Consider the following 57671-nt stretch of genomic DNA (forward strand, 5'->3'; position numbering starts at 1 on the left):
TAACCAATTTCAGAAACACTCCAATCAGTATGTTGTAAGAGCGCTTTGGCTTCTGTTATAATCCGCTCCGTAATATGCGTTGTTGTCGATTTTCCGGTAACTTCTTTTATGGCTCGATTCAGGTAATTGACATGCACATTCAAATGTTGTGCGTAATGCTGCGCTGTCCTTAATTGAAGTGGATTGGAAGTTGTTTCAATTGGAAACTGTCTTTCCAGTAATTCCAAAAATACAGATGATAATCTAGACGATGCATTCTTATTCTGTTCGAAATTTTCAGAAGGTTCCATCTTCAAAGATTCGTGTATAATAAGACTGATATAATTCCGAATCAGCTCATCTTTAAAAACATAGTCACTTTCCTGCTCTGCAATCATTTTCTGAAAAATAGTATTGAGAAAACCTCTTTGCTCTTCGGTGATTTTTAAAACAGGTGTTCCGCCAATCTTAAAAAAAGACGATTGCTGCAGGCTTTCAGAGCGTTCAGAATTTTTAAAAAACTCTTCCGAAAATAAAATAGTATAACCAATATAAGTCGTAGAAATTGTTTCCCATGAATATGGAATGTGCGGATTTCCAAAAAAGAGAATCGTACCTTCCTGCTCATAGGTTTTATCAGAATAATGAATCTTGCTTTTTCCTGTTGTCAGACAGATTTTATAAAACTCCTTTCTGCTGTAAGTTCTGGTTTCGGCACCATCATCTTCTATCTGGAATGCTTTAAACCCTTGCAGTTTCAGTTCATTATTAAACTTAGATACTTCTCTTACTATCTTCTCTTTCATTTTGCAAAGTTAAGAAATTCAAACTTGTTTAGAATTATCGAATTTTAAATTTTATGAAAAAACACTTTCCCGAAAAGTATATATTAAAAAAATAGCTTCCTTTTTATTAATATAGGAACAGACACGGAAAGAATTTCCGAGCGATTTGGTTTAAAAATAAATTTCGGTTAAAAGTTCATAATATTTCTTATTCTAAATCAGGTATTTTTACGTACTAATTTATCCTTTTTATAAACGATTTTTGTCTAAAAGTACCTATTAGTCCAAATATCAATGAAAAACATTTATTGTTTATTTCTTTTCATGTTTACACTCAACTCATATCCTCAAGTTAATGTTAAAGGATATTACAGGAGTAATGGTACCTATGTTCAACCTCACCAAAGAACAGCTCCGAATTCCACTATTACTGACAACTATAGTTATCCAGGAAATTATAACCCCAATACTTCTTACGATAATTCATCCTATCGAAGTAATTATAATTACACAAATTCAAAGACAGAGTGGGTAGATGGGTATAATCGAAATGATGGAACTTATGTGAGTGGTTATTACAGAACAATAGAAAGTAATATACCAACTAATTCTTCATCCAAAAAATATATAAATACTACAAAGGTCAATTTAAGGACAAGTCCAGAAGTTGGAGAAAACATAATCAATATATTAAACTACGGAGATGAAATTACATCACTATACAATTTTGGCGATTGGGAAAAAGTCAGTGTAAAAAAACATAATGCGTACACTTATAGTTATGATACTCAAGAAGGTTATATAAGTAGCAGATATTTAAGTACCTACTCTTCACATAACAAAGTTTATTATCCACAAAACAATCAAAATTATAATACTAAATCAAATTTAGAATACAACATTAGTTTTAAGGTAATAGCACAGAAAGCATATTTTCATTCTACGCCTAGTACTTATAACCAAAATAAAACTTATTTAGTATATGGTGAAATTATCACAGCTATTGGCGATTCTCAATATTTTATATATATCGAATTTACAAATGTAAATGGAATCAGAACAATAGGATGGATTTTAAAAAGTGATATAGCTAAAGTATGATAATGATAATGATAATGAAAATTAAATATCCTTTTGAACCAAATTTTAAGTATTTATAAGCCGAATGTAAATGGCTCAACAGAAAAAACATATTACAAAAAATCAGCACTTTGTCCCGCAATTTTTCCAGCGTTTCTTCTCTTATGAAAATAACGGAAAAACCATTGGTATGTTTAATACGAAATTGAATATTTTCAAAAACCAAGTACCGATTTCTTCACAACTCAGCAGTGTTTACCTTTATGACCTGGACGGAAATCTGGAAAATTGGCTTTCACAACACGAAGCAGATTCCGCACCAATCTTTAGGGAAATGTGGGAAAAAGAAAAACTCCCAACTACCCAAAGTAAGGATCATTCAAAAATGTTGCATTTCATGGTTGTTTTGGATCTTCGAAATCCTATTCACTTCAAAATTCTAAATAATCTTGAGCAAAAGCTTCCCAATACTAAATCCAAAATCAGTGAAGGTAATGTTTCCACTGATGATATGGTTTCTAAATTAAAGGAATATCAAACTTATCAGGGAAAACTTAAATCGCTCCAGTCAGCCCAACTACTGGTTTCTGATCTTTTGGACCTGAAATACAAACTGATTAAAAATACAACTTCTAATCCTTTTATTATTTCAGATAATCCGATAGTTCTTTACAATCAGTTTTTAGAAAAAAGAAATTGGACAATCGGCAGCCAAAGAGATTTTGGACTAAAAGGATTGCAGTTGTTCTTGCCGTTGAACGATTCATATATGCTAGCTGTCTATGATCCCAATATTTATAAACTTGGGACTAAAAAACAGCAGGTAGTAGCCATAGATGATAAAAACAGTATTGACCAGCTTAATCTTCTACAATTTCTCAATTCTGAAAGTACAGTTAATTTCAGTCATAGGGCATCTAAACATTATATAAATACACTTTATGAAAGATCTAAAAAATATAAAAAAGCAAACGATCCATCTATTAATGTGTATAAAATGAATGTTCCTAAAGAATACTACAACCTTACAGCGCAAATGATCGAAATGGGTGCTTCAGATCTAAACATTAAACTAAGCGTCCAAAAATTAAACTTTATCTCGAAATCATCAACTATCAAACTAAAGTCACTTAATGATCAATACAGGAAAAATGTAAAATTCAAAGGTTATACTTATATAGTTTATAAATTTACACCAATTGATGAAAAGTCATAATAACTAAAAAAAACCGATCGCGCGAATTTGTAATCCGTGCCCGCAAAGTATATCTTAACAAATTTAAAAAAAGAAAATCCAGTTTTTATTAATAATCCGGAACGTGCACTGAAACAATTTCCACGCTATCGTTGCGCATATCCTAGTGCTAGTTTTTTTTTATCGCTAGCACTTCCTAGAGCGGTACAGTTTTAGAGAGGGATGGCAGTTTATTCTTGCAAGTTATTTATAAACTCTTCAAAGCTGTCAGCTACTAATTCAAAAGCATCATTTTTTGTTTTCCACTCCATTTCCATTTGATATAACAAAATTTTATCCATACATTCTTCATCAAATGATATACAAAATACCCAGCCTCCATTATCTATTGCAAAAGGTAGTTTTTTCCCTAAGCCTTCTTCCTTGAATTCTTTGATAAAATCGTACATCATCCTATAAGTTATAAATTGTGAAATTTCAAATAACTTTCCATCATTATTTATAAACTTATTTTCCTTTACTGACAAATCTGCGTATTCTGAAATAAAATCTTTAATAGTTTCAGGTATTTTAATACCGGCTTCATTTTCAATTCTACTGTATTGATGCGGTAAAAAACGATCCTTTAAAGTTAACTTTCTCATATTTTAATAACTAATTTCCAAATATTACTTTTCTAATTTAGCCAATACATCAGAAAGTAACCACTATCCGAGATGTTCTTGCAAGCGTTGCGCAAATATAAGGAACTCTCCGAGGAGAGGGAAAAACTATAAAAATAAATAAGTCACAAAAGACATTTCAATCAAAATCTCTTCTACTTTTGCGCAATGTTAGAAATTCTTTACCAGGACGAATATATTATAGCCATTAATAAACCAAGCGGGTTGTTGGTTCACAAATCATTTTATGCGCGCGATGCAAAAGTGTATGCCATTCAGGAATTAAGAAATCAAATAGGGCAACACGTCTACCCTATTCATCGGTTAGACCGCAAAACATCTGGTGTTTTGTTATTTGCGCTGGATAAAGAAGTCTTAAAAATTATGAATGATCGTTTTGCCACACGCGAAGTCGAAAAAAAATATTTGGCCATTTTACGTGGTTGGTCACCCCAAGAACTAACGATTGATTATGATTTAACGAATGATGATGACATTACACAAAATGCCATAACCTACTTTCATCGTTTGCAAAATGCCGAAGTTGCGTTAGAATTTAACAATAAACCCACTTCACGATACTGTTTGGTAGAAGCTATTCCTGAAACCGGGCGTATGCATCAGTTACGCAAACATTTCAAACATATTTTTCATCCCATTTTAGGAAGTCGTCCTCATGGTTGTAACAAACAAAATAAATTATGGTTGGAGAATTTTGATCTGAAAGGAATGATGCTTCATGCACATCAGTTAATTTTTAATCATCCAATACACAATGAACAACTCATCCTGAATGCCAAGGTTAATGATGAGTTTAGCAAAGTAGGTACTATTCTTAATCTTGATTTGAGTAAGTATCAATAGAATTCCATTAGCAAATCAACAACAACCGATATTCTCCTTCATTTTCTACTGGTGCTCTATGAATGCAAGGCAATACTTCTTGTTTTGGATGATCTACAGCCAGTCGCCAAAGATGTCCTAAACCTAAATTAACAGGTGCTGCATCCTGATGTGCCTGATAATGCAAATCAAAATAATTTTCCTTCAAAAAATCTTCGAATTCTTCCTCTGGTCCGTCATGCAATTCTTTTAATTTTGTTCGGATTTCCGGAACCAGGATTTTTTGCTCTGCCTTCGCATTAGCAATAATATCACTTGCTGCTCCGTGATAGGTACATAAAAAAGTATCTGTTGCAATGGGCGAACGATCAACATGAAACGAATACACATCGGTCGATATGAAATCGAATTCATCATCACGTTCGTAACACTTTAGTAAATTAAGAGAAGGCGAAGCGCCAAAATCAGTTAATAATTGTAAATCATTCAATATTATTCCCCTTGCTATATTCCCCTTTTCGGATAGTTTTAGTGCGATGAGATCTTCGGGATAAACTTCGGTTATATTTTCTTCTAAAGATAATTGAGATACAATCTCCTTAAAATCCCCGCCCAGGTTTCTGTACCAGCATAGCGCATTCATTTCTCCTTTGAAATTGGTCTGCACAAGATCAGAGAAAGTAGATACCACTCCTATTTGGCTGCTGTCAGAAAATATATTGTTCATAGTATAATAGTAAGAAGCTAGTTAGTTAAGGATACAAAATTATGTATTTTGGAGGGCTTTATTTATTACATAGCGAAACCTTAAATACAGTAAAACAGATGAAGTTAACAACCCCAGACACAGACCAAACCAAATTCCCTGTACTCCTGCATTGAAATGAATTCCTAAAATATAGGCTGCAGGAAGTCCAATAATCCAATAAGCAATAAAGGTTATAAAAGTCGGAATGTTTACATCTCCCATTCCTCTTAGTGCGCCTAGTCCGACCACCTGGGTGCCATCAAAGAGCTGAAATATTGCGGCAATAATTAATAATTGCGCCGCCAGTGCAACAACATTGATGTCGCTTGTGATCAGGTAAGGCAAATATTGATTAAAAAGTGTAAAAATCACAGCAAAGAACATCATAAAAATGATCACCAAATGGTAAGATGCCGCAGCAAACCTCTGGAGTCTTTTGTAGTTTTGATTTCCAAAACTATTTCCGACTTTGATAGTTGCAGCAGATGCAATTCCTCCTGCCATCATGTAGGTCATTGCTGCAAGCGTTATGGCTGTTTGATGCGCTGCCTGTTCTATCGCGCCTATGTGGCCGGCCATTAAAGCAGCAACGGCAAACGCTCCAATTTCAAACACATATTGCATCGCTACAGGCAATCCTATTTTCATCACCTTTACAATTTTTGAAACATCAATAAACTTCACAGAGAAATGCTGTATATAGACCTTAAAACTTTCTGTACGAAGCACATACCACATCATGACCACCATCATTAAAACACGATCTATCAATGTTGCAATTCCTACCCCCTGAACACCCATTGGCTCAATGCCAAACATTCCTTTTACCAGAATTACGGCGATAACTACGTTGAGCACATTTCCCCATATCGTTATGGACATGGCTTGTTTTGTAAAACCCAGTCCTTCTGCAAATTGTTTGAAGGTTTGAAATATCATTAAAGGCAAAATAGATAAACTTAATACCAATAAATAAGGTTTTGCTGTTTCTACCACCTGAGGATCCTGATCTGCATGCTGCATAGCAAACATAGAACCGTAATACACGACTAAAAAAAGAAAAATTGCAGCAGCAACATTAAGCCATAAGCTGTTTGAAAGAAGCTTGGCGCATTCCTTAAAATTTGATTTTCCGTTTTCTTGTGCAATAAGAGGGGTTAATCCGTAGGCAACTCCTAATCCGATTACTAAAACTACCATGAAAACAGAATGAACCAGCGAAACTGCTGCCAATGATATAGTTCCTGCATAATGTCCTATGATTACTGTATCGAGAGTCTGTACCAAGGTATGCCCAAGCTGAGAAATGACAACAGGCCCGGCAAGTGCAATTGTACTTTGGTAATATATCTTATTGGATTTATATTTTTTGATCATATTAAAAATTACTTTCTTGATAAAAATGTGCTCCAATAGTATAATTAAAGCTTTTTTTTTATCTAAGTTAATGGAAAAAACGATAACTCAACCCTAAATAAATCTGTACTATTACAGTTTTAGGATTGAAGGTGAAAAGGGCTGCTGTGGTATTAAAAACAAAAGTATAGTATTGAAAATTAACTATACATCAAGAATAAATACCCGATAATGAATAATGTAAAAGCTACTTATTTTTTTGTTTTAAAAACCTTATAACATACAAAAAGAATCCCCAGCCAAATAGGAATTAATTCTACCGATAACTTCATATTAGTGATCCACATGATGGATAAAATACCCAATAAAAATATGAAACAGATATAGTTACTCACCGGATAAAATATGGAAGCAAATTTAGTTTTTGTGCCTTCCTTGTCTTTTGCACGTCTAAATCTTAGATGCGTATATGAAATCATCACCCAATTAATAATCAAACAAGACACTACCAAAGACATTAAAATACTAAAAGCCTCTTTTGGAACTAGTTTATTGATTAAAATACAAATAGCTGCAAAACATGAAGAAATTAAAATAGCATTAATAGGTACCGATTGTTTGTTTAGCTTCATTAAAAATTTAGGGGCATTACCCTGATCTGATAGACCATATAACATACGTGAATTGCTGTATACGCTACTATTGTATACGGATAAAGCAGCAGTTAATACAATTAAATTCAGCACATTAGCAATAAGACTTGTGAAAAATATCTTGTTGCCAAAAAGCTCAAATTCCATTCCGTTTAAATTTTGAAAAACCATTACAAACGGGCTGCTGTCTGTAGTAATTTGCTGCCACGGTGACAAAGCAAATAAAATGACCAATGCACCCACATAAAATATAAGAATTCTATAGATAACCTGATTGGTTGCTTTTGGAATGTTTTTTTCCGGGTTTTCTGCCTCAGCTGCAGTAATTCCAATAAGTTCTAAACCACCAAAGGAGAACATAATCAGCGCCATTGCTGCTAATAAACCCTGAAAACTGCCATCAGTTGTTTTTTCAAAGAAACCTTTCGGGAAGAAGCCTCCATCGTTGTATAAATTATGAATGGTAGCATGTTCTCCTCCTGTACCGCTTATTAGCAAGTAAGTACCAAAGAGAATCATGGCAATAATAGCCACTACTTTTATGATCGAAAACCAAAATTCAGTTTCTCCATATACTTTTACCGACGCAAAATTTAAGGCATTAATAACCAGAAAGAAAAACAAACTGGATGCCCATAGCGGAATTTCAGGCCACCAAAACTGCACATATACACCAATGGCCGTAAGTTCAGCCATACTCACTAAAATATATAAAATCCAATAATTCCAACCAGATGCAAAACCTGCAAAAGAACCACAATATTTATAGGCAAAATGACTAAAGCTTCCTGAAACAGGTTCTTCGACAACCATTTCACCAAGTTGTCTCATTATAAAAAAAGCGATCATTCCTGCAACAGCATATCCTAAAATAACCGATGGCCCTGCTAAGACAGCCGCGGGACCAATACCAAGGAAAAGACCGGTTCCTATCGATCCGCCTAAGGCAATTAACTGAATATGGCGATTAGTCAGCCCACGTTTAAGCTGATTGTCTTGTACTTCTTCTGGTTTGTTTTTCACAAATTAGATTTTTAAATGAGTAAAATGCACTCACAAATGTATAAGCTGCGAAGATAAGTTAAAATAGGAATGGTACAAAGCATGCGCTATGCTAAAACTACGATAAGGTCGCCCTTTTTTTGAGAGGTTTCCTGAAAGCATGCCCATATTAGCTTTAAGCTAAGAATTGGGAATAACATTTCATCACTTAATCACTCTTCAAAAGGCACAACGCAAGTTTGATTACCTCCGAATGTTTTATCTGTAAAGCATCAATTTGATAGCGATTGCTTGCTATAAAATGATTTTCAATACTAATAAATTATCGATGCAAGTGTTCTAAATGTCTATTGATTTTTGAGATTTTTTTTCATCATAATATCAGTTTGTTCATCGGTTCCCAATACAAAAATATGTTTATCAAATTCTACAAAGCCATTTTTCTTATAGAAACTTATCGCTCTGTGATTTTCTTCCCAAACGCCCAGCCAAACAAAATTAACCTTATTAGTCACTGCAATTTGAATGGCATGTTCATACAAAAACTGACCTGCTTTTTTACCATGATATTCTTTCAGCACATAAATCCTTTCAATTTCAAGTCCCTCTTTGTCCTGCATTTCTGTTTGAGATTGTCCACGGTTTATTTTTAGATACCCTACAACCGCATTGTCAATTACAGCAAAATAAAATTCAGAATTAGCTTCGTTTAACTCTTCAGAAAGTTTCTCAACTGAAAAACCTTCTTCTAAATATTGAGTCATATTTTTCTCTGTATTGCTTTCAGAAAAAGTTTCAAAAAAGGTCTTTCTGCCAATTTCCTGCAATTGGACGATATCATTTATACTTACTTTTTTAATTTTAAAATTTTCCATTTTTTATTTTTTATTTTTTATTTTAAATCATTACACTACACTTTCCATTCCTAATTAAGCCATTCCTTATTTTCAGAAGCCCCTAACCTTTTATAAAACTTTTTGCCAGCTTCATTCCAGGGTGCAACATTCCATTTTATCTGGGCACAATTTATTTAACTTAGCTTTCACTGTCTGCCTCAAAAGCCTTACGAATTTTGATTTCTGTTTGGTTCATTTATGTTGTAATTTTTAGTGATTATATATTTTCTCCCCTTTTTCCTGACCGAAAGGTCTATTTCAGACCATATCGTTGCAGTTAAAATCAAGGTACCGCCTATAAGTAATTTCCATGTCAAAGCTTCATCCAATATAAAAAACGCAGCAAATGCTCCAAATACAGGTTCAAAAAGATAAATTATAGCCACTTTTTCGGCAGATAAATAGTTCTGCGAAATCATCGATACAGCATACATATAAGCAGTGGAAAACACTGCACAATAAACAACCGCAGTCCAGAAATTATGGTCTTCAATAAGCCAGTTTTGCTGATTGTCTGTTAATGCAAAAATTAAACAAATAACAGTGCTTGCGGCAAACATTGGGACAATTGTAGTTATTATTTCATGTTTGTCTTTTTGTTTTTCGACCATTATGAGATAGATACTGAATCCTATCGTTCCCAAAATGACATAAATAGTGCCTCTGTTTATTGTTAATCCGTCAGAAATCGAAATTATGGCCAAACCCAGTAGTGCAATTAGCGAAGCCACCCATATTTTGCCGGAAAAAACAGTTTTATACAACATCCACTTGAGCACAGGAACAAGAATTACACATATTCCGGCGATAAATGTACACTGGGATGCAGGCAGATATTCAAGGCCTTTCGTCTGCAAGATTATCCCAAAAGTCAAAGGAAATGAGAGCATAATTCCTCCTGTAATACTTTTACGATCAGTATTTTTAAAATATTTAGCAAAGAAAACAGAAAGAATAATAGTAGCAAGTGCTAATCTATACACCAGAAAAACATATAGAGATCCTGCCGCTACACCAATCTTAGTAACAGAGAATGAAATACCCCAAAAAGCGGTGCCCAGTATTAAAAGGATAAGATATAATTTTTTCTTTTGCATGTTATAATTTTGAAATATTCAAAAAAGCATTTCGATGATTGTTTTATTTTATTATTAAATTGCAGGCATGGATATACAGCAATTGAAATATTTTCTGGCTCTCGCCAAAGAGCTTCACTTTTGGAAAACGGCTGAAAAAATGAACATTACACAATCTGCCCTCAGCCGGCATATTATGTCTTTGGAGAATGAACTTGGCCTGCAGCTTTTTTTTAGAAATAAACGCAATGTCAAACTTACTGCAGCAGGCGAATTTCTAAAGGAAAAGTGGAGCACTGAACTTATTCAGCTCGAAGCGATACAAAAGCACGCTCGTCAAATTCATTTAGGCGAGCAGGGTTCTGTTTGTATAGCGCACCCAGACTCCATTTCTTCCTCGATTTTACCGGATTTTATTAAAAAAATTGCAACTGTATACCCTAAATTAAAAATTGAACTCGTGCAGTTGACCTATGAACAGCAGGAAGAACAGCTTAAAAACTATAAAATTGATTTAGCTTTTAGTCGTGAGAAAAATGAATCGGCGGCTATTGATTCAAAAAACCTCGGTTCTGAAAACTTATGCTTAGTCGTTCCTTCAAATCATCACTTTATAACAATTGATGATATTACACATAAAAGTATCGCTACAGAAAGATTCATTGCAACCAATGCAGGTTCCAGCAATAGTTATGACAGCATTATTAGTGATGTTTACAAACACTATCAAATAGACCCTGATTCGTATATTTCCTGTGAATTTGGATCTACCATTATTTCCTTAATCAAAAATGGCCTGGGTATTTCAATTTTGCCTGAATCTTACAGACTTCAGCATAATGAAAACGTTCGATTTATTCCACTTGACTTCACAGCCAACCTGTATATGAACTGGCGAAAAAACGATCCAAATACATTAATTAGCACTATCCTTGAATTATTATAAAAATAGCGCTATCTGACCATTTCGATATGTAATATCCCGTCTTCATCATAAGGTTCGCCGCTTTCTATAAAACCCAGTGAATTGTAAAATTTTGACAAATGCCGCTGTGCCCCTATACGTATCGTTGTTTCTTCAAAGACTTTTTCACAAGCTTCAATTGATTTTTGCATCAGTTCTTTTCCCAAACCTATACCTCTAAAAGCTGGTGAACTGACCACCCGACCAATTGAAATTTCCTTATAGGACAATCCTGCCGGTAAAAGTCTGGTATATCCTGCAAGAGCGCCATCAACATAACAAAGATGATGATAACTCTGCTGATCCTTATTATCGATGTCCTGAAACACACAATTCTGTTCTACAACAAATACTTCGCTTCTCAACTGTAAAATCTGGTACAATTCGATATTGGTTAATTCGTTAAATGTTTTTATAAAATAATTTCTTTTCATTGTTTTATCTCTTATCAAATTGCTGTAAAGGTAGTAACAAGAATAATGCGCAAAAATGCTATTTAATCATCAACTAATGCAATTGTTGAATTAGTTAAACTTGTCGATATATGAGTTTTGGAGTAAATACATTCTGTCTTTGAAAATCTAACCTCAATTAGTTTCAAAATTGATGTTTACACAAATTCAAAACATTTATGATAGAATTTGAAACACCTTTTTGAACCCCTCGTTTAACTTCGCTTTATAAATATTCCATCAAACAGAATACAGATATAAACGATCAAACCATGAAAAAAACTTTCAATCTATTTCTAGTCCTCTCCGCCATTACTTTTAGCACTTTTGCAAAGCCTGTTCAAAATGATGATCCGTCTTTGCTTTGGTTCAAAAAAACAACTGAGGTAATTCATTTTCAATTAAACAAAGCAGCACAAACTTACAAACCGGGTAAAAATCCGCGTTCTGTAAATCCCGACGGAACAGTAAGACTGGCAGGTTTAACCGACTGGACAACGGGTTTTTTCCCTGGAAGTCTTTGGTACGGCTACGAACTTACAGGAGATAAAAATTTGGCCGATGAAGCTAAAAAATTTACTCTTGCTTTAGATTCCATTCGAAACATAAAAAATACCCACGATGTAGGCTTTATGCTGTATTGCTCTTACGGAAATGCATACAGAATTACGGGCGATAAAGTATATCTTCCTGCTCTTGCAGATGGCGCGGCAAACCTTTACGCACGCTTTAGTCCAACCGTAGGAACAATCCGTTCATGGGATTTTACATGGTGGCATTATCCCGTAATTATCGATAATATGATGAATCTGGAGTATTTGTATTGGAGTGCTAACCAGTTTAACAAACCTGAGTATACCACTGCGGCCAGTACTCATGCCCTTACAACCATGAAAAATCATTTTAGAAAAGATTATAGTTCATATCATTTGGTTGATTACGATCCAAAAACAGGCAAAGTATTGCGCAAGGCAACACATCAGGGTGTTACAGATGAGTCGGCTTGGGCTCGCGGACAAGCCTGGGGATTGTACGGATATACGTTGTGTTATGCGAATACCAAAAATGAGAAGTTTTTACAACAGGCAGAACATATTGCTTCTTTCATCATGAACCATCCAAGAATGCCAAAAGATAAAGTACCGGTTTGGGATTTTGATGTACACAATGCCCTGGATACTGCAGAGCGTGCCCCAAGAGATGCTTCGGCTGCTGCTGTTATAGCATCTGCCCTACTCGATTTAAGCACTCAGGTAAAAGACGGAAAAAAATATGCTGATTATGCCGAAGATATTTTAAAATCATTATCATCTGATGCTTATTTGGCAAAACCGGGTGAGAATAGTTTCTTCTTATTAAAACACAGCGTTGGTGCTTTCTTGTACAATTCAGAAATCGATACACCTTTGGATTATGCTGATTATTATTATCTGGAAGCTTTAAAAAGATATGCTGCAATCAAAAAAATTCAGATATAAAGTCCCTTTTTAATCAATTTGAAAAATTAACGCACTAATAAACAACGTAAGAAGTTATTTTTGATCTCTAAAAGATCCTCTGGACAGCTTCTTATTTATTAAATAAAACCAATGATAAACTTAAAAAAAACCACCGTGCTGTTTTTTATGCTGCTAAATATTTGTTTTAGCAATGCACAGGAAACTGCAATAAATAAAGAAAGTTTTGATGCCGTAAACCTTAATTATCCGGGTTTAGAAAAAGTACATCAGCTTTTTAACGAAGCTAAATACAATGATGCGGCAAAAGAACTGCTGACTTATTACCGCAATCGCAAAACCGTAAGACATTCTGATTTTAATATAGGCGATGAAGCACGTTTTAGAGGAAAAGAGATAGGAAAAGCCAATCAGGAAAAAGCAGATAATGCCCTATTGCATCAATTTCAACCACATAAAGGATATGGCTTTTTTGATTATGGAGCCGATATCAACTGGGATCTCTGGCCGATAAAAGACAATGAAATCCGCTGGCAATTGCACCGTGTAACCTGGTGGCATTCGATGGCATTAGCTTATAGAAGCAGCGGAGATGAAAAATATGCCAAAGAATGGGTGCTGCAGTTTAGAGATTGGGAAAAGAAAAACTATTTAGGACGTTCTGCCGAAAATGATGGTATTGCCTGGCGTCCGCTGGAAGTATCAGAACGTATACAAAGTTATCCGGCTATATTTAATTTGTTTGTAGTATCGCCCAACTTTACACCGGCATTTTTGATGGAATTTTTAAACAGTTTCAACAAACAAACCGATTATATTCCGCAGCATTACAGTAAAGAAGGCAATCATTTATTATTTGAAGCACAACGTGTTTTGGGTGCAGGAGCATTTTTTCCGGAATTTAAACAAGCTGAACAATGGCGCAAAAGCGGAATCGAAATCCTTAATCGTGAAATCAAACTACAGGTATTTGCCGATGGAGTGCAATGGGAACTTTCTCCAACTTATCATGTAGGCTGTATCGAAATCTTTACTAAAGCATATAATTCGGCAAAAATGGCGGGATTAGAAAAGGAATTTCCAGAATCCTATATCAAAACTATTGAAAAAATGGTTTTAGTTACGGCCAATATCTCTTTCCAAAACTACAATTATCCTATGTTTGGCGACACCTGGGTGGTTGATAAAGCAGTTAGAATAAAACAGTTTGCAAGCTGGTCAAAGATGTTTCCTCATGATGGGCTTATCGAATATTATGCTACAGAGGGAGCTTCAGGAAAATTGCCTGATTATCTGTCGAATGCATTTCCTAACGGAGGTTTATATACGTTTAGAAACGGATGGGACAATAAATCGGCAATAATGGTTTTAAAAGCCGGTCCGCCTGCAGAGTTTCATGCACAGCCGGATAACGGGACTTTTGAACTTTGGGTAAAAGGACGCAATTTTACACCAGATACAGGCTGTTATATTTATAGCGGCGATGCCGAAGTGACTAAAATGAGAAACTGGTTTCGCCAGACAAGAGTACACAGCACATTGACACTCGACAATAAAGACATGGTTATTACAGAAGCCCATCAAAACAAATGGAAAACCAGTAAAAACCTTGATGTTTTAACGTACACAAATCCTAGTTATAACAATTTGAACCATCAAAGAAGCGTACTTTTTATCAACGGAAAATATTTTTTAATTATTGATAAAGCAATTGGTACAGCAACAGGAAACTTAGGCGTACATTTTCAGTTAAAAGAAGACAGCAAACCGGTTTTTGATAAAGCAAATAACAGCGTTTACACGACATACGAAGATGGAAATAATCTATTGATTCAATCCTTAAACAGCGATAAAGTGGTGTTAAACGAAGAAGAAGGCAAAGTTTCGTACTCTTATGCAAAAGAAACATCGAGACCGGCATTTGTGTTCGAAAAACCAAAAAACGATACAGCATCACAGCAATTTATCAGCATTGTTTATCCGTATGATGGAAATAAAGCTCCGCAAATTACCATCAAACCAAACCCGGGTAATGATTTTGAGAAAGGAAATATTAGTTTAAGCATCACAATTGACGGTAAAAAAAGCGACATAAAAACCAATTTGTAATTTTTGTTATTTTCGAGACAATAGCGATATTTCTAACAACACTATTATCCTAACCAGTTGTTGATATAATTTTTACATTATGAATAAAAAAACATTTTTAATCATTTTTAGTTTCCTGACTTTTTCAAATGGAACAAAAATATATTCGCAAAACACTGATAAACTCAATTGGTGGAAAGAAGCAAAATTTGGACTCTTTCTACACTGGGGACTATATTCTATTGGTGAATGGAACGGAAAACCTCAAAAAGCAAACGAACATTTTATGTTTGCAGAACAAATTCCGCTAAAAGAATATGCTAAAATTGCTGAGACTTTTAATCCTGTTAATTTTAATGCCGATCTATGGGTAAAAACGGCAAAAGAAGCTGGCATGAAATATATTGTCATAACAGCGAAACATCATGATGGTTTTGCTATGTTTGACTCTCCAAGCGATAATTACAATATTGTAAGCATGACGCCCTATCATCACGATCCGATGAAAGATTTGGCTGTAGCCTGTACAAAGTATAACATAAAACTTTGCTTTTATTATTCTTTAGGCCGCGATTGGGCAAGTCCGGATGCGACTTGGGCAAAGGAAGGCAGTAAAGCCGGAAATACCTGGGATTTTCCAAATAATCAGGAAAAAGACAACAATAAATACATAGAAAAGAAAGTTAAACCCCAACTAAAAGAACTGCTAACGCAATATGGTCCAGTTGGCGTAATTTGGTTCGATACTCCTGAAGGAACTACTCCTGCGCAGAGCGAAAGTATAAGAAAACTTATTCTTTCGATACAACCCAATTGTATTATTAATAATCGAATAGGAAACTCTTTTGGCGATTATATTGTAGCTGAGCAAAAAATTGAAGCAGCAACTGAGCTAAAACCTTGGGAATCCTGCATTACCATGAGTGGTAAATGGGGTTTTAGTAAATTTGACAAATCATGGAAAACACCCGAACTATTGGTCAGGCATTTAATCGAAATTGTTTGCAAAGGCGGAAACTTCCTTTTAAACGTAGGGCCAGATAGTCTTGGAGAATTTCCTGTGCAAAGTATTAAAAACCTTGAGGTAATTGGTGACTGGATGAAAATAAACGGTGAGGCCATTTATGGTACTCAACCCTATTCGACAGCAAATGAATATGCAATAAACGTAACAGATTTGAAAGCAGATGTCATGGGAAAATCGAGCAATGATTTTACCTCGAAAAAAATCAATCCAGATCTTTATTTTAACCAAAAAGGCGACGTTATTTATCTTTTTGCCCGGAGTTGGAACCAAAACATTATTACCAGTACAACTTTAGGACAACTTAAAAATATAAATCGAATTGAATTATTAGGAAGCAAGATAAAACCAAAATGGAATCTCCAGAACAATAATTTAATAATTAATGTCCCTTTACTGCAAAAAACAGAAATACCAATTTATGTTTTCAAAATCATCCTAAAAAAATAAAAATCAAAATGTTAGCTGCGTTTTCTTTTCTAATTATTCATTAAGAGAAGAAAACGCAGTCATTAAAAATCCATTCGTTATTTATTTTTTAAAACAAAGTATTATGAAAAAAAACATCATCCTTAAACTGTCTGCACTCAGTTTGACACTAACAGCTGGCATAGCGTGCAGTAAGGAATACAACGAGTTGGACCCGGTAATAAAACCAGCTGTAAATGATACCATTCTTAACATAAATTACGAATCCGGCGAGGTTACCTCAGGAATTACAGGTATCACCGGCACTCATGCCACAGCTGCGGATGCCGTTTATATGACTTCACCCGGCAATACGGGCAAATACGCTATTGCACATAAAGTTACCCTTGGTGACAGCGGTTATTTTTCAAACGATGCTTATCGCAGCGAATCTGATGCCGTTTCTTTAGCAAAATATCGTTATAACCCTGGAGATGAACATCGATATGAAGTCAGTATATTATTGAAAGACTGGCAGTCATGGAATAGTGCTAACCCTGCTTATGGTGATAATGTTTTTCAGTTAAAAATGTCTGATAATCAATTGCTGCCTTTAAGAATTCTTACCAAGCGCAATGCAATTGTTGCCAGAAATTATCAGTATCAGGATAATCTGGTGACTGATTTTCGTCCTTATGTTAATCAATGGATTAAATTTCGTGTCGAAGTAAAATGGATGACGGATACTACGGGATATATGAAAATTTACGTTAAGCTTCCTAATCAGTCAGACTATAAGCTGGTATTAGAACGCAATAATTTTGTAACATTCACAGGTAATCCCGCTAACGGAAATGTTGGTTATCTAAAATGGGGCGTGTATCGCGAAGCCGGAAAAGATGCCAACGGCAATGTAATTATCAGCGATAATGTACTAACCCGTATTGCTTATCATGATGATATTCGAATCATCAGACTTCCATTAAAATAACTGTAAATACGTTTACTCAACTATTAGAGCTTTATCCTAAAAACTTTGTTGAAGTTTTGGGATAAAGCTTTTCGCATTCTTATCGTATTTGCTTTTTGTCGAGATAACTTTACATGGAAAAAAACTTTGTCAAAGTTTTAAACTTTGACAAAGTTCTGCCTACATAAAAAATCCGTTTAAATCATTGTTTTTTTTAAACTATTACATGCTGCTATTACGCTCAAAAACTTGGCGTCTTGGTATCTTATTGGCAAAACAGACTTCCTTTTCTTTATAAATTCCGAAGCAATTTTTGAAAATAAAAACCAATTTCAAAATTTAATTTTCATTCTTCGAACAATAAATCATTAGCTGAAATTTAAATTAACAGGTTTTATCTGAAACATCAAAATAAATCAAGAAATCTATTGATAAAAATCACGTCAAAATGCCACTATTTCGCTTAACAATTTCCTGTATTTTGCTTAACTTTTAAACTCACTGCTCTATTTCAAAATTGATTAGTAAATACGGTACTTTCTTGAGAAAAACATTTCAAAAAAACAACATTAAAACTTCATTTCCCCTTTGTTTTCGGGCAACGAAAACGTTGTATTAATCAAAATCAATAGCATTTTGGACGTATTCAAAACTGTCATGTATACCCTATTTCTATATTTGTTTTAATTAAAAACCAAGAAAACATGACTAAACCAAAAGAAATGAACCGACTTCTAAAAGATCTATTTTTATTCACCCGCCGAAAAATTCCCCAGCCTCTTTTTCACGTTAATAAAATGTTATAATTTTCGCAGTGATACCAATCGGCATTTGTAAAAATCATTTGATAGTATCTTTTGACAGCAACGCAAAATAATGACTGATTTGTTTAACAAGACAATGACTCAACTTAAATCATATCAATAGGAAATAAGCCTAAAACTTATTCCCATTTAAAAAATAATTATGAAAAGGACTATATTTTTATTTTTGCTTCTGGCAGCTTGCAAAGTAATGTATGCACAGGACAACATTACTGTAAAAGGTAAAGTAACAGATGCTCAAAGCATACCTATGCCGGGAGCAACGGTTTCTGAAAAAGGAACACAAAATGCTACCATTACTTCTATTGATGGAGAATACCAAATTAAGGTAAAGCCTAATGCTATATTGGTCTTCTCTTTTATTGGAACAAAATCCAGAGAAGAACACGTTAAGAACAGAACCCTTATCAATACTAAACTAATTGATGATGCCAACAATCTGGATGAGGTAGTTGTTGTTGGTTACGGAACCAAGACAAGAAAAAACATCACAGGTGCGATCTCCTCTGTAAAAGGAGAAGAACTTGCAAAAGTTCCGGTACAAAATGTAGCTCAGGCTTTGCAGGGTCGTATTGCCGGTATGCAAGTAACAATGTCTGACGGAACACCCGGATCTGAACCTTCGATTAAAATTAGAGGAGGAACGTCTATCACTCAAAGTAATGAGCCTTTGTATGTGGTTGATGGTGTAGCACAAACGGGAGGACTAAACTTTTTGGACCCTATGGATATTGAATCTATCGATGTTCTTAAAGACGCCTCTTCTACTTCTATTTACGGTGCTCAGGGTGCGAACGGAGTTGTTTTGGTTACAACCAAAAAACCTAAAGGAGGAAAACTTACCATCAGTTATGATACTTATGGGGGTATAAAAAAGATTGCCAAAGAAATTCCGGTAATGAATCCGTACCAGTACACTCAATTACTATACGAAGCTGCAACTGATGATGCCAGAATGGAAAAATTCGAAAAAACTTTTGGTACTTATGATGAACTCGAAGGGCTATATAAAAATAGAAAAGGTATTAGCTGGCAAGATGAAGTTTTTGGAAATGCTGTTGAAAGTCAATACCATAAAATAAGTATTAGCGGAGGCGAAAATGACACAAAATATAACGCTTTTTACTCTGTTAATAATGATCAGGGAATTATGTTAGGTACTGGTTCTGTAAAAAATATTGCAAAATTATCGGTAACGAACAACGTTAGCAAAAAATTTACTGTAAGTGCAATTGTCAATTATTCGAATCAAAAAATAACAGGATTGTCTACACAAGAGGGCGGAAACACCAGATTGAATATGTTGCAGAATTTATTGCAATATCGTCCAACTATTGGAAAAAACGGATCGGATGAAGATCTTAAATACCTATTTGTTGATCCCTTAGACAATCAATCTTCTCCTACATTTCAAAGTCCTATTATTACAATCGAAAATCAAAAAAGAGAAGCTGTAAACAGAGCTATTAATATGAGTTTACAGCTCCAATACAATCTTACTCCGGACTTAATTTATCGCGGATTGGTAAGTTATACCGATAACAGTAATAAAAGCAAATACTTTAATGGTGCCGATGGAATTCAGGCAATCAGAAGCGGTGGTCCAAATGGCGGAGTTACACACAATATTTCGACTCGTTTAAACTACAACAACGTCTTAACATACAGCAAAACTTTCAATAAAAAACACAAGTTTGATGCCTCTCTTGGACAAGAATACATTTACAACTATGCCGAAGGAATTACCGCTACAGCTTCAGCATTTCCTGATGTAAATTTAAGTTGGGACAAATTGCAATTAGGTACTATTGCAGGAATTCCGACAACCTTTGCAGAAGATGACAAATTGCTTTCTTTTTTCGCCAAAACAAACTACTCGTATAAAAACAGATATTTATTTTCTGCAAGTTTAAGAGCGGATGGTTCTTCTAAATTTGGAACTCAAAATCAATGGGGATATTTCCCTTCAGTCTCGGCAGCATGGAGAATTATCGAAGAAAGTTTTATGAGAAATATACCTGTTTTCTCTGATTTGAAATTTCGTGTAAGTTATGGTGAAGCCGGAAATAACAGAATTGCAAATTATGCAGCTTTAGGTATTTTCAATTCAGGATCTTATCCTTTAAATAATCAGGTAAATATTACCGCTTATCAAAACAACCTTCCTAATCCATATTTGAAATGGGAAGCTACAAAATCGACTAATATTGGTCTTGATTTAGGATTCTTCAGACAACGAATCGCTCTTACAACAGAGTTATATGAAAATCGTTCTAAAGATTTGCTTTACAACACACGTGTCCCGGCAAGTTCAGGTTTCAAGAAACAATTCCAGAATATTGGAGCTACATCAAATCGCGGTATCGAATTTACTTTGAATACTGTAAATGTCAAAACAGATAATTTTATCTGGAATACATCTTTTAATATTGCATTCAACAAAACAAAAGTACTTAGTTTAAGCGAAGGAGAAACGTCGATGATAACCAATAGCTACACAGATAAAAACGACTATATCTTGCAAGTAGGAAAACCTGTTGGGGTAATGTACGGTTATGTTAGTGATGGTTTGTATCAGGTAAGCGATTTTGACTATAATGCAACAACCAGCGTATACACTTTAAAACCAGGAGTAGTTAGTGATAATATTGTGGTACAACCCGGATTTATCAAGTTCAAAGATATCAGCGGTCCAAACGGTACCCCGGATGGCGTTATCAATGATCTGGACAGAACAACAATTGGAGATGCAAATCCAAAATACACAGGTGGTTTAAATAATACTTTTAGTTATAAAGGACTAGATCTTAGCATATTTCTGGATTTTACAGTGGGAAATGATATTTATAATGCAAACGTATTGAACAATTCAAGACTTAATGGTGAAAACCTAAATACATTGCAAATTTATGCTGACAGATGGACAACTATTAATGCAGCTGGACAACGTGTAACTGATCCTGCTGAATTGACAGCTTTGAATGTTGGAAAAACCAATCCGGCCTATAATGGTAACACAACCGGTCGTTTGTACAGCGATATCATTGAAGACGGTTCATTTTTAAGAATCAACAACGTAAGTCTTGGTTATACACTGCCAAAAGACTGGTTGAGAAAAACAAAAATTTCTAATTTGAGAATTTATTTTACAGCCTATAATTTATACGTATTCACCAAGTATTCCGGATATGATCCTGAAGTAAACGTTCTTAATAATGCGATAACAAGAGGAGTAGATTTTAGTGCTTATCCGCGAAGCAAATCGTTTGTTACAGGCTTAAGTATTTCACTATAATTTAAAGTTTAAAAAGATGAAAAAATATATATTTTCCCGCAGAATGATACTTGCAGCAGGTATTGCCTGTCTCCTATTGCCTCTTAATTCCTGTGACAAAGAACTGGAAGTTACCCCCTATTCTTACTTCACTACAGCTAACTTTTTCTCTATTCCTGAAGAAGCTAATATGGCTACTTTGGGTGTTTATGAATCAATGTCATCATTAGATAGCTATGGTTATAATATTCCTTTGATATTTGATGCCGATACTGATATTAGTCAATTGAGCGGACTAGGCTCTGATGAATGGCGCGTTATTGCTCATTATCAGGGAATTTCGCAAACCGGAATCTTTTACACTGTATGGAGTAAATTGTATGAAGGAATTGACAGGGCAAATGTTGTGATCGAAAGAATTCCCCAAATGGAATTCTACACAAACGGAACTCCATCTCAGAAGATGCAATTGAACAGATATATTGGCGAAGCAAAATTCCTTCGTGGATTTTATTATTCAGAACTGGTACGTCTTTGGGGCGATGTTCCTTTTAAAACCAAAAGTTCACAATCAGGCGATAATCTAAAAGGAGGTTTAGTAGACCGTTACGAAATTTATACCCAAATTATAAAAGACATGCAGGAAGCTGCGGCTGTTTTACCGGAACAAACACCTGCAGACGAGCGCATCAGTAAATGGGCAGCAAAATCAATGTTAGCCAGGGTTGCCTTGTTCGCAGGAGGATATTCCTTAAATGCAGACGGAACAATGAAACGTCCTGCTAATTACAAAGAGTATTACCAACTGGCGCAACAACAGATTAACGATGTGATGGCGCAGAATCCGTACAAACTGAATCCGTCTTATTCTAAAGTCTTTAAAAACCAATGCCAGCACGTATTAGAACCTACTGAAAACATATTTCAGGTTGCATTCTACAATCCGGCAGGAACAAGAGAAAATGCATCGTGGATAGGTTATTTTAATGGGCCACTTACTGCTACAGGTCTTTATCCTAACTCAATTGGCCGTTGTTTAGTACCAAAACCTTTTTACACCACTTTTAAAGATGGCGACCAGCGAAGAGATTTTTCAATTGCCACGTATTCTATTAATAATGTTGGAAATAAATTACCACTCTTAACAGCCAGACAAGATGAAGCCTGGACTGCTGCCAAATGGAGCCGTGAATATCAAACCAATGCTACGCTCGAAAGAAGTTACACTCATATTAATTGGGTCGTAATGCGTTATTCTGATTTATTATTAATGCGTGCCGAAATTGAAAATGAATTAAACGAAGGGCCAAATGCCATTGCTTATGATGCCATTAATCAAGTTCGAAGAAGAGGTTTTGGAGCAGATATATCAGGCAGCGGAATCGCTGTAGATTTAAAAACCAAAGGTACAGGATATGCAAACGCTGCTAATGTTGTCATACAAATTACAGGCGGCGGCGGTACCGATGCTTCGGCAGCAGTAGTAACCCTTGCAAGCGGCAGTATCGGAACAATTGCTACGCTGCGTTCCGGAGATGGTTATACAGCTGTACCAACTGTAACTATTACCACCACAGACGGAAAAGGTACAGGAGCAACGGCAACAGCAAGACTTTTGACAAAACCAACCGTTTCGCAAATAAATCTGCCGACAGGTTTAAGCAAAGCAGATTTTCTTAAAGCACTTCAGCAAGAAAGAGCCTGGGAACTTTCAGGAGAAGGAATGCGAAGAGCCGATTTAATTCGTTGGGGAATTCTGGCTGATAAAATAAACGAAACCGGTGCAGCTGTTAAACTTATCCGTTCCAATTATTTCTATCCGTCAATTACCAATTTTGTAAGTGGTAAACATGAATTATATCCGTTTCCACAAAATGAAACCGATGTAAACAGAGCAATTACACGTCAGAATCCTAAATACTAATTTTAAAATTTATGTTCAAAAAACTCTTTTTATTTATCATTTTAGGATTTTCTGTTGGTGTACAAGCACAGCTCGATGTTCACGGCGCTTCTGCCGAATATGAATATCCTACAGATCCATTGGTTCGCGAAAAACTGAACCAATGGCAAGATTTAAAATTTGGCGTTATTTTACATTGGGGACTTTACAGTCAAAATGCAATGAACGAATCCTGGCCACTGGTTAATGAACTTTGGAAACGAAGGGATACGACAAAAACCTACGAAGAATATAAAAAATGGTATTGGGATCAATCTAAAAAGTTCAATCCTGTAAAGTTTAATCCTGAGAAATGGGCAGAAATTTCAAAAAACGCAGGAATGAAATATTTGGTATTTACCACTAAACATCACGAAGGATTTTCAATGTTTGATACTAAAGAAAGTGATTTTAAAATTACAAATGGTCCTTTTGCCGCCAATCCTAAAGCCGATGTTACAAAATATATTTTTGAAGCCTATCGCAAACAAGGTATGATGATTGGTGCTTACTTCTCTAAACCCGACTGGCATTCAGAATACTTTTGGTGGCCTCGTTTTGCAACGGTAAATCGTAATGCAAATTATAATACAAACGAATTCCCAAAGCAATGGCAGAAATTTAGAGATTTCACCTATAACCAAATCGGCGAAATATTAAGCGATTATGGTAAAGTAGATATTTTATGGCTTGACGGTGGCTGGGTACGAAATCCGCAGCCAGGAGAAATGGAAAAAGCATACGTACCAAGCAATAAATCATATTACCCGCCTTATCCTCAGGATGTAGACATGCCGCGTATCGCCAAAATGGCAAGAGAAAAACAGCCGGGAATTTTAGTGGTAGACAGAACAATTCACGGACCTTATGAAAACTATCGTACACCAGAATTAACAATTCCTAAAACACAATTAAAAGATCCTTGGGAAACCTGTCTAACCATAGCAAAAGGATGGGGATACACAAAGAAGACCCCAATAAAATCAGGAACCTGGATCATACAAACTTTAGCAGAAGTAGTCGCAAAAGGTGGCAATATGCTTTTAGGATGGGGACCAACACCCGAAGGTGAATTTCCGGAATATATTAATAAACCGCTTGAGGAAATTGGTGTATGGTTAAAAGCAAATGGTGAAGCAATTTACAGCACCCGAATCACCGAAAACTATAATGACGGTTCTACCTGGTTTACACAATCAAAAGACGGAAAAAAGAAATACGCCATTTTTTGTATTACAGAAGGAACAACTATTCCGGCAGTCATAGAATGGAAAGGAAATATACCCGAAAAAGGAAAAAAGATAAAACTAATTTCTACAGGCAAAAATGTGAACTGGAAACTGGAAAAAGATGCGGTAGTGATAGAAATACCAAAAGAACTTATTGGAAAACAAACAGCAGCACTGGCCTTTTCCTTTTAATCCAATCAAATAAAAAACAACATTATGAAAAAGATAGTACTAACATTCAGTTTCATCCTAATAGCTTCGATTACGTTTGCACAAAACAAACCTAAAGACATGAAAGTCTTAAGAGATTCTATTTTTACCGTAATGAAACTCAGCAAAGTAAACCAGCAAAAAATGCACGATTTAATTGCCGAAAACGGAAAAGGTCAAAAAGCCATTAAAGACGATCCGGCACTTTTTTACGATCAAAGACAAGAAAAACTCGAAGCCTGGAAAAAAGATATAACCACTAAAGAAAAAGCAATCCTGACACCTGAACAATTTCAAATATGGAGGGATTTTGGCAAATCTTTAAATAAACCTAAGCCATAATAAGGATCGGCTTAAAATAAGCCCTTATTTTTTTTAGATAATTACTTGCTTTTTGGACATTAATGCAGAACTTGCCGTTCTGCATTAATTGTTTCCGGGAGAAGATAAAATAATAGTAAAATTAGCATTATGAATACCATAAACGATACACCAATATCGCAATCATACGCAATCGGAATAGATATTGGCGGCACTTCACTGAAATGCGGCGTTGTCAACGAACTCGGAGAAATCTTGTTTTCATTTATAGTTTCCCTTAAAGAAGCAAAAACCGAAGAAGAGATCATAAATTTAATAGTTAAGGCGATTACACAATGCACAGATCAGTTAAACGAACCTATTGTGGGCATTGGTATTGGTTTTCCGGGTTTAATCGAAAATGATGTGATTGTAGGCGGCGGCGTTAATCTTCCTGGTTTTGAACAATTGCCTTTAGGAAAAATTCTAAATGGCCGGACAGGACATAATGTAGTAATTGATAATGATGCCAACTTAATGGGACTCGCAGAAGTAATCTATGGTTCAGCCAAAGACAGTGAAGATGCTATATTCCTAACAATTGGTACAGGAATTGGCGGGGCGATCATGATCAATAAAAAACTTTTTGGCGGTTACCACAATCGTGGCGCCGAATTAGGACATACCGTTATTCAGTACAATGGAATTCAATGTGCCTGCGGCGGACACGGCTGTCTCGAAACATACGCTTCTGTTACCGCATTAATAGCATACTACAAATCTCTAAATAAAACAGCCAAAGAACATATCGACGGAAAAACCATTATCGAAAAATATCTTGCCGGCGAAGACCATGCAGTAAATGCAATGGAACATCACTTTGATTATTTAGCAGCCGGAATCGTTAATTGCGTCAACATTTTTAGTCCTCAGAAAGTCATAATTGGCGGCGGAATCAGCGAAGCAGGTCAGTTTTATATTGATGAATTGACAAAAAGAGTTAAAAAAACCGCAATTCCGGTTTCCTTCTCCAATACAAAAATTGTAGCCGCAAGTTTAGGCAACAAAGCCGGTTTATTAGGGGCTTGCGCCAATGCTTTCCAGAAATTTAAAACGACGGAATACGTAAAAAATTAATCTCGCAAAGGCGCAGAGCCGCAAAGTTTTTATATTCTACTTTTTTTAAAGTTTTCATACTACGCGCTTCTGCGTCTTTGCGAGAAATTCAGATCGTAAAAAATCTGCGAGAAACAAAACTTTGCGGCTTAGTAACTTTCAAAATTAATCTCGCAAAGGCGCAGAGACGCAAAGTATTTATATTCTGTGTCTTTTTTTAAGTTTTCAAACTTTGCTCTTTTCCGAGAAATTCACATCTCAAAAAATCTGCTAAATCTGCCAAATCTGCGTGAAACAAAAAACTTTGCGACTCAGCGCCTTTGCGAGATTAAAAAAAACTTCGCGCTCTTAGCGTAAACCTTTGCGAGCTTTGCGGTTAAGCCCGTCACTAATTTCAAGAACACCTTATTTTTAAAGCTTTTAACTAAAATTAATATCATTTTACACAAATTCAAAACCTTATTAGAACATTGATTACTAAATTCGTTTTGCATTTAAGAGTGTATAAACCAAAAACCAATCTAATAAAACAGGTCGATATGAGTTTTCAAAAAAACATATTTTTTATATGGCTTTTCGTGGTATTGCATATTCCGTTTTTAAGTAATTCGCAAACTGCTGAACGTCCCAATATTCTCATCATCATGACCGATCAGCAAACAGCTGATGCGATGAGTATTGCAGGAAACAAAAACCTGCACACACCTGCGATGGATAAACTGGCGCAAAACGGAGTCAGGTTTACCAAAGCCTATTGCGCACAACCCTTGTGTACACCTTCCCGCTCCGCCATAATGAGTGGAAAAATGCCTTTCGAAAATGGTTTTATAGGCAATGCTCCTGAAAAAGACGGTCAATGGCCGGAAGATTTATTAATGATGGGGAAAATTTTCCAAAACGGAGGATATAAAACCGGTTATGTAGGCAAATGGCACTTGCCCGTTCCCACTACTAAAAAAAGCCAGCATGGTTTTGAATATATAGAAAATACAACTTTTCAGGATTATAACGATGCTGCGACACCTTCTTTCTGTGCTCGTTTTATCAAAGAGAATAAAAACACGCCTTTTTTATTGGTCGCTTCCTTTTTGAATCCACATGATATTTGCGAATGGGCACGTGGAGAAGATTTAAAAATGGATGTTTTAGAAAACGCACCACCCGCAGATCAATGTCCGCCCTTACCTGCCAACTGGAAAATCCCGGAATACGAACCAAAAATTGTCCGCGAACAGCAAAAAGTAAGTTTCAGAACTTATCCTACGGTTAATTGGACTCCGGATCAATGGCGTCAATACCGCTGGGCCTATAATCGTCTGGTAGAAAAAGTAGACAGTTATATTGAAATGGTTTTGGCATCATTAAAAAAATACAACATCGAAAAAAATACGATCATAGTTTTTACAGCAGATCATGGCGATGGATACGCAGGTCACAGCTGGAATCAAAAACAAATATTATATGAAGAATCAGCCAGAATACCTTTTATCATATCTAAAATGGGCCAATGGAAACCAAGAACAGACGATCTGTTAGTTTGCAACGGAATAGATATTATCCCAACAATCTGTGGTTTTACAGGAATACCAAAGCCAAATTATTTAAAAGGAATTGACATTAGTAAAAAAATAGAAAATACTGCCCTGCAATTACGTGATACTTTGGTAATCGAAACCGATTTTGCCGACAACGAAGAGCTCCTAAACATTAGCGGACGTGCCGTAATAAGCAAAGATTTTAAATATATTGTTTACAACAAAGGCGATCTAAAAGAACAGCTTTTTAATTTGACAAAAGATCCGGGAGAAATCACGAATCTGGCAGTAGACAAAGCCTATAAAAAAGAACTAACTGCCATGCGCCGTTATCTAAAAGAATGGTGTAAAAAGAACGGTGATTCATTCGTATCAGGAATATAATTGGTTTAAAAGAAATTTTTATGAAAAATATAATTGCATTAATAGTATTCTTTACAACAGTTACTGTTTTCAGTCAGCAGTCTGCAACGCTAAAACTAACGGCAGAAAAACTCCATTCCAGAGTTCGCGAATGGCCTTATCCTGTAAACGGAATTACGGTTCCTACCAATGCTCCTGCCTTACTGTGGCCTGCAACCAACGGCAAAGAAATGGTTAAACCAATGGAAAGCGGCAGTGAAGTTCCAGAAGATCCAAATATTGGAAACGTCCGTTATAAAATAATGCTGGCAAGCGATCAAAATTTCAGCAAAGATTTAATCGCAAGTGCAGAACAGCGTTGGGCTGTTTATCCATTGCATCAGGCTCTAAAACCCGGAAAATGGTTCTGGAAATACGGTTATGCCCTAAAAGGAAGCAATCAATGGACATGGTCGCCTGTTTACGACTTTGTAGTTGATGCAAAATATGCAAGTGAGAAAGTTTCTCCGCCAATAAGCGAAGTTTTAAAACGCAACGAAGGATCACATCCACTTTTATGGGATATGAACCGTATTGGCGAAGATTTTTATAAAAACAATCTCGATAATCCTGAAGCTAAAAAATTTATCGCTTACGCGGAAAAACTAATGCTGGCTCCACTCCCAACTGAAAAACCTCAAAGGGTAATAGATACTACAGGCAAAAATAAATTAGAAAAAAAGATTATTATAGAAAGAATGTATCACGGTTTTGGTGATGCTGTTGGTACGCCTGTTCGTAATTTATGCATCGCATATCAACTGACCAAAGACGAACGTTTTATTCAGGACGCTAAACGCAGAGCCTTAAACATTGCCGCCATGAACCCAAACGGATTGGCTACAGGCGACGATTTTACAAGTGGTGCTGTACTCGAAGCTTTGGGTTGGTTTTATGATGCAGGATACCAGTTTTTAACACCACAGGAAAAAGAAACATTCAAAAATATCATTACCATCAGGGCGAAACGCGTTTACAATCATTTGCCCAACCGTTTTGAATTGCATGTAAGCGATAATCACGTTTGGCAAATAACATTACGAAATCTTGCAATAGCTACAGTAGCCGTAATTAATGATGTTCCCGAAGCCAAAGAATGGCTAACGTATATGTACGAAGTCTGGTCGGCACGTTTTCCGGTTCTGGGCACTACAGATGGCGGCTGGCACGAAGGAAACGGCTATTTTAGAGTCAACTTTAAGTCGATTGTTTATTTATCGCAAATGTTTGGTGATTTTAGCGGAGTTGATTACTTCAAATTACCATGGATGCAAAATCTTCCGTATTATATGCTGTACACGCACCCAAACGGAGCTGCAAGTACTGCAATTGGCGACATGTGGGAAAACATTCCTTACATCGTAAAAGGCGAAGCCTGGTTTGCAGATGCTTTGACTTATAAAATGAATAATCCGTACTTAAACTGGTATGTGGGCGAAATAAAAAGAGATTATCCTGCTTATTATCACGGTACAGATGATTTCTTATTCTTTAGATTATTAAATTATAAACCCAACAGAAATTTACCTGCAACTTCCCCTGCTGACTTGCCTAAAACCCGCAAATTTGGAGATGTTGGTGTAGTTGCCATGCACGAAGATTTGGCTCATGGCAATAAAACCCTGAGCAGTTATTTGTTCAGCAGTCCGTTTGGTTCTTCGGGGCACGGACACGCTTCGCAAAATGCTTTTACCATCAATTATAAAGGAAAAGTAATTTTTGGAGGAACGGGTTATTACAGCAATTTTAGCGACAAGCACAATCTTTTATACTACAGAACATCAAAAGCTTACAACACTATTTTGGCTGATAGTTTAAATCAGAAACTGGGTGAAGAAGGTTACGGATGGATTCCGAGAGCTATTTCAGGAAAACACATTCAATATGCTTTGGGCGATGCCAGTAATGCATATGGCGAAATAAAAAGTGATTTCTGGTTAGACAGATTCAAACAAATTAATGTTGTGCCAGGCAAAGCCAATGGTTACGGAGATTCCGGAGTAACTTTATACCGCAGGCATATGCTGCAATTAGAAGGCGGTTATATTGTTTTGTATGACGAACTGGAAGCTAAAAATCCTGTAAAATGGACCACTCAATTTCATTGTCCCTATTATGCGATCGAAGGAGAAAATTCGGCGAAAGCCAAACAACAAAACTTCATTGTAAAAACAGACTTAGGAAATGTAAATGCAAGCGTATTTGCGAATAGTCCGATAAAAATGGCAGTACATAACCAATTTTACGAAGCTGCCGTTAACTGGAACAAAGTCACGAATGATGAAGGTCAGATCAAAGAATTTAAAGACCAATGGCACGCCGGAATCACTTCTGAATCCAAACAAAAATTCAGGTTTCTAACTATTATTCAAATTAAAGAAGGTAAACTTGAAATCATTAAAACAATATCAGACAACAATGGTTTATCGCATTTACAAGTTGGAGATTGGGATATTCAGGCGCAGTTAGACGGTGAAAAACCTGCTGCGCTACAAGTTTCGGGTAAAACGACAAAATCATTATTTAGTTATAATCTGCCTGTAAAATTTCAAGGAAAAGCCTATTCACCTAAAATTAGCGGCAGTTCCCTATTATTAGAATCAGAAGGGAATAAAATAAATAAGCAGGAAGCTATAGACGAATTACCGGATGTGGCCAAATACGACAAAAATTAAAAAGAATAAGATGTTTAGTTTTTCTATAAATTAGATGTTGTTTTAAACACATAGAAACATAGATTTTAAACGCTAAAAGAATGCAAAAAAGAAATACATTTCTTTCACATAGTTACTTATGCGGGTGTAAACTTTTTTTAGTTACCAAAAAGCTATTTTCCGATGTGTTTAAAAAAAAGCAGTAAAGCATACAAAAAATAATTATAATACCAATTTCATGAAAAAAACGATTGCCATAATTGCGTTTTTCTACATTGTTCTTTTTGCAGCCAAAAGCCACGCACAAGTTCAGGATCGATATTTTCGTAATATTTCGGTTGACAAAGGCTTGTCGCAAAGTTCGGTTTTTGCAATTCAGCAGGATACTTTGGGTTTTATCTGGATTGGAACTCAGGACGGATTAAATCGTTATGACAGCAAGGGGTTTAAAGTGTACCGGCCAGTAAAAAACGTAAAAAGCAGTTTGCAGTCGTATTATATCCGCAGTTTATTTACAGATCATAAAGGACAATTATGGGTGGGCGGCAATCAGGGAATCAGCGTTTATAATTATAATACGGATAGTTTTACCAATTATCCGCTTCCGCGAAATATAGGCGAATGGTATATCTCGTCTATAACCGAAGACAAAGAGCATAGAATCTGGGCAAGTTCTATTGCGGGCGATGTTTTTATGCTAGATCCAAAAGAGGAAAAATTTACGGCGGTAAAGTTCAACGCTTCTTCGCATGAAATCAAAAAAATAGCCTACATCGGACTTTGGCAGCAGCAAATTATTTTAGGAACCGATGTTGGGCTTTTCAAACTCAATCCAAAAACGCATCAGCTTGCTAAAATTAATTTAGGAGTCAGAAAAACCTATATCAATGATGTTTATATAGATCGTAAAAAACTCTGGGTCGCTACCGAAGGTGAAGGTGTGATTCAGTACAATGCCGAAAACGGACAGACTACTTCCCTGCTTCACAGCACTGGAAACAATAGTATTGCCGATAATAATATTAGATGTGTTGGAAAAGATACCGAAGGAAATATCTGGATGGGAACCTTTAAGGGTTTGACTATTTTTAACCCGGTAAATAATTCTTTTACCAATTATTACCATCAAATCTCTCAGCCTTACACCATTAGTCAAAACTCTGTTCGCTGCTTTTTTAAAGACAAGCAAAACGGAATTTGGTTGGGAACTTATTATGGCGGTTTAAACTACTATCATAAAAACGATATCAAGTTCAATTTGTTGAGTCAAAACTCAGGAAAACCCTCTTTAAACGATGAAGTAATTGGCGTTATCAAACAAGATTCTAAAGGTAATTTCTGGATTGGAAGTAACGATAAAGGCCTTAATTACTGGAATAAAAACGCTAATACGATTACCTATTATTCGAACAGTGAAAATAATGCAAACAGTTTAAGTTCGAACAACATTAAAGCCATTGCATTTGATGATAACGGAAACGTATTAATTGGCACGCACAATGGCGGATTGAATGTACTGAATCCTAACAGCGGTTCTGTACAGCGTTTTAGACATGACGAAAGCAATCCCAACACGATTGCCGGAGATTTGGTTTACAGCTTATTGAAAGATTCTAAAGGACGTATTTGGGTAGGTACGCGATCAGGATTAGACCAGTTTCATCCCGAAACCAAAACCTTTACGCACATTCATTTAGATAAGGCCGGAAAGCGTCTGACTTCAGACGATATTACATTTTTGTTTGAAGACAGCAAACATCGAATCTGGATTGGAACCACAAACGGTGTGACATTGTTTTATCCTGATACGCAATTATTTGGAAACATCGGACACGGAAAATTAAGCGACGATATTATAAACTGTATTACCGAAGATCAGAAACACAGAATCTGGCTGGGTACCAGAGAAGGTTTGCGTTTGTATGACGAAAATCAGGAATCATTCGTTAGTTTTAAAGCCGGAAATGATTTTGTTAAAGAAACGATTTACGGAATAATTCCGGATGATGGAAACTTGTGGATTTCGACCAACAGCGGGCTGATCAAATTCAATCCTGACAAAGGTTCGGTTCAGACTTTTGACGAAAGTGATGGTTTACAAAACAAGCAATTCAATGATTATGCTTTTTATAAAGCAAAAGACGGAATGCTGCTTTTTGGCGGTATAAAAGGGATTTCGTATTTCTATCCGTCGATGATTAAACAACAGCCGCTTCCTTTAAAGTTAAGTTTTACAGGTTTAGAAGTTTTAAATAAAAACGTTGCGGTAGCAGATGAAACGGACATTCTGGAAGAACATATCGACCAGACAAACGAACTTGAAATTGGACCTGAATACAAACAATTCAGTATCTTTTTTAATACGTTCAATTATATTTCATCGAACCGAACGTATTATTATTATAAGCTGGACGGAATCGATAAAGACTGGCAGCGTACTGATGAGTTGAAAGTAAGCTACAGTAATTTATCTGCCGGAAAATACAATTTCCAGATCAAGGCAATTGGTCCAAATGGCGAGACAAGCGCGGTGCGAAATTTAAAGATCAGTATACTGCCGCCCTGGTACAAAACAATTTGGTTTTCTTTACTATTACTGGCCATTATCAGTACCGCAATATACATTGGTTTTCAAATCATAAAAGAAAGAATAAAAGCCGTTGAGCAACTAAAATTAGAACGAATTGATAAAGAAAGAGTCAGCTATATCAATCAGGTAAAAATGGATTTCTTTACTAATGTATCGCATGAATTAAGAACGCCTTTAACACTGATTTTAGCCCCTTTAGAAGAGTTATTAAAAATGCCTTTTGCCGATAAAATTTCTAAAAAGAAACACGAACTAATGTTCATCAATGCAAAAAGGCTTTACAATTTGGTCGATCAGTTATTTGAGTTTAGAAAAACCGAAATGGGAACCCGTCAGCTTAAAGTGGGCAAAGGCGATATCGTGACTTTTACGGAGGAAATTTTCGAATCGTTTAAACCTCTTTCTGAGAAAAACAGCATTCATTACACCTATCATTCAGAAGAGCTTCAGTTGTTTTTTTACTTTGATAAAGACGCCATGGAAAAGATTTTATTTAATCTTTTGTCCAATGCATTTAAATATACCAAAACCGGTCAAAGCATCCATGTCGAATTGGTAAGGAAAAACGATACTGTACAAATAAAGGTCGCCGACACGGGGGTCGGAATTAGCAAAGACGATCTCTCAAAAGTTTTTGATCGTTTTTATCAGGTAAACAACCGTGAGATGAATTTGGGTTCCGGTGTAGGATTGGCCTTTACGAAACGTTTGGTCGAATTGCATCATGGCGAAATCACAGCCGAAAGTACCATGCAGGAAGGCAGTATTTTTACTGTAACTATCCCAACCTCAGATCAGGTTTATAAAAACGATCAGCAAATTGAAGAATCTGCTTATGATTTGTCCATTATATCAGATAATGAACTGGAAACAGACGATTCTTTATTGCCGGAAGAAAATGAAATAACCGAAAGAGATCAGCCTGTAAAACTTTTAATTGTAGACGATAATAAAGAAATCCTGGATTATCTGCAGGATTACTTCAGCAAAGTATATGATGTTACCGTTGCCTACGATGGTCAGATGGCTTTGGACCTTTTAGAAATTCAGCCTTTTGATCTTATTATCAGCGACGTGATGATGCCGGAACTGGATGGTTTGCATTTTTGTAAAAAAGTAAAACAGAATATCAATACCTCGCACATTCCGTTGATGCTTTTAACAGCAAGAAATGAAACCAGCCAACAGCTAAAAGGATTGGAAATGGGTGCCGACGATTATATCACAAAACCCTTTTCGACGCCAATTTTAGCGGCAAAAATCACAAATTTGCTGCGTTCCCGTAAACGTTTAAAAGAATATTATTCGGTAGGAAAAGAAATGGTTCCGGAGAATATTGCTTTTAATACTCTTGATGAAGAATTTTTAAAACAAGCCATTCAGATTGTCGAAGATCATCTGGCCGATTCTGAATTTTCGGTAGATCAGTTCAGTAAAGAAATCGGAATGAGCAGATCAAATCTTTACTTGAAGTTAAAAGCCATAACAGGCGAATCTGCAATGGATTTCATAAAAAGAATCCGATTTAAAAAAGCCGTTGAATTGATGCAAAGCAAACGTTACACCATTGCACAAATAACGTATATGTGCGGTTTCAATTCGCCATCGTATTTCTCGACCGCATTCAAGCAGCATTACGGCTGTATGCCGAGCGAATACTTAGCAAAAATTGATGATTCAAAAGAATAACGAAACTTAAACAACACAAACAAACTTACTATACAATGAAAAACTACAGTCGTTCTTCTTAACGAAAACCTTTAAAAAACGGAGCTTCTAAAAGGCTAAAATCAGTACTGATTTCTTATTCTGAAAAAGTATAATCCCGTACAAATGCAAAACTCATTTGGAATCGGAAAGCCCAAACTATGCTTTTTTTGAACGCATTTTTAGAAAAAAAATACATTAAAAACAACAATTATTACAACTCATGAAATTAGTCAAAATGCACTTTTTACTGGCCTTTATTTTGCCTTTCACTCTTATCGCGCAATCAAAAGCCACTGTTACCATTCAGAATAATTCAGCTTTAAACCGAAAAGAATCGGTAATAGCCATAAAATGGACAGCGGTCCTTTCCTCCTATCCACAAATCGATACGGCCCATTTTGTGGTCATTAACAGCGTTACCAAAAAGCAGGTTCCTTTTCAGTTAGAACACAAAGGAAAAGCTGCGATTCAAAATCTATTGGTGCAAGTTGATGTTAAAGCAAAATCGACGCTTACACTTTCAATCCAAAAAGGAAAACCGGAAACGATTGCCGCCAAAACCTATGCTCGTTTTGTGCCGGAACGATTGGATGATTTTGCTTGGGAAAATGATAAAATCGCCTTTCGCGCTTATGGCAAAGCTTTAGAAAAAACCGAAGGAGACGCTTACGGTTATGATGTCTGGGTAAAAAGAACCACTAAATTAGTCCTGAACGATCGTTACAAACGAAACGATTATCACATCGATCATGGCGACGGATTAGACTATTATCATGTTGGTTATACATTAGGCGCCGGCAATATGGCTCCGTACGTAAAAGACACGATTCGTTATTCAGGAAATTATCATCAATGGAAAGTTTTAGACAATGGTCCGCTGCGATCTACTTTTCAATTAAGTTATGATACCTGGAATGCCGGCGGCATAAAAGTTACCGCTGTAAAAACCATTTCGCTGGATGCAGGTTCTCAACTCAACCGAATTGAAAACATTTACACATTCGACGATAATAAACCTATGCCTGTTGTGGTTGGCATCATCAGACGTGACAAACAAGGCGTAATTGGCCTAAACGAACAACAAGGAATTATGAGTTACTGGGAACCGACTTTTGACAAAGAAGGAACTACAGCTGTTGCCACAATATTAAGTACTCCGGCAGAAAAAATGTGGGTCAACAAAGAGCAGTTATTAACCCAAACTTCGGTTAGAAATAACGAACCTATCGTGTATTATTCCGGTGCTGCCTGGGACAAAGCAGGTCAAATAACCAGCTCAAAACAATGGCAGGATTATTTAGACCATTTCAATCAGGAAATTCAAAATCCTTTGATTGTAAGCGTGAAACAAAATTAAAGCTATAGCACTAACAAATAGAAACATATAACCTATAACTTAAAATATTGGTTTAACTTATTTAAAACATACAAAGTGAGATTATATGGCAGAAATCTAATTCGTATTAAGATCCTTTTATAGTATCCGAACCTATGTTTCAATAATTACATCATCCAAAAAAAACTTAAAAAATTAAGATTACTAATAACCAAAAACTTAAAAAAATGTCAATTAACTTATTTGATTTAACGGGAAAAACAGCGCTCATTACAGGAGGAGTTCATGGTCTGGGAATGGCAATGGCCAAAGGACTTGGACATGCGGGTGCAAAAATAGTAGTAAACGATCACTCGTCGCAGGAAGCTGTAGACAAGGCCATAGCCGAATATAAAGCTGAAGGTATCGAAGCTTACGGATATTTATTTGATGTAACCAATGAAGCTGCTGTAATGGCCGCAATCAACAAAATAGAAACCGAAGTTGGTCCAATAGATATTTTAATTAATAATGCCGGAATCATCAAAAGAACGCCTATTATAGAAATGGAGGTTGCCGATTTTGAAGCCGTAATCAAAGTAGATTTAACAGGGCCATTTATTGTTTCAAAAAATGTGGCAAAAGGAATGATCGAACGCGGAGGCGGAAAAATTATCAACATGTGCTCTATGATGAGCGAATTAGGAAGAGATTCTGTAAGCGCATACGCATCAGCAAAAGGCGGACTAAAAATGCTGACCAAAAACATGGCAACGGAATGGGCTAAATTTAATATTCAGACAAACGGAATTGGCCCAGGCTATTTTGCTACAAGCCAAACTGCTCCTATTCGTGTAAACGGACACCCGTTTAACGAATTTATTATGGGCAGAACACCGGCAGGACGCTGGGGAGATCCGGACGATTTGCAAGGTGCTGCTATCTTTTTAAGTTCAAAAGCAAGTGACTTTGTAAACGGACATATTGTGTATGTTGATGGTGGAATTTTGGCTACTATAGGAAAACCATCTAACGAGTAACACTTTTTAAACACATAGCTCTCAATAGCTTTCAGAATAAAAAGCAGAAAATATTAAAAAAATCTGCCAAATCTGCTAAATCTGCGTGAAAAATAAAAACACAAAGTATTAAAGATCTATTGACATATAAAAAAATGAAATTAAAATGATAAAAAGTACCCTAGATAAAGCAACAGGATTTGAGAAACGATTTGAAAACATCAATACCGTTGTTTTCGAAAATTCTTCTGAGGCTTCAAAAGCAGTTGCTCAGGAAATTGCGGCTTTAATTCAATCCAGACAAAAAGAAAATAAACCCTGCATTTTAGGCCTCGCAACAGGCTCTTCTCCAAAAGGATTGTATGCAGAATTGGTTCGTTTGCATAAAGAAGAAGGATTAAGTTTTAAAAATGTCATCACTTTCAACTTAGACGAATATTACCCGATGGAACCGGATTCTATTAATAGTTACGTTCGATTTATGAAAGAACTGCTCTTGGATCAGGTGGATATTTTACCCGAAAATTATCATATTCCGGATGGAACTTTATCCAAAGAAGAAATTGCCGATTATTGCCACAATTATGAAGCAAAAATTGAAGCTCTTGGAGGTATCGATTTACAGATTCTGGGAATTGGCGGCAACGGACATATCGGATTTAATGAATCAGGTTCACTTCAAAACTCGAAAACCAGATTAGTGGCGCTGGATCATATCACCAGAGTCGCGGCAAGCGGTGATTTTTCGGGATTGAGCAATACACCAAGAACAGCCATTACACTTGGAGTGAAAAAGATTATGGAAGCCAAACAGGTTATTTTAATGGCTTGGGGTGAAGGAAAATCAAACATTATCAAAAAATCGGTTGAAGGAGAAGTTACGAATCAAATTCCTGCTTCTTTTTTGCAGGAACACAACAATGCGGTTTTTGTTTTGGATAAAGAAGCTTCTTCTAAACTAACCAGAATTAACAGACCATGGCTCGTAGAAAAAATTGTATGGACGGATAAATTAATCCGAAAAGCCGTTTTGGGATTGGCATTAGACTTAAAAAAGCCCATTTTAATGCTGACCGATGCTGATTATATCGAAAACGGAATGAGTGATTTACTGGCAGATTCCGGTCCCGCTTACGACATCAATATTAAAATATTCAATAAACTGCAAAACACCATTACGGGCTGGCCGGGCGGCAAACCAAATGCCGATGACACCAACCGACCTGAAAGAGCAGAACCGGCAAAAAAACGTGTACTGATTTTCAGTCCGCATCCTGATGATGATATTATCAGTATGGGTGGCACTTTTATGCGTTTGCAGGAACAAGGGCACGAAGTACATGTGGCGTACCAAACTTCCGGAAATATCGCTGTCGCGGATGATGAAGCGCTTCGTTTTGCTAGTTTTGTGATAGATTATAATCAAAAATTCGGAATTAAAAGTGAAGAAGCTGATACCATTTACAAAAAAGCCCAAACGTTTTTGAAAAATAAAAAAGCCAGCGAAATTGATATTCCGGAAGTGCGATACTTAAAAGGATTGATTAGAAAGGGAGAAGCTCGCTCTACAAGTCATTTTGTAGGTTTGCCAGATGAGCAGATTCATTTTATGGAACTCCCTTTCTATGAAACCGGAACTATCGAGAAAAAGCCTTTAGGCAAAGAAGATATTCAGCTTACAATGGATTTGATCGAAAAAATAAAACCACATCAAATTTATGCGGCAGGAGATTTAGCCGATCCGCACGGAACACATAAAGTTTGTCTGGATGCTGTTTTTGAAGCCGTAAAAGCATTAAAACCAAAACCTTTTATGAACGATTGTTGGTTATGGTTGTACCGCGGAGCCTGGCAGGAATGGGGAATTGACGAAGTCGAAATGGCAGTACCCATGAGCCCGGATCAGGTTTTGGCAAAACGCCACGGAATTTTCAAACATCAATCTCAAAAAGACGGAGTTGTTTTTCAGGGAACTGATGCGCGAGAATTTTGGCAAAGAGCCGAAGACAGAAACAGCGAAACAGCTGAATTGTATAATCAGTTAGGTTTGTCCCGATATGCTGCGATGGAAGCTTTTGTGAGATGGGAGTTTTAATCATACTATTATTTCCTTCATTAAAGTGTTTGTATAGGTAATCCTCATTTTTTTTTTTAACTTGAGGGTGGTAAAAATCGCAAAAATAAAAAGTCCATTTCTAACGAAATGGGCTTTTTATTTTTTGCGTTTTGGTAATATGTAATTAGCATATATAACTAAAAAAACTTTCCAAAAATCCATTAGGAGTCAATTTTCGTATATGATAGTAAAAGCAGATGTCATGGAAACATTACCAACCTTTCTTATAAAAGTGCTGCAAATGCTTGCCGACAGAAACGGCATGAGCTGTACTTTAGAAGAGCTAACAAGTCTCTTAACTCCAGTTTTTAATATCTCCACACCTTTTAAAGACAATATATCCAAAGAAAAGGAAAGCCAGGCGATACTACTAGATGCTTTAGTATTTTTGAATAAAGAGGGCTATATCTTTCTAAATTCAAGTTCCGACAAAAGTTGTATCACTATCAAGGGGCTGATTTTAGTAAATAATAAAGTCTTTTGGAATTAGATTAACACACTATTTTTTCCAGATATCTAAAAGCTAATTTCTACGTAACAGATCTTCTGGCAATTTCAGAAAACATTAATCATCTGCAGGTAAAAGCTGTGATTCCATAAACTTGCCGGTTACAATCGTACCCTGCTCATCTTCCCATTGGGTAATAACATTTTCTATTAAGTCCGGCTCGAAATCAATAATTTTCATGATCTGATTACCAAACTCCTGCTGTACATTTTGACCTTTCTTAAACATAATTTTGATCATTAATAGTTAGTAAATAATTCTTTGTATTTCTAAAAACTGACTATTCAATTTTAGTATATTAAAAGTAATTAGGTCTGTGTGTAAATGATTTACAACATTATATTGCTTTATTATATTATTATTTGATCCGAAAGTGCTTTAAAAATAAAGGATGAGAAACAGCAGAATGAAATTGTTCGTGCAGACGTATCGAGTTGCAGCTTTAGATCTTTTAGGTTTCGATCTTTTCCTAAAATAGTAAGCCGTGTAAACTCTTTGATTACACGGCTTTTCTGTTTCTCATTATTCTTTTAAGCTCACTTCTTTTTTGTCGCCATCTTTATCTATGGTTACACGTTTCTCAATATTGGCCTTGTCGATATAGGATTGTCTGGCTGTACCGTAATTTGTTGAGGATCCCGTATAACCCCAATAGTTATAATAATTGGTATAACCTGATACATAGGAGTAATTATAAGAGTTAGAAAAATCAAAGCTGGCCATCACAATATAGTTCCCCGGCATGAGATCTGCGAACTCAAAATGGCCCTGATCATCATAAACTTTGGATTTTTTGACAGCATAACCAAAATCACTGGTCAAAGGAACTTCAGGCATTTTTTTCTGTTTGCGAATTTTCTTGTTCACTTCTATCCATTCTTCATAATAGTCTGAATTAGGAAAAAGCGTAATCTCTGTACCCTTTGGCGCATATTGTTTCTTAGCAGTATTCACTAAACCACCCAATCTTTTGCCAGAGCTCGATCTTGCATAGGCTGTGCCAATAATAACACTATTGCCTTTAGAAATCTGCTGAACCGAAAGTTCTTTGTTGAATGTACTCTTAATAGGCTGATAATCCAGTTCTTCGTTAACTGTAATTTCCCACATACCCTTACCCATAGACATTTCGCGCTGCCACAAACGATGGTCTTTTTTGTCTACAACATAATTATAAATGCCTCCTGTAGCTTCTTCTGAAACCGTGACAAGCCATGTATCATGTTTACCGGTTCTGGGAGAATTGAAGCTAAAGCTTTTAACTTCCTTTATAGTATAATATTCAATCAATATATCAGACTCATTATTATAGTAGAACTGAGGAATACGGGCTTTGTAACCTACATCTAATGGCAATGTACAGATGAAATGATCCATCCAGTTCCAGTCAATATAGGCCTCTTTGGGATGTAATTTCAGTTTTTTATCCTTTTTGGTTTTCTTAGAATAATAATTCCCTGTAACTGTCTCAGCAAAATCGAGATTTAGTTTTGAATCCTTTCCATCGCTGGTATAGCTTATAGGTTTAAGTGTCTGGGAATCTGCTACACTGGTGCGGGCGCTAGTCCTTGAATTGTCTTTTGGAGTATACGAATTGGTCAAACTCAACTGATTATTTGCCACAGCAATATCGTAGGTCAGTGATCCCTGTTTTGTCCAGCTAGTGTCTTTGACATAATATACGGTGTAAAGCGACTTTTCGGGTTTGAGGTATTTGGTATTAATATCCTTGCTGCCGGGTGCAACTGTCTTTTGACAGAATGCAGCAGATGAAAGCAGGCTAACTGCTAAAACAAGTGCATAAAATTTCATATAAGTAGTACTATGGTTAATGGTAAATAAATTGTTTTTTGTTGTTCAATTTACAAATCAAATGTAATAAAAAAGTTTCTATTTTGCCTCAGGGAAAAATTATATTTGAAAGTTATTTACTACATAAAATTTTTCTATTACCCATTAGACTATAATAATTTACCGGAGTAAAGGACAAAACAACCCTTGCATTTATGATCCTTATTTTTTTACCCGGTTTTACTTGAAATTATTCTATTTTTGCACTTTACTTTCCCAATAAAATGAATACTCAAGAACAACCTATACCACACAACGAGCTGGAACGTCTGGCAGCGTTAAAACGATACAATATCCTTGATACATTACCCGACAATGCTTTTGATGATGCTACAAAACTAGTTTCGTATATATGTGGCGTGCCCATCGCGCATATTTCATTTATAGACGAAAACAGGCAATGGTTTAAATCTGAAATTGGTATTGGGGTTTCTGAAGTCCCGAGGGAAATCACTTTTTGCCGTTATACTATAATGGAATCCGAAATTGTTGAAATACCGGACACGCATTCAAATGAGCGATTTAAAGACGATCCTAATGTTACAGGAGGTCTTAAAGTGAGATTTTATGCCGGAGTTCCCCTTACAACGCCTGACGGATACAACATAGGAACAATTTGTGTTATAGATCATGTTGCGAAAGAACTTGATGAAAATCAACGAAATTCACTTACAATTATTGGAAAACACGTTATCAATCAACTGGAATTAATAACAAAAAATATTGAACTGGCCGCGCAGAAAAAAATTGCCGATCGTGCTGTATTTGCAAAAGATAGTTTTTTGGCCAATATGAGCCATGAAATCAGAACTCCGCTCAATGCAATCATTGGTTTTACTGACCTTTTGGCTCAAACAAAGCTTGATGCTAATCAACGTGATTATATTGAAAGTGTGCAAATTGCAGAAGAAAATTTACTTTTGATCGTTAATGATATTTTAGATCTTTCTAAAATAGAATCAGGTAATCTGACTATTGAAACACAGCCTTTTAATTTAAAAAATACGCTTAAACATCTTTACGATTTACTAAAAATAAAAGTTCAGAAAGATGTTGAATTTAATCTCTTTCTCGATGCCGATATGCCCGAAAATGTAATTGGCGATCAGGGAAGATTAAATCAGATCCTAATGAACTTAGCTGGTAATGCGCTTAAGTTTACTGAAGATGGCGAAGTAACCGTTTCTGTAAAAAAAGTAGCTGAAACTGCCGATAATTATTCGCTTAGATTTTCGGTGAAAGATACCGGAATTGGAATACAAGAGGATAAATTGAAGACGATTTTTGAACGATTTACGCAAGCAGAAGAAAGTACTACCAGAAAATTTGGCGGTACCGGACTTGGTCTTAACATTGTAAAACAGTTAGTAGAATTACAGAACTCCACAATTCACGTAAAAAGTAAAGAAGGACGCGGTTCAGAATTTTTCTTTGTGTTGACTTATAAAAAATCAAACGAAATTGAAACCGAAGATGAAACTTTGTCCGGTTATAATTTGGGAAAACTCAATATACTGCTTTGCGAGGATAATATTTTAAATCAGAAACTGGTAAAAAACGTTATTTACAATTTTGGCTTTGAACTGGACATAGCCGAAAATGGCGAAATAGGAATTGGTCTTTTATCAAAAAATAAATATGATTTGATATTAATGGATCTTCAGATGCCGGTTAAAGACGGTTATCAAACGACAGCATACATCAGGAATGAAATGAATCTGAGCATTCCCATAATAGCCATGACAGCCCACTCTCTTGTGGGAGAGCAGCAGCTGTGTTTTGATGTAGGAATGGATGCTTATGTGCCAAAACCTTTTAAGCAGCCCGTACTTTTAGAAGCTATAAAAACAGTTTTAACCAAAGAGGGTAAAACGGAACCAAAAAGAAAGGTTAATTTATCTTTTTTGGAAGAGATGGCTTGCGGAGATACTGCCTTTATAAAAGAGATGATTCAACTTTTTATTGAAAGGATCCCTAATGAAGCAGCACAGATGCAAAAAGCTTTTCATAATAATGATAATGAGTCAGTAAAGAATATTTCGCATAATATGAAATCGAGTGTCGACATTTTTATGCTAAAAGATCTTAGTAACTATTTAACTATTATTGAAGAAGAAGCTAAGTCAGGACATTTTAGTACTGATACTTCAGATAAAATAAACTTTTTGCATCGTGAAATCATCGAAGTCGTTAAAATTTTAAAGGCATTATGATCAATTTGAAAATGATTCTTTAGTCTTTTTCATTTTGCATAAAATCCGGAAAGCCGCTTTTTGTCCAATTTACTTTGCGTGCACGTGTAGCACGATTTTTATCTGATAACTCATGCCCTTGTATTTCCTTATAATCACGAGCATGGTAAATCATTATCGTTGATTTTCCGTCTTCAGAAGTCGTAAACGAATTATGTCCGGGACCGTATCTTTTTAGCTCTTCACTGGTGTAGAAAATAGGTCCCGGAGACTTGTTCCAACTAGCAGCATTCAATAAATCTGCATCTTCATTCGCCCACAACAAACCCATACAATAATTATGATTTGTTGCACTGGCGGAATAGGCAACAAATATTCTTCCGTCTTTTTTAATTACAGCAGGTCCTTCATTTACATTGTATTTTACCCTTTCCCAGCTGAATTCCGGTTCGGTCAAAATCACTTCCGGCCCTGTAAGTGTCGTTGGATTTTTCATTTCAGATAATACCAAAGCCGTTCCGCTATCTCCTCCTCTTACATTTTGCGCCCATATCAAGTATCTTTTACCCTTGTGCTCAAAAGTAGTGGCATCCAAAGAAAAAGATTCTTTTTGCGTTTTTATCTGCCCTTCTTCTTTCCATTTGCCCTGCATAGGATCTACTGATGAATTAGACAATACCCACATTCTGATATTCCAGATATTTTCGGCCTCGCCTGCTGCAAAATAAATGTACCATTTGCCATCAATCCTGTGCAATTCCGGAGCCCAAATGTGGCTTCCCATTACTCCTTTTTCATGTTTATGCCAAATTTCTTTTTCCTTGGCTTCTTTTAATCCGTTAATGCTATTGGCCTTTCTTAATACAATACGATCATATTCGGGAACAGTTGCTATCAAAAAATAGTCTCCGGTATCTGTTTTATACACCCAGGGATCAGCGCGCTGTTCTGCAATGGGGTTATTAAATTCTGTTGCTTGCGAATAACTCTGATTAGAATACATTACAGTTATCATCATCAAAGTGAAAATTCTAATTAATCTCATGCTTACTTATTTTAATTTATTTATAAGACCCATTAAAATTGGATCTTCTTTTCTGGTTCTCCTTCAATTTTAACGGAAAAAGTACCATCACCTAAATCGATAATTTTACTAACAGGCGACAATTCTTTATTGGTAAATTTTTTATCGGATTGCTTCCAAAGCATCAAAGTTGCGTAAATATTTGAATTTTTGGGTGCAGAAGTACTTGTAACATCAATAACGCTGCTTTCATTGCTTTCTGGATGTAATCCTTTGGCTTTTACAACTTCTGTATTTTGCCATCCTAAAATGGGAATCATCGCCAATTGGTATTTTCCGTTATCAATAATAGTAACGTCAAATCCGTTTACCTTTTTTTTAGAAGTTATGATCTCTTTATCTAATTTTGGCAAAGCATAATGCCCCAACCTCATCGCAATTGGTTTATCACTATTGTTTTTATCTACTCTTAAAATTCCGTTTGCCAAAGGAATATCGGCTAGATTAAATTTTATTTTTTCATCGGTTTCTAAAACTACATCTCTGTAATAAATGCCGTTTTCAAACTTCTTAAAAGTGTACAATCTAAAAGCTTCCCACGCGTTATTTTTGTTTTTAATGACATAATTCATCGCCACTTCTCCATTTTCGCCATCGGCCTGCCACGGAAAAGCACTATTGTAAGACAGCTTGTTATAATTTTCTGTTGATCTAAACTTTTGCCAGTCGTTTTTTACTTTTTCATTGCACCAGGCTCGTACTTCAGAAGCGCCAATATTAGGATAATCTGTAATTAATATATGAGAATCTCCCTGATATTTATTGTAAACTTTGTCTTTTTCGAAAATGTCCCAATCGCCATTGTTTTCTTTGGCGTTCCAAAAAGGATTATCATCAGGAACCAGTAACCCCAGGAATGCTTTTCCCATCCAATACACACTTCCCCTGCAGCTGTAAACCTGAACTGATGGTTCAAAAGCGCCATAAAAACCAAGTGTAGGCACATTGTCTTTCATAAAATCAGGATGCGCTAAAAACTGTTTGATCACGCCAGACGAGATTCTTCGCATCCATCCATAATTGGTATTGGGATCATTCTGAAATCCCATTAAAGGAAAAGGAACTATCGCACCGGTTCTGTAACTGATGCTTCTTCCCCACATGATCATTTCGCCATTTTTGCTGAATAAATTGGGATAGTTACCCTTTAAATCATTGAAATTATGGGCAAATTTAGCCGCAATTGCAGGATAATGTGCTTTACCAAAAAACTCAGACCAGATTATTCCGTACATCTGAAAAGCCCACATACTGTAGTAATCATACGCCGGACTGTCATTATACCAACCGTTTCCTGTGTAATTTTTTAGTGATTTTTCGAGATATTCAATCAATAGTTTTTCATTAACAGCATATCCTTGTTCTTTAAAAAAGCTCAATACAAAAATGTTGAAAAATTTCCAGTTCGAATCTACCGTTGGACCATCTCCATAGCTCAACATTATTTTTGCCAATGCATCTTTCTGCGTTTGCGGCAATGGTTTCCATAAAACCTCAGGATTGGTAAGCAACGATACGGCCAAAGCGCCAAACTCTACTAGTTTTTGATTGGGACCTCCATTTTGAGAACGTGGCGCAATATATGATGGACTTGCCGGATCTGTTAATTTACCTATTTGATATCGGTAATAATCGGCTACTTTAATATTATTGATAACTAATGACGGATTCTCTTTTAATAAAGGCGAAGCTATAAATAAGGTTCTGCAAAGCCCTTCCAGTTTTTCGGTTGGAACCTGGCTTTCTTCTTTAGGATAACTTTTTCCTTCCTGTTTGGGAAATTTCATAGGATCATCCAGTGTATGAATGTAACTAAATGCTCCGTCTAATAAATATAGTGCAGCATCTCTCCAATGTTGTTTTGTCATTCCGGTATAAGGACTGACAGCGTAATTGGGATTTTTTATCTCAAATATACTGGCTGTATTTTCTTTTTGCTGTGAAAATAAAGACAAACTAAAAACAAAAACTAAAAGGGATATTTTTACTTTATTCATTTTAAAATAATTTTCTAATGCTGCTATTTTATTTTTTATTTTTTTGGATAGCCTTTATGTTAAGTACTGTTTTACTCAATCCCGGAGAAGTAACTTCAAGATTAATATTCCCTGATTCTTTATTACTTTTTATAATTACCATTGCACGTCCTTTCCAGGCTTTACGAGTATTTGCTACATATAAATCAGCATCTTTTAAATCAGCATTGTCAACTCCTGCAATTGCTCCCGCGCCCGAAACTTTAAATGTCAGTTCATTCGCAGCATTGGGATCTAAAATACCTTTGTCATCTAAAATCTCGACATTTACGTACACTAAATCCTGACCATCAGCTTCGATGGTTTTACAATCTGCTTTTAATTTAATCCTAGCAGTCTCACCTGCTGTTTTTAAGAAAACCGATTCTACTTCTTTGTTATTTTGTAATCCTACTGCTTTTAATTCGCCTTTTGTATACGGAATTACAAACGTTGCCTTAAACTCCTGCGCTTTGGCTGTTTCTTTTTCTCCTATATTTTTACCGTTCAGGTAGAGTCTTACTTTAGGATATTTTGAATATACTTCGACCTCAATATTTTTACCTTCAAGACCAGGCCAGGTCCAGCTTTCCCAAGTTGGCCAAACCGACCAGCTTGTCAGTTTGATTTCTCCATTTTCAGGATTTGGCTCCCTAACTGCCATGTATAATTTTTCATTATCATTATACAACATACTTCTATAATGCGAGATTGGTTTTCTCCACCCTGTTAAATCTACATCACCACAATACGCACCATGCCACGGATATAAATTTGCTGTCCAGTGTTCTCCTTCTGTTTCTCCCGGATATACAAAACGGCCAATTCCCGACTCCCCTAAATAATCCATTGCTGTCCAGACAAAATCGCCTATAATATAATTGTGTTTTTGAACCAAATCCCAGTTGGCAAAAGCATCTTTAGGATATGATTCAGTCTGCAAAATAATTCGGGAAGGTACTCTTTCATGATCTGATTCTGCGCGATGCAATTGATAATTATATCCTGCAACATCATGAGCAGCCATCAAAGGATCAAAAATTTCCCAGCCCTGATCCCATGTCGTCATGGCTGATGTTACGGGGCGCGTAGTATCTATACTTCGAATTGCATTTGCAAGCATTTTTGCTGTTTCAACTGCTTCTGGTTTAGTACGCTCAATAATTTCATTACCAATGCTCCACATAATGACCGAAGGATGATTGCGATCTCTGAGAACCATAGATTCTACATCGTGTTTCCACCATTTATCAAAAATACTGGCATAATCAAAAGTATTTTTCTTTTCTCTCCATCCATCAAAAGCTTCATCAATAACCAGCATACCCAATCGATCGCAAGCGTCTAAAAAGGCCTCTGAAGGAGGATTATGGGAAGTTCTCAGCGCATTAAAACCCGCTGCTTTTAGTAATTCTACCTTTCTTTCTTCAGCGCGATCATAAGCGGCAGCACCCAACGCTCCGTTATCGTGATGTACACAGCCACCGTTTAATAGTATTTTTTTATCGTTTAATACAAATCCGTTTTCAGCACTAAACTTAATTGTTCGAATTCCAAAATCAATTGTTACGACATCGATACTTTTTGACTCTTTTGCAATTGATACTTTTGCCTGATATCTGTTTGGTGTTTCTAATGACCATAACTTAGGATTTTGTACCTCAATTGTCTGAATTACTTCTTTTTCTTCATTGGGCTGCAATTCTATTTTATCAGATGCATTGGCAACAGTTTTTCCTTTTCCATCTATAATAGCAGTAGAGAGCATAACAACTTCTAAAACTGGCGTTTCATTTTTTATAATGGTTTTAACCCCAACTACAGCCTTGTTATTTTTTACTTCTAAAGTACTAATGGCGACACCCCAATTTTTAACATGAACCGGATTTTTTACCATTAACCATACATTGCGGTAAATACCTGAGCCGCTGTACCATCTGCAATTTTTTTGTTGCGAATTATCGACTTTCACGGCAATTGTATTTTGCTGACCCAATTTTAAATAAGGTGTAAGATCATATTCAAAGGAAGTGTAACCGTAAGGCTGGATACCCACCGATTTTCCATTAATAAAAACCTCAGCATTCATATAAACTCCTTCAAAATAAATAGCAATTTTCTGGTTCTTCCACTCGGTTGGTGCGGAAAATGTTTTTCTGTACCAGCCCGTTCCCGTTGGATAAAAACCACCATCTCCTCCACTCGGATTATTTTTTTCTGATTTTCCTTCAATACTCCAATCGTGAGGTAAATCTAATTTTCTCCAGGTAGTATCATCAAAATTTTCTGCACTATTTTCAGCAGCATCTCCTAAAGCAAATTTCCAATCAAAATTAAAACGTTGTTTTCGCTCTAAATTTGTATTATTCTGCGCCACACTTTTTGATATGAAGCCTATTATTATCAAATTAATTAAGAATAATGTCTTTACTATTTTTTTCATTTTCATTATGATGGCTGGTTATTTAAAATTCATTTCGTTTCGAAAAATTACAACCTATCAAAAATGTTGTTAGAAAAAATAAAATAATGCATCTAAGAGAAAAAATATTCATAATAGTTATTTTATTTTGTTTCAATATTCGGAAACGAAAATTACAAGTGTTAAAATAACACTTTTCAAATATAAAACTATTACGTTTAAATTTCAACTTTCCCCAACTTCTTTTGCCTACCGGTTTGTTAATTAACAAATACGATTGGGATTGTTTAGAAACCTTTACTTTATTGCTTTTCTGTAAAAGCACTTAAATCCCATTTGTCCAGCCATTTCAAAACTGGTTTGCCGTTTACAATCTTTATAGGCAGCCAAACATAGCTTCCGTCAATCGGACTGTCGGGTTTCCATCGGTCTGCCATAAAAACAAATTGATTCTTTTTACCCTGAACAGGGAAAATATAAGTGCTTTGCGAATAAAATGTCAGCTCGGCATCTTTACCAATACACGGATTCCCCAAAGATTCCCACGGTCCCCAAATAGATTTCGATTTAAAAGAACGCGCCTCATTAGGATCCCAACCCGTACAACCCGAAGTTATCATATAATAAACCTCATCTTGTTTAAAAACTGCAGGAGCTTCATTATGACCTGCCGGAGCAACTGTTGTCCATTTATCGGTAAAATCTAAATAATCATCGGTAAGCTCTGAAATATGAAGCGTCAGATTATCTTCTGAAGAATGAATCAGATACGCTTTCTCATTATCATCTACATAAACCGTCATATCTCTCGACATTTGTCCTTTTTCAAAATCCCTGCGAATCAGCATTCCGTTTTTTACTGCCGTGAGCCATTCCGGAGTCCACGATTTCAATTTACTTTCATTTATAGAAGCTGTTTTGAACTCCTCTTTAAAATTGATTGGCCAAACTCCTTTATTAGGACGATGTGATTTTTGGTATTTAAAAGGACCATTGGGCGTATCACTTATAGCAACCGCCGCACTTGCAGCATTATAACCTTGCCCTTTCAATTCTAAATGAAACCACATAACGTATTTACCCGTTTTTTTATTAAAAACTACTTTAGGGCGTTCCATGATACATCCTTTCGTTATTTCAGAAGCAGGGTTTTCCTCTACCCTAAGTACAATGCCTTCGTTGTGCCAATTGTACAAATCTTTTGAGGCGTAACAGCTAATTCCTTCTAAAGCCGTATTTCCTGAACGTCCCGCAGTTTTATATTCCCCATACCAATAGTAGGTTCCGTCAATAAAAAGCATACCGCCACCGTGGGCATTAATATGTACTCCATCAGTATCTTTCCATTGTTTTCCCGGAACAAAATTCTTGTTCTGACTGAAAACAAGAGAACATACTAAACTTATAATTATCGAATATTTTAATTTCATTTTACTTCTTTTTTTGATAAACCCTGATATAATCTATTGTGTATTTTGACGGAAAACTGGCTGCTGTATAGTCTCCGCCATTGATTCCTCCTACTGCCAGATTTACCAATAAGTAATGTGGCTGCTGAAACGGAATTATCTTTTGATCTGTGCTTTGTATGGTTTCCTGTACATTAATTTCGTTTAGTAATTGATCGTCTACATATAACTTAATCGACTGAGCATCCCAATCCATTCTCCAGACATGAAATTTATCTGCCCATGAATTGTCCTTAAAATCACTCAGCTTAAATGTGCTGCTATCCCAGGCTGTATTGGATTCCTTTGATTTCCATGCCGCATTGGCCAATATTTTACCTGTGTAATATTCCATAATATCAATTTCGCCATTCGCAGGCCAATTTCCTTTTACGCCCAAAGTCCAAAAAGCCGGCCACATTCCTTTTGCAATTGGAATCTGAGCCCGCATTTCAAACCGGCCGTATTGCCAGGCATGTTTTCCTTGCGTAATTAAGCACGAAGACGTAGTTTTTATAGAATCTCTGTTTTTTGTCCAATCCTGATGGGTTTTAGAGATAAAATTAGGATTGACTTTGTTTTCTTTTCTGGCTTCAATAACTAAAAAACCGGATTTGCAATACGCGTTTTCTTTTTGATACCACTGCTCTTCCTTATTTCTCTTAAAACCAATTTCATAATTCCAATTTTTTTTATTTGGAGCGCCATCTACAGAAAATTCATCATTCCAAACCAAATCATAACCTTTGTATTTAGGAGGCTTTTCCTGATTTGGAATAAAACTAAAAGTTAAGGCTAATACAATGGCTAAAATCAAAAACCGAAAGGTGGTAAACGTCATTTTATATTTGTTTTAAATCGAAAATCTTAAAGAATAATAAGTGCTGTTGGTTTATATTTAAAACATGAACAAATGCCGGTAAATATTTTGAACCAACAGCCTTCTTATTTATAGTTGTAATAGGTTGAGTAATTAATTTTAAAACATAGAAACATAGGTTCCAGACCTTCAAAAAAGGCGTTTCACTTATTTAAAATGCACATAGCTCGCTCTCTATGTGAAAGAAATGTATTTCTTTTTTGCATTCTTTTTAGCTAAAAAAAATCTATGTTTCTATGTGTTTCTTTTTTTTTGAATTATACCCAATGGATAGTTTTATTTTTTAATAATGCGAATTGTTCTATCGGGATAAGATTCAATCTTTACCAGATATATTCCTGCTGTGGCATTGGAGATATTCAAATTAACTTTGCCATTTTCAATACTATACTTTGCCTTAGAAATCAGCTTTGCATCGGCAGTATAAATTCCAATGGTTACCGTATTTTCATTGGCTGGTACCTCAATCTCAAACTGACCTGAAGTAGGATTTGGAAATGCTTTTAGTGTTATATCCGAAGGCAATCCCTTTACTGTTTTAGCAGTAAACGTACCCAATGTTGGCGATTCATTATAAACCGTACCATAAAACTCAAGCTCTGCAATGTTCCCATAACCAGTTGGTGTGTACCAGTATATGTATCGGTATTTTTGAGTGGCTAAACCTGCATCTTCAGTAAAAACCGCATTTGGAGGAGTTTGTGTTATGGTATGTAAAACATCATAAGTAGTAAGATAATCGGCACTGTTAGAACCTCTAATCTCGCTTCCGGTCATACGGGTTCCAAAAGTAGAACGAGGAACATATTTTATAGATGTTAAACTGGCACTGCTGTCAAGTCCAAAATCATAACCTAAATAACCTGCAGCAGTTGGTCCGTCAACGTATGTATTGATATCTTCGTCAAAAGCTTTTGCGATAGTCAAACCATTGCTTTGATACGATCCTTCGTGACCAATGATCGTTCCGGTAATTTTTTGTCCTCCCGCAGGTTTTGCTGTTAATACAACTGAATCTGCCCCTTCGCCTAAAGAATTAAAGGCGGCAATTTTATAATAATACGTATTCCCGTTTACAACTGCTGTATCCTGATATGAATTGGTATCGATAGTCGCAATAGTAGTAAAAGGACCGGATTGTGAAGTCGCTCTTTTGACATGAAAAGAAGCATCATACATAAAATCCCAACCCAGAATTACTTTTGTATCGCCAAATCCCACAACAGCATTTGTTACTGCAATTGGAATTGCCAAAGCCAGTGTTTTAACCTGTAGAGCTGCAGAATAGGGACTTTCTCCTCCTGAATTCTCAGCAGCAAGTTTGTAATAGTAATTTTTATCTGCTGTTAAATTTTTATCCTCGTAAAATGTATCTTTTACATAAGTGGCAACAGTTTCGTAAGTACCATTTAATGTTTCTGACCTTTTAATAGTATAAGATATTGCTCCTGCTGATGCTGACCATTTTAAATTAATTATTGAGGTAGATATTCCTGTGCCTTCAATATTTGCAGGCGTTACAGGAATTGCAGCCTGCTCGAAAACCAATATAGCCGAATACGCTGTTTCTGTATTATCCTTACCTACTACTTTCATCCTGTATTCTGCTTTTGTATGAACAATATCTGTCTTTTTAAGAATAGTATAATCTGTCGATTCCTGAAAAACTGAAAATGCAGTTTCTCCATCTAATTTTCTTTCCAGAATATATTTATTCACTAAATCCTGATTAGTTCCCGTCCATTTTACGGTAATATTTTTATAATCCGAAGACAATTCATACGTCAGGGTTTCGACTTTTGTTTTCCATAACGGAATATATTCTCTGGTCGAAGTGTAGGCTTTCGCCGATGCATTTTTGGCGTAATATTCTCCCGCCGGAGTTAAAACAGTATAATCAGTTGCGGTGCTTGAAATTACCGGCGCTGTCTGAAGCCATACATAATTCTGCCAATTTGGATTTCTTGTTTTAAAAGCATCGTTGATCGTAACATACATGGCTCTCGAATCCTGTACCCAATTGTAGATCGAATAACGTTCTACATAATCTGTGGTTTCTAATACATTTAGAATTGCTGCCAAATCATTTTTGTGTTTGATGGCATTTGCATCCGTTAATAAGACAGGACCGTCAGGAAAATTATTGCCAGTCCAGTTGGCGCCTACATTCCATTCTGTAATCCAGATTGGCCTTTTGTATTTATCATATATGTTTTGTAAATCACTTTTCCATTGTGCAGCAGTTTTGTACCAATAACAGTGCAGCGCGACATAATCAACTCGGTAATTATTAGCCTCGGCCTGAGTCATAAAACTGGCCATCCACGGATTAAACGGATCTGATGTAGACGGCGAACCTAATCGTAAACCTGATTTTAGTAATCCAGGCCACGAAGTTATGGCAGCCTCAACAGTCATATTAGACTGATCTGGGCGATCCGGTTCATTAAAACCTAAAAGATGCGTATATCCTTCTTTTGTATAAGCAGGAGTAAATGATGGCCATGATTGTGTTTGTCTTATAGGAACGTATTCTACATTGGGCGTAGAATCTAATCCTGTATTCCAATTGTAATACCAGGTAATGTTTGTTGCATCTATAGCCTGCGCATCACCGCCTGCAAGTCCTTTTTTATTGACTTCATGCCATTTCATTGTTCTGACAAAGGAAATGGTCCCTTTTAAATTAACAGGTAAATCTGCTATCTCCAAGTCTTGATTTTCTGCAATATAAACCCTGCTATATCCAGTTCCGTCGGCACTGGTGGCAAAAGTAGCCATATAACCTTTTTTTAGTTTGAATGATTTAATAGCATTATCAAACGATTCTAAGTTATCATAAGGTGTAACGGGTGCAAACTGTCTGGATGTTCCTCCAAAATTTTCTGCAGTAAAAACTTCTAATGGTGTTTCGTTGATTGTATAAGGAGCTACAATGGCACCTGAACCATAACTGGTAACCGATACATTACTGCCGTTACCCGCCAAAACTCCATTTACAGATATAAACTTTAGATATGAACTAATAACTTCACTGGGTTTAATATTTTCGAAATACAAACGTGAAGCTGCCGAATTTAAATTAACTGTTGCATTAATTAAAGGATTATAGGCGTTTTGTAAATACAAAGATGAAGATCCGTTCAGGTTTAATTTTGATTTTGCGTAGCTTTTTACATTTTGATTACTGGTAATTTCTGCTGTTTGCAATGAAGGACTAATGATCTTTTCCGGCGCATAAGCTATATTTTCATACATTACTGAACTCACCACCATATCGACAGTACCTGTTGTATAATTTTTGCCAATCACAATAGCTGGACTTGTTTGCGACTGAAGCTTTAATTCTCCTATTCCAAAAAGTGCATTGGCTCCGCTAATATTTATATAATAAGTCCCGGCCGTTTGAGATTGAAAAGATAAATCTCCTTTTCTGAGTTTATTGACTGCTCCTGAAGTAAAGCTTTTAGAACCTAGAATAGTTCCTCCTCCATTGGCTGCTGTAGAAACAGATACATTAATAAGAGATCCTGGAGCTAAGTTTGAAATGTACTCGTAAATCCATGAAAACTGATACTCTTTCGAAGCTTCTAATGCAATTGGAAAAGAATAAACTGAATTTTGAAGTGCAGTCGAATCCCATCTGATATATAATAGTCTTCCTGAATAAACAGTATTATCCGATTCAAAAGTATGTCCGGAAGTTACATCCATATATCGTGTTCCGGAAGTGCTGTTAGCGGTATTAAAAATTGTGGGAACACTTGCATTCGTCCATCCGTACGCAGCTGGAGTTCCTGAGTTATCATTGGCAAAACCATCCCAGGTATTCATTAAATTGGAAGATTTTAGTTTTAAATCGCCAATGGCCATAAGTCCGTAATCGCCTGTAATGGTGATGTAACGAATACCATCAGCATTTGAAATAAAAGAAAAATCGCCTTTTCTTAATTTGTTGGCACTGCCGGTTGTAAATGATTTCGAAGCTAAAACACCCGATCCGTCAGCTCCTGTTGAAATGGCTACATTCAATTTTATACCCGCCGCCGCATTCGAAATATATTCGTAAATCCATGAAAATTCATATTGCAGATCTTTTTCCAGTTTTACAGGATAACTATAAGTTGAAGTAGCGTAACTGCTATTGTCCCAACGAATGTACATTAACCTGCCGTTGTAAGCCATATTATCTGATTCGAATGTATGTCCTGAGGTTACATCGAGATACCTGACACCGCTTGTTGAATTTGCGGTATTCCACGGAAGTGTAGCAACAGTATTTGCCCAGCCATAATCGTTAGGTTTCCCTGAATTATTTCCTGCAATTCCTGCCCATCTCCCTAATAAGTTATCTGTGCCATACACTATTTGCTGTGCTCCTGAACTATCAATTACAAAATCAAGTGTTTTAGAAGTTAGGTAATGTCCGTCCTGATAAATATTGGCAATTCCGTCTTTTACAGCATAACGATAGGTTTGTTCCTGACCATTATCAACAGAGGTGCTTAAATTTTCTATTATGGATAAAGCTGTAGTATTATTTAATGTTGTTTTGTCCAGAGAAGTCCTAAATCCGAATCCTGCTGAATTTTTAACCTGAACATCCAATCCTCTGCCCTGCGCTGCATTTATTTTAGCTTTAACTTCTAAAGTAAATTCGCTTTGACTGGATAATGGGAATGATAAAACATCTGAATTTGCTGCGTTGTTAAACGTTTTAGAACCGTTTAATGTGGTAGCTAAGTTTACTTTTACAGGCAAATTAGGCGCTTGTGCATGTATCTTGAATACAAAGACCGATAACCAGAATAATAAAATTGTGTATAATTTTTTCATATGAAATATTTGTTTTAAAAATTATTTTAAATTTTTTGTTTCATGCTTTCATTGGTAACCGACAAAATTATTTGCTAAGAAATTGTGCTGCTTCTTATTTATATTCTAAAGAAGTAGTACACTATTTCTTCTGCTATTATTAACAGGTATTATTTTTAATGTATTATGGAGTTTAAAAGGTATAAGTGGTGAGTTACAAAGTGATAGGATCACAATATATTTTGAACTGATTTTTATAAGCAACAAAAAACGATACTACAAGTATTATCCCCCTCTAACCACTTAGGGGATAATACTGTAGTAATCAACACTTATTAAAAACCACTATTAAAAGGCGTGAAAATTTTAAAGAACAGATCTCTAAATTTGGGTTTCATCTGCAACAGCATCCTGCCATCTACTCCAAACCTTAACATTAGGATCGTAACCGTCATAACCGTAGTTCTGACTTAATTTACCTTTGATATTGGCCGTTATGGCACTGTTTGGAATTGGCCAATAGTTATTGCGTTTGTCCATGGTATAAAACTTAGTACCGTTTGGCACTACAATTCCGCTCTG

At 35.9% G+C, this 57671-nt stretch carries 38 protein-coding genes (2 of these 38 only partly in view); 21 read left to right on the forward strand and 17 right to left on the reverse strand.

Features of this window, described 5'->3' with window-relative positions; all coding sequences use genetic code 11:
- Positions 1-785, reverse strand: partial view of a helix-turn-helix domain-containing protein gene (locus ACIDC4_RS06735; protein ID WP_412042315.1) — the 5' portion only. The gene continues 94 nt to the left of window position 1, outside the view; the window shows 785 of its 879 coding nt (coding positions 1-785); its start codon is at positions 783-785; the stop codon falls past the left edge of the window.
- Between the two features lie 273 nt (positions 786-1058).
- Here ACIDC4_RS06735 and ACIDC4_RS06740 point away from each other — a divergent pair, with 273 nt between their 5' ends.
- Together ACIDC4_RS06740 and ACIDC4_RS06745 are read left to right on the forward strand one after the other, a co-directional pair.
- Positions 1059-1865 (forward strand): SH3 domain-containing protein, encoded by an 807-nt coding sequence (locus ACIDC4_RS06740; protein WP_412042316.1) that lies wholly within the window; start codon positions 1059-1061, stop codon positions 1863-1865.
- 70 nt (positions 1866-1935) lie between these two features.
- Complete coding sequence (locus ACIDC4_RS06745) at positions 1936-3060, forward strand: DUF4238 domain-containing protein (RefSeq protein WP_412042317.1); 1125 nt, start codon at positions 1936-1938, stop codon at positions 3058-3060.
- A gap of 209 nt (positions 3061-3269) precedes the next feature.
- Here the strand turns inward: ACIDC4_RS06745 and ACIDC4_RS06750 are convergent, their stop codons facing one another.
- Complete coding sequence (locus tag ACIDC4_RS06750; RefSeq protein WP_412042318.1) at positions 3270-3683, reverse strand: SMI1/KNR4 family protein; 414 nt, start codon at positions 3681-3683, stop codon at positions 3270-3272.
- A gap of 186 nt (positions 3684-3869) precedes the next feature.
- Between ACIDC4_RS06750 and ACIDC4_RS06755 the strand changes: the two genes are divergently transcribed.
- Entirely contained in the window at positions 3870-4565 is a 696-nt protein-coding gene (locus ACIDC4_RS06755) for a pseudouridine synthase (RefSeq protein ID WP_412042319.1), read from the forward strand.
- 7 nt (positions 4566-4572) lie between these two features.
- Here ACIDC4_RS06755 and ACIDC4_RS06760 read toward each other — a convergent pair whose 3' ends face one another.
- The 5 genes from ACIDC4_RS06760 to ACIDC4_RS06780 all read right to left on the reverse strand — a co-directional run bounded on the left by ACIDC4_RS06760 (position 4573) and on the right by ACIDC4_RS06780 (position 10296).
- A complete protein-coding gene (locus ACIDC4_RS06760; RefSeq protein WP_412042320.1) occupies positions 4573-5271 on the reverse strand; it encodes a DUF1826 domain-containing protein in 699 nt (232 codons plus the stop codon).
- A gap of 39 nt (positions 5272-5310) precedes the next feature.
- Positions 5311-6669: an MATE family efflux transporter gene (locus tag ACIDC4_RS06765; protein WP_412042321.1), complete on the reverse strand. Its 1359-nt coding sequence runs from the start codon at positions 6667-6669 to the stop codon at positions 5311-5313.
- 230 nt (positions 6670-6899) lie between these two features.
- The gene (locus tag ACIDC4_RS06770) at positions 6900-8324 is read right to left on the reverse strand and encodes an amino acid permease (protein WP_412042322.1); all 1425 of its coding nucleotides are present in this window, start codon (positions 8322-8324) and stop codon (positions 6900-6902) included.
- A 326-nt stretch (positions 8325-8650) separates the two neighbouring features.
- Positions 8651-9178, reverse strand: coding sequence for a GNAT family N-acetyltransferase (locus tag ACIDC4_RS06775; RefSeq protein ID WP_412042323.1), 528 nt, complete (start codon positions 9176-9178; stop codon positions 8651-8653).
- Between the two features lie 188 nt (positions 9179-9366).
- On the reverse strand, positions 9367-10296 hold the full coding sequence (locus ACIDC4_RS06780; protein WP_412042324.1) for a DMT family transporter: 930 nt from the start codon (positions 10294-10296) through the stop codon (positions 9367-9369).
- 67 nt (positions 10297-10363) lie between these two features.
- Between ACIDC4_RS06780 and ACIDC4_RS06785 the strand changes: the two genes are divergently transcribed.
- Entirely contained in the window at positions 10364-11221 is an 858-nt protein-coding gene (locus tag ACIDC4_RS06785; RefSeq protein WP_412042325.1) for a LysR family transcriptional regulator, read from the forward strand.
- An 8-nt stretch (positions 11222-11229) separates the two neighbouring features.
- Here the strand turns inward: ACIDC4_RS06785 and ACIDC4_RS06790 are convergent, their stop codons facing one another.
- Positions 11230-11673, reverse strand: a complete 444-nt coding sequence (locus ACIDC4_RS06790; protein WP_412042326.1) for a GNAT family N-acetyltransferase — start codon at positions 11671-11673, stop codon at positions 11230-11232.
- A gap of 290 nt (positions 11674-11963) precedes the next feature.
- On the opposite strand from ACIDC4_RS06790, the gene ACIDC4_RS06795 reads away from it, so the two are divergent.
- From ACIDC4_RS06795 to ACIDC4_RS06870, 16 genes are all read left to right on the forward strand, one after another.
- Positions 11964-13169, forward strand: coding sequence for a glycoside hydrolase family 88 protein (locus ACIDC4_RS06795; RefSeq protein WP_412042327.1), 1206 nt, complete (start codon positions 11964-11966; stop codon positions 13167-13169).
- A 111-nt stretch (positions 13170-13280) separates the two neighbouring features.
- Positions 13281-15257 (forward strand): heparin-sulfate lyase HepC, encoded by a 1977-nt coding sequence (gene hepC, locus ACIDC4_RS06800; protein WP_412042328.1) that lies wholly within the window; start codon positions 13281-13283, stop codon positions 15255-15257.
- A 79-nt stretch (positions 15258-15336) separates the two neighbouring features.
- Complete coding sequence (locus ACIDC4_RS06805) at positions 15337-16710, forward strand: alpha-L-fucosidase (RefSeq protein WP_412042329.1); 1374 nt, start codon at positions 15337-15339, stop codon at positions 16708-16710.
- A 142-nt stretch (positions 16711-16852) separates the two neighbouring features.
- The gene (locus ACIDC4_RS06810; RefSeq protein ID WP_412042330.1) at positions 16853-17659 is read left to right on the forward strand and encodes a heparin lyase I family protein; all 807 of its coding nucleotides are present in this window, start codon (positions 16853-16855) and stop codon (positions 17657-17659) included.
- 945 nt (positions 17660-18604) lie between these two features.
- Positions 18605-21757 (forward strand): SusC/RagA family TonB-linked outer membrane protein, encoded by a 3153-nt coding sequence (locus tag ACIDC4_RS06815; RefSeq protein ID WP_412042331.1) that lies wholly within the window; start codon positions 18605-18607, stop codon positions 21755-21757.
- A gap of 16 nt (positions 21758-21773) precedes the next feature.
- On the forward strand, positions 21774-23660 hold the full coding sequence (locus ACIDC4_RS06820) for a RagB/SusD family nutrient uptake outer membrane protein (RefSeq protein ID WP_412042332.1): 1887 nt from the start codon (positions 21774-21776) through the stop codon (positions 23658-23660).
- An 11-nt stretch (positions 23661-23671) separates the two neighbouring features.
- Positions 23672-25099: an alpha-L-fucosidase gene (locus tag ACIDC4_RS06825; protein WP_412042333.1), complete on the forward strand. Its 1428-nt coding sequence runs from the start codon at positions 23672-23674 to the stop codon at positions 25097-25099.
- Between the two features lie 24 nt (positions 25100-25123).
- Positions 25124-25459, forward strand: coding sequence for a hypothetical protein (locus ACIDC4_RS06830; protein WP_412042334.1), 336 nt, complete (start codon positions 25124-25126; stop codon positions 25457-25459).
- Between the two features lie 129 nt (positions 25460-25588).
- Positions 25589-26554 carry an ROK family protein gene (locus ACIDC4_RS06835; protein ID WP_412042335.1) on the forward strand — a complete coding sequence of 322 codons (966 nt, stop codon included), beginning with the start codon at positions 25589-25591 and terminating at the stop codon, positions 26552-26554.
- Positions 26555-27072: 518 nt separating this feature from the next.
- Positions 27073-28452 (forward strand): sulfatase family protein, encoded by a 1380-nt coding sequence (locus tag ACIDC4_RS06840; RefSeq protein ID WP_412042336.1) that lies wholly within the window; start codon positions 27073-27075, stop codon positions 28450-28452.
- Between the two features lie 20 nt (positions 28453-28472).
- Positions 28473-31145, forward strand: a complete 2673-nt coding sequence (locus ACIDC4_RS06845; protein WP_412042337.1) for a DUF4962 domain-containing protein — start codon at positions 28473-28475, stop codon at positions 31143-31145.
- A gap of 217 nt (positions 31146-31362) precedes the next feature.
- Positions 31363-35403 carry a hybrid sensor histidine kinase/response regulator transcription factor gene (locus ACIDC4_RS06850; RefSeq protein ID WP_412042338.1) on the forward strand — a complete coding sequence of 1347 codons (4041 nt, stop codon included), beginning with the start codon at positions 31363-31365 and terminating at the stop codon, positions 35401-35403.
- Positions 35404-35644: 241 nt separating this feature from the next.
- Positions 35645-36781: a BT3233 family polysaccharide utilization protein gene (locus ACIDC4_RS06855; protein ID WP_412042339.1), complete on the forward strand. Its 1137-nt coding sequence runs from the start codon at positions 35645-35647 to the stop codon at positions 36779-36781.
- A 206-nt stretch (positions 36782-36987) separates the two neighbouring features.
- On the forward strand, positions 36988-37779 hold the full coding sequence (locus tag ACIDC4_RS06860; RefSeq protein ID WP_412042340.1) for a gluconate 5-dehydrogenase: 792 nt from the start codon (positions 36988-36990) through the stop codon (positions 37777-37779).
- A 145-nt stretch (positions 37780-37924) separates the two neighbouring features.
- Positions 37925-39853 carry a glucosamine-6-phosphate deaminase gene (gene nagB, locus ACIDC4_RS06865; RefSeq protein ID WP_412042341.1) on the forward strand — a complete coding sequence of 643 codons (1929 nt, stop codon included), beginning with the start codon at positions 37925-37927 and terminating at the stop codon, positions 39851-39853.
- A gap of 223 nt (positions 39854-40076) precedes the next feature.
- Entirely contained in the window at positions 40077-40364 is a 288-nt protein-coding gene (locus ACIDC4_RS06870; RefSeq protein ID WP_412042342.1) for a hypothetical protein, read from the forward strand.
- Between the two features lie 75 nt (positions 40365-40439).
- Here ACIDC4_RS06870 and ACIDC4_RS06875 read toward each other — a convergent pair whose 3' ends face one another.
- Together ACIDC4_RS06875 and ACIDC4_RS06880 are read right to left on the reverse strand one after the other, a co-directional pair.
- Positions 40440-40610, reverse strand: a complete 171-nt coding sequence (locus ACIDC4_RS06875) for a hypothetical protein (RefSeq protein ID WP_412042343.1) — start codon at positions 40608-40610, stop codon at positions 40440-40442.
- A gap of 294 nt (positions 40611-40904) precedes the next feature.
- Positions 40905-42194: a DUF3108 domain-containing protein gene (locus ACIDC4_RS06880; protein WP_412042344.1), complete on the reverse strand. Its 1290-nt coding sequence runs from the start codon at positions 42192-42194 to the stop codon at positions 40905-40907.
- Between the two features lie 263 nt (positions 42195-42457).
- Between ACIDC4_RS06880 and ACIDC4_RS06885 the strand changes: the two genes are divergently transcribed.
- Complete coding sequence (locus ACIDC4_RS06885; RefSeq protein ID WP_412042345.1) at positions 42458-44446, forward strand: GAF domain-containing hybrid sensor histidine kinase/response regulator; 1989 nt, start codon at positions 42458-42460, stop codon at positions 44444-44446.
- A 19-nt stretch (positions 44447-44465) separates the two neighbouring features.
- Here ACIDC4_RS06885 and ACIDC4_RS06890 read toward each other — a convergent pair whose 3' ends face one another.
- The 7 genes from ACIDC4_RS06890 to ACIDC4_RS06920 form a co-directional block, all read right to left on the reverse strand.
- Positions 44466-45470 carry a glycoside hydrolase family 43 protein gene (locus tag ACIDC4_RS06890; protein WP_412042346.1) on the reverse strand — a complete coding sequence of 335 codons (1005 nt, stop codon included), beginning with the start codon at positions 45468-45470 and terminating at the stop codon, positions 44466-44468.
- A 32-nt stretch (positions 45471-45502) separates the two neighbouring features.
- Complete coding sequence (locus tag ACIDC4_RS06895) at positions 45503-47506, reverse strand: DUF2264 domain-containing protein (RefSeq protein ID WP_412042347.1); 2004 nt, start codon at positions 47504-47506, stop codon at positions 45503-45505.
- A gap of 28 nt (positions 47507-47534) precedes the next feature.
- Positions 47535-49967 (reverse strand): glycoside hydrolase family 2 TIM barrel-domain containing protein, encoded by a 2433-nt coding sequence (locus tag ACIDC4_RS06900; RefSeq protein ID WP_412042348.1) that lies wholly within the window; start codon positions 49965-49967, stop codon positions 47535-47537.
- A gap of 281 nt (positions 49968-50248) precedes the next feature.
- Entirely contained in the window at positions 50249-51376 is a 1128-nt protein-coding gene (locus ACIDC4_RS06905) for a glycoside hydrolase family 43 protein (RefSeq protein WP_412042349.1), read from the reverse strand.
- 1 nt (position 51377) lies between these two features.
- Complete coding sequence (locus ACIDC4_RS06910) at positions 51378-52235, reverse strand: glycoside hydrolase family 16 protein (RefSeq protein ID WP_412042350.1); 858 nt, start codon at positions 52233-52235, stop codon at positions 51378-51380.
- Positions 52236-52550: 315 nt separating this feature from the next.
- Positions 52551-57110 carry a glycosyl hydrolase gene (locus ACIDC4_RS06915; RefSeq protein WP_412042351.1) on the reverse strand — a complete coding sequence of 1520 codons (4560 nt, stop codon included), beginning with the start codon at positions 57108-57110 and terminating at the stop codon, positions 52551-52553.
- Positions 57111-57470: 360 nt separating this feature from the next.
- Positions 57471-57671: the final stretch of a RagB/SusD family nutrient uptake outer membrane protein gene (locus ACIDC4_RS06920; protein WP_412042352.1), read on the reverse strand. The gene runs 1782 nt beyond the window's last position; 201 of the gene's 1983 nt are visible here — the last part of the coding sequence; its start codon lies beyond the right edge, outside the window; it ends in the stop codon at positions 57471-57473.

This window comes from Flavobacterium sp. C3NV (assembly GCF_046825355.2).
GTDB lineage: Bacteria > Bacteroidota > Bacteroidia > Flavobacteriales > Flavobacteriaceae > Flavobacterium.

Coding starts and splice junctions, on each gene's coding strand:
- ACIDC4_RS06755 (WP_412042319.1), top strand. CDS start 3,870: ATGTTAGAAATTCTTTACCAGGACGAATATATTATAGCCATTAATAAA.
- ACIDC4_RS06830 (WP_412042334.1), top strand. CDS start 25,124: ATGAAAAAGATAGTACTAACATTCAGTTTCATCCTAATAGCTTCGATT.
- ACIDC4_RS06780 (WP_412042324.1), bottom strand. CDS start 10,296: ATGCAAAAGAAAAAATTATATCTTATCCTTTTAATACTGGGCACCGCT.
- ACIDC4_RS06855 (WP_412042339.1), top strand. CDS start 35,645: ATGAAATTAGTCAAAATGCACTTTTTACTGGCCTTTATTTTGCCTTTC.
- ACIDC4_RS06775 (WP_412042323.1), bottom strand. CDS start 9,178: ATGGAAAATTTTAAAATTAAAAAAGTAAGTATAAATGATATCGTCCAA.
- ACIDC4_RS06760 (WP_412042320.1), bottom strand. CDS start 5,271: ATGAACAATATATTTTCTGACAGCAGCCAAATAGGAGTGGTATCTACT.
- hepC (WP_412042328.1), top strand. CDS start 13,281: ATGATAAACTTAAAAAAAACCACCGTGCTGTTTTTTATGCTGCTAAAT.
- ACIDC4_RS06795 (WP_412042327.1), top strand. CDS start 11,964: ATGAAAAAAACTTTCAATCTATTTCTAGTCCTCTCCGCCATTACTTTT.
- ACIDC4_RS06835 (WP_412042335.1), top strand. CDS start 25,589: ATGAATACCATAAACGATACACCAATATCGCAATCATACGCAATCGGA.
- ACIDC4_RS06815 (WP_412042331.1), top strand. CDS start 18,605: ATGAAAAGGACTATATTTTTATTTTTGCTTCTGGCAGCTTGCAAAGTA.
- ACIDC4_RS06820 (WP_412042332.1), top strand. CDS start 21,774: ATGAAAAAATATATATTTTCCCGCAGAATGATACTTGCAGCAGGTATT.
- ACIDC4_RS06880 (WP_412042344.1), bottom strand. CDS start 42,194: ATGAAATTTTATGCACTTGTTTTAGCAGTTAGCCTGCTTTCATCTGCT.
- ACIDC4_RS06890 (WP_412042346.1), bottom strand. CDS start 45,470: ATGAGATTAATTAGAATTTTCACTTTGATGATGATAACTGTAATGTAT.
- ACIDC4_RS06850 (WP_412042338.1), top strand. CDS start 31,363: ATGAAAAAAACGATTGCCATAATTGCGTTTTTCTACATTGTTCTTTTT.
- ACIDC4_RS06825 (WP_412042333.1), top strand. CDS start 23,672: ATGTTCAAAAAACTCTTTTTATTTATCATTTTAGGATTTTCTGTTGGT.
- nagB (WP_412042341.1), top strand. CDS start 37,925: ATGATAAAAAGTACCCTAGATAAAGCAACAGGATTTGAGAAACGATTT.
- ACIDC4_RS06750 (WP_412042318.1), bottom strand. CDS start 3,683: ATGAGAAAGTTAACTTTAAAGGATCGTTTTTTACCGCATCAATACAGT.
- ACIDC4_RS06910 (WP_412042350.1), bottom strand. CDS start 52,235: ATGACGTTTACCACCTTTCGGTTTTTGATTTTAGCCATTGTATTAGCC.
- ACIDC4_RS06745 (WP_412042317.1), top strand. CDS start 1,936: ATGGCTCAACAGAAAAAACATATTACAAAAAATCAGCACTTTGTCCCG.
- ACIDC4_RS06875 (WP_412042343.1), bottom strand. CDS start 40,610: ATGTTTAAGAAAGGTCAAAATGTACAGCAGGAGTTTGGTAATCAGATC.
- ACIDC4_RS06845 (WP_412042337.1), top strand. CDS start 28,473: ATGAAAAATATAATTGCATTAATAGTATTCTTTACAACAGTTACTGTT.
- ACIDC4_RS06805 (WP_412042329.1), top strand. CDS start 15,337: ATGAATAAAAAAACATTTTTAATCATTTTTAGTTTCCTGACTTTTTCA.
- ACIDC4_RS06860 (WP_412042340.1), top strand. CDS start 36,988: ATGTCAATTAACTTATTTGATTTAACGGGAAAAACAGCGCTCATTACA.
- ACIDC4_RS06900 (WP_412042348.1), bottom strand. CDS start 49,967: ATGAAAAAAATAGTAAAGACATTATTCTTAATTAATTTGATAATAATA.
- ACIDC4_RS06765 (WP_412042321.1), bottom strand. CDS start 6,669: ATGATCAAAAAATATAAATCCAATAAGATATATTACCAAAGTACAATT.
- ACIDC4_RS06885 (WP_412042345.1), top strand. CDS start 42,458: ATGAATACTCAAGAACAACCTATACCACACAACGAGCTGGAACGTCTG.
- ACIDC4_RS06870 (WP_412042342.1), top strand. CDS start 40,077: ATGGAAACATTACCAACCTTTCTTATAAAAGTGCTGCAAATGCTTGCC.
- ACIDC4_RS06740 (WP_412042316.1), top strand. CDS start 1,059: ATGAAAAACATTTATTGTTTATTTCTTTTCATGTTTACACTCAACTCA.
- ACIDC4_RS06915 (WP_412042351.1), bottom strand. CDS start 57,110: ATGAAAAAATTATACACAATTTTATTATTCTGGTTATCGGTCTTTGTA.
- ACIDC4_RS06785 (WP_412042325.1), top strand. CDS start 10,364: ATGGATATACAGCAATTGAAATATTTTCTGGCTCTCGCCAAAGAGCTT.
- ACIDC4_RS06790 (WP_412042326.1), bottom strand. CDS start 11,673: ATGAAAAGAAATTATTTTATAAAAACATTTAACGAATTAACCAATATC.
- ACIDC4_RS06895 (WP_412042347.1), bottom strand. CDS start 47,506: ATGAATAAAGTAAAAATATCCCTTTTAGTTTTTGTTTTTAGTTTGTCT.
- ACIDC4_RS06905 (WP_412042349.1), bottom strand. CDS start 51,376: ATGAAATTAAAATATTCGATAATTATAAGTTTAGTATGTTCTCTTGTT.
- ACIDC4_RS06840 (WP_412042336.1), top strand. CDS start 27,073: ATGAGTTTTCAAAAAAACATATTTTTTATATGGCTTTTCGTGGTATTG.